Annotated in this window: 51 protein-coding genes and 1 pseudogene; 21 read left to right on the top strand and 31 right to left on the bottom strand. The window is 73.1% G+C overall.

The features are described 5' to 3' along the window. Positions 1 to 119: 119 nt before the first annotated feature. On the top strand, positions 120 to 485 hold the full coding sequence (locus FYW99_RS18785; RefSeq protein WP_150253342.1) for a VOC family protein: 366 nt from the start codon (positions 120 to 122) through the stop codon (positions 483 to 485). A gap of 33 nt (positions 486 to 518) precedes the next feature. Continuing rightward, positions 519 to 1,421 (top strand): alpha/beta fold hydrolase, encoded by a 903-nt coding sequence (locus FYW99_RS18780; protein ID WP_150253341.1) that lies wholly within the window; start codon positions 519 to 521, stop codon positions 1,419 to 1,421. Positions 1,422 to 1,619: 198 nt separating this feature from the next. Here the strand turns inward: FYW99_RS18780 and FYW99_RS18775 are convergent, their stop codons facing one another. Together FYW99_RS18775 and FYW99_RS18770 are read right to left on the bottom strand one after the other, a co-directional pair. Continuing rightward, complete coding sequence (locus FYW99_RS18775; RefSeq protein ID WP_150253340.1) at positions 1,620 to 2,102, bottom strand: hypothetical protein; 483 nt, start codon at positions 2,100 to 2,102, stop codon at positions 1,620 to 1,622. Continuing rightward, complete coding sequence (locus FYW99_RS18770; RefSeq protein WP_150253339.1) at positions 2,099 to 3,592, bottom strand: hypothetical protein; 1,494 nt, start codon at positions 3,590 to 3,592, stop codon at positions 2,099 to 2,101. Before FYW99_RS18770 ends, FYW99_RS18775 begins: the two co-directional genes overlap by 4 nt. Before the next feature lie 323 nt (positions 3,593 to 3,915). Between FYW99_RS18770 and FYW99_RS18765 the strand changes: the two genes are divergently transcribed. The 9 genes from FYW99_RS18765 to FYW99_RS18730 all read left to right on the top strand — a co-directional run bounded on the left by FYW99_RS18765 (position 3,916) and on the right by FYW99_RS18730 (position 14,125). Further along, a complete protein-coding gene (locus tag FYW99_RS18765) occupies positions 3,916 to 5,058 on the top strand; it encodes a methyltransferase domain-containing protein (protein WP_150253338.1) in 1,143 nt (380 codons plus the stop codon). Positions 5,059 to 5,227: 169 nt separating this feature from the next. After that, positions 5,228 to 5,743, top strand: a complete 516-nt coding sequence (locus tag FYW99_RS18760) for an ATP-binding protein (protein ID WP_150253337.1) — start codon at positions 5,228 to 5,230, stop codon at positions 5,741 to 5,743. Positions 5,744 to 6,728: 985 nt separating this feature from the next. Then, positions 6,729 to 7,151, top strand: coding sequence for a hypothetical protein (locus FYW99_RS18755; RefSeq protein ID WP_317847003.1), 423 nt, complete (start codon positions 6,729 to 6,731; stop codon positions 7,149 to 7,151). Then, positions 7,060 to 7,446, top strand: coding sequence for a 3-oxoacyl-ACP synthase III family protein (locus FYW99_RS32410; protein ID WP_223839209.1), 387 nt, complete (start codon positions 7,060 to 7,062; stop codon positions 7,444 to 7,446). The genes FYW99_RS18755 and FYW99_RS32410 overlap by 92 nt, the downstream gene beginning before the upstream one ends. Then, positions 7,443 to 8,279 carry an SDR family NAD(P)-dependent oxidoreductase gene (locus FYW99_RS18750; protein WP_150253336.1) on the top strand — a complete coding sequence of 279 codons (837 nt, stop codon included), beginning with the start codon at positions 7,443 to 7,445 and terminating at the stop codon, positions 8,277 to 8,279. The genes FYW99_RS32410 and FYW99_RS18750 overlap by 4 nt, the downstream gene beginning before the upstream one ends. Next, complete coding sequence (locus FYW99_RS18745; RefSeq protein WP_150253335.1) at positions 8,272 to 9,015, top strand: AfsA-related hotdog domain-containing protein; 744 nt, start codon at positions 8,272 to 8,274, stop codon at positions 9,013 to 9,015. Before FYW99_RS18750 ends, FYW99_RS18745 begins: the two co-directional genes overlap by 8 nt. Positions 9,016 to 9,024: 9 nt before the next feature. After that, a complete protein-coding gene (locus tag FYW99_RS18740; RefSeq protein ID WP_150253334.1) occupies positions 9,025 to 10,860 on the top strand; it encodes an acyl-CoA dehydrogenase family protein in 1,836 nt (611 codons plus the stop codon). 182 nt (positions 10,861 to 11,042) lie between these two features. Next, entirely contained in the window at positions 11,043 to 12,935 is a 1,893-nt protein-coding gene (locus FYW99_RS18735; RefSeq protein ID WP_150253333.1) for a S9 family peptidase, read from the top strand. Positions 12,936 to 13,321: 386 nt separating this feature from the next. After that, the gene (locus FYW99_RS18730) at positions 13,322 to 14,125 is read left to right on the top strand and encodes a formylglycine-generating enzyme family protein (RefSeq protein WP_150253557.1); all 804 of its coding nucleotides are present in this window, start codon (positions 13,322 to 13,324) and stop codon (positions 14,123 to 14,125) included. Between the two features lie 125 nt (positions 14,126 to 14,250). Here the strand turns inward: FYW99_RS18730 and FYW99_RS18725 are convergent, their stop codons facing one another. The 9 genes from FYW99_RS18725 to FYW99_RS18685 all read right to left on the bottom strand — a co-directional run bounded on the left by FYW99_RS18725 (position 14,251) and on the right by FYW99_RS18685 (position 23,487). Then, positions 14,251 to 15,735, bottom strand: a complete 1,485-nt coding sequence (locus FYW99_RS18725) for a DEAD/DEAH box helicase (protein ID WP_150253332.1) — start codon at positions 15,733 to 15,735, stop codon at positions 14,251 to 14,253. A gap of 248 nt (positions 15,736 to 15,983) precedes the next feature. Continuing rightward, entirely contained in the window at positions 15,984 to 16,187 is a 204-nt protein-coding gene (locus tag FYW99_RS18720) for a cold-shock protein (RefSeq protein ID WP_061080081.1), read from the bottom strand. A gap of 391 nt (positions 16,188 to 16,578) precedes the next feature. Beyond that, positions 16,579 to 17,571, bottom strand: a complete 993-nt coding sequence (locus FYW99_RS18715) for a sigma-70 family RNA polymerase sigma factor (protein WP_150253331.1) — start codon at positions 17,569 to 17,571, stop codon at positions 16,579 to 16,581. Between the two features lies 1 nt (position 17,572). Next, a complete protein-coding gene (locus FYW99_RS18710; RefSeq protein ID WP_150253330.1) occupies positions 17,573 to 17,956 on the bottom strand; it encodes a VOC family protein in 384 nt (127 codons plus the stop codon). 10 nt (positions 17,957 to 17,966) lie between these two features. Next, positions 17,967 to 18,356 (bottom strand): VOC family protein, encoded by a 390-nt coding sequence (locus tag FYW99_RS18705; protein WP_061080084.1) that lies wholly within the window; start codon positions 18,354 to 18,356, stop codon positions 17,967 to 17,969. Positions 18,357 to 18,510: 154 nt separating this feature from the next. Beyond that, positions 18,511 to 20,271 (bottom strand): MFS transporter, encoded by a 1,761-nt coding sequence (locus tag FYW99_RS18700; RefSeq protein ID WP_150253329.1) that lies wholly within the window; start codon positions 20,269 to 20,271, stop codon positions 18,511 to 18,513. Positions 20,272 to 20,522: 251 nt separating this feature from the next. Then, positions 20,523 to 21,374 (bottom strand): ABC transporter permease, encoded by an 852-nt coding sequence (locus FYW99_RS18695; protein ID WP_150253328.1) that lies wholly within the window; start codon positions 21,372 to 21,374, stop codon positions 20,523 to 20,525. Next, positions 21,371 to 22,327, bottom strand: coding sequence for an ATP-binding cassette domain-containing protein (locus FYW99_RS18690; protein WP_150253556.1), 957 nt, complete (start codon positions 22,325 to 22,327; stop codon positions 21,371 to 21,373). Before FYW99_RS18690 ends, FYW99_RS18695 begins: the two co-directional genes overlap by 4 nt. Positions 22,328 to 22,644: 317 nt before the next feature. Then, the gene (locus tag FYW99_RS18685) at positions 22,645 to 23,487 is read right to left on the bottom strand and encodes an alpha/beta hydrolase (RefSeq protein WP_150253327.1); all 843 of its coding nucleotides are present in this window, start codon (positions 23,485 to 23,487) and stop codon (positions 22,645 to 22,647) included. A gap of 327 nt (positions 23,488 to 23,814) precedes the next feature. On the opposite strand from FYW99_RS18685, the gene FYW99_RS18680 reads away from it, so the two are divergent. Beyond that, on the top strand, positions 23,815 to 24,864 hold the full coding sequence (locus FYW99_RS18680) for an NAD(P)-dependent alcohol dehydrogenase (RefSeq protein WP_150253326.1): 1,050 nt from the start codon (positions 23,815 to 23,817) through the stop codon (positions 24,862 to 24,864). A gap of 673 nt (positions 24,865 to 25,537) precedes the next feature. Beyond that, positions 25,538 to 27,007 (top strand): bifunctional phosphatase PAP2/diacylglycerol kinase family protein, encoded by a 1,470-nt coding sequence (locus FYW99_RS18675; RefSeq protein WP_150253555.1) that lies wholly within the window; start codon positions 25,538 to 25,540, stop codon positions 27,005 to 27,007. 27 nt (positions 27,008 to 27,034) lie between these two features. On the opposite strand, the gene FYW99_RS18670 is transcribed toward FYW99_RS18675, so the two are convergent. The 3 genes from FYW99_RS18670 to FYW99_RS18660 all read right to left on the bottom strand — a co-directional run bounded on the left by FYW99_RS18670 (position 27,035) and on the right by FYW99_RS18660 (position 30,701). Next, positions 27,035 to 27,487: a hypothetical protein gene (locus tag FYW99_RS18670; protein ID WP_150253325.1), complete on the bottom strand. Its 453-nt coding sequence runs from the start codon at positions 27,485 to 27,487 to the stop codon at positions 27,035 to 27,037. Between the two features lie 166 nt (positions 27,488 to 27,653). Then, positions 27,654 to 28,643, bottom strand: coding sequence for a phosphotransferase (locus tag FYW99_RS18665; protein ID WP_150253324.1), 990 nt, complete (start codon positions 28,641 to 28,643; stop codon positions 27,654 to 27,656). A gap of 93 nt (positions 28,644 to 28,736) precedes the next feature. Then, entirely contained in the window at positions 28,737 to 30,701 is a 1,965-nt protein-coding gene (locus tag FYW99_RS18660; RefSeq protein ID WP_150253323.1) for an outer membrane protein assembly factor BamB family protein, read from the bottom strand. 201 nt (positions 30,702 to 30,902) lie between these two features. On the opposite strand from FYW99_RS18660, the gene FYW99_RS18655 reads away from it, so the two are divergent. From FYW99_RS18655 to FYW99_RS18640, 4 genes are all read left to right on the top strand, one after another. Next, the gene (locus FYW99_RS18655) at positions 30,903 to 31,844 is read left to right on the top strand and encodes an MBL fold metallo-hydrolase (protein WP_150253322.1); all 942 of its coding nucleotides are present in this window, start codon (positions 30,903 to 30,905) and stop codon (positions 31,842 to 31,844) included. Between the two features lie 157 nt (positions 31,845 to 32,001). Then, positions 32,002 to 32,613 carry a hypothetical protein gene (locus tag FYW99_RS18650; RefSeq protein WP_150253321.1) on the top strand — a complete coding sequence of 204 codons (612 nt, stop codon included), beginning with the start codon at positions 32,002 to 32,004 and terminating at the stop codon, positions 32,611 to 32,613. Beyond that, the gene (locus FYW99_RS18645) at positions 32,610 to 33,758 is read left to right on the top strand and encodes a PrsW family intramembrane metalloprotease (RefSeq protein WP_150253320.1); all 1,149 of its coding nucleotides are present in this window, start codon (positions 32,610 to 32,612) and stop codon (positions 33,756 to 33,758) included. Before FYW99_RS18650 ends, FYW99_RS18645 begins: the two co-directional genes overlap by 4 nt. A 236-nt stretch (positions 33,759 to 33,994) precedes the next feature. Continuing rightward, the gene (locus tag FYW99_RS18640; RefSeq protein WP_150253319.1) at positions 33,995 to 34,591 is read left to right on the top strand and encodes a TetR/AcrR family transcriptional regulator; all 597 of its coding nucleotides are present in this window, start codon (positions 33,995 to 33,997) and stop codon (positions 34,589 to 34,591) included. Positions 34,592 to 34,908: 317 nt separating this feature from the next. On the opposite strand, the gene FYW99_RS18635 is transcribed toward FYW99_RS18640, so the two are convergent. The 3 genes from FYW99_RS18635 to folP are packed head-to-tail and all read right to left on the bottom strand — an operon-like array spanning position 34,909 to position 37,243. Further along, complete coding sequence (locus FYW99_RS18635) at positions 34,909 to 35,682, bottom strand: pyrimidine reductase family protein (RefSeq protein ID WP_150253318.1); 774 nt, start codon at positions 35,680 to 35,682, stop codon at positions 34,909 to 34,911. Then, positions 35,664 to 36,371: a class III extradiol ring-cleavage dioxygenase family protein gene (locus tag FYW99_RS18630; RefSeq protein ID WP_150253317.1), complete on the bottom strand. Its 708-nt coding sequence runs from the start codon at positions 36,369 to 36,371 to the stop codon at positions 35,664 to 35,666. The genes FYW99_RS18635 and FYW99_RS18630 overlap by 19 nt, the downstream gene beginning before the upstream one ends. 11 nt (positions 36,372 to 36,382) lie before the next feature. Continuing rightward, positions 36,383 to 37,243, bottom strand: a complete 861-nt coding sequence (gene folP, locus FYW99_RS18625; RefSeq protein ID WP_150253316.1) for a dihydropteroate synthase — start codon at positions 37,241 to 37,243, stop codon at positions 36,383 to 36,385. A gap of 677 nt (positions 37,244 to 37,920) precedes the next feature. Between folP and FYW99_RS32405 the strand changes: the two genes are divergently transcribed. Together FYW99_RS32405 and FYW99_RS18615 are read left to right on the top strand one after the other, a co-directional pair. Further along, positions 37,921 to 38,823, top strand: a complete 903-nt coding sequence (locus FYW99_RS32405; RefSeq protein WP_223839205.1) for a hypothetical protein — start codon at positions 37,921 to 37,923, stop codon at positions 38,821 to 38,823. Between the two features lie 199 nt (positions 38,824 to 39,022). Continuing rightward, positions 39,023 to 39,877, top strand: a complete 855-nt coding sequence (locus FYW99_RS18615; protein WP_150253315.1) for a TetR/AcrR family transcriptional regulator — start codon at positions 39,023 to 39,025, stop codon at positions 39,875 to 39,877. Positions 39,878 to 39,935: 58 nt separating this feature from the next. Here the strand turns inward: FYW99_RS18615 and FYW99_RS18610 are convergent, their stop codons facing one another. Continuing rightward, on the bottom strand, positions 39,936 to 41,147 hold the full coding sequence (locus FYW99_RS18610) for an RNA-guided endonuclease InsQ/TnpB family protein (RefSeq protein WP_150253314.1): 1,212 nt from the start codon (positions 41,145 to 41,147) through the stop codon (positions 39,936 to 39,938). Positions 41,148 to 41,174: 27 nt separating this feature from the next. On the opposite strand from FYW99_RS18610, the gene FYW99_RS18605 reads away from it, so the two are divergent. Beyond that, positions 41,175 to 42,488, top strand: coding sequence for an FAD-dependent oxidoreductase (locus tag FYW99_RS18605; protein ID WP_394350364.1), 1,314 nt, complete (start codon positions 41,175 to 41,177; stop codon positions 42,486 to 42,488). Positions 42,489 to 42,699: 211 nt separating this feature from the next. On the opposite strand, the gene FYW99_RS18600 is transcribed toward FYW99_RS18605, so the two are convergent. The 13 genes from FYW99_RS18600 to FYW99_RS18540 form a co-directional block, all read right to left on the bottom strand. Beyond that, on the bottom strand, positions 42,700 to 43,719 hold the full coding sequence (locus FYW99_RS18600; protein WP_150253313.1) for a glutathione S-transferase family protein: 1,020 nt from the start codon (positions 43,717 to 43,719) through the stop codon (positions 42,700 to 42,702). A gap of 160 nt (positions 43,720 to 43,879) precedes the next feature. Continuing rightward, on the bottom strand, positions 43,880 to 47,152 hold the full coding sequence (locus tag FYW99_RS18595) for an OmpA family protein (RefSeq protein WP_150253312.1): 3,273 nt from the start codon (positions 47,150 to 47,152) through the stop codon (positions 43,880 to 43,882). Between the two features lie 16 nt (positions 47,153 to 47,168). Beyond that, positions 47,169 to 47,570 (bottom strand): TadE/TadG family type IV pilus assembly protein, encoded by a 402-nt coding sequence (locus FYW99_RS18590; protein WP_150253311.1) that lies wholly within the window; start codon positions 47,568 to 47,570, stop codon positions 47,169 to 47,171. Then, positions 47,567 to 48,001: a TadE/TadG family type IV pilus assembly protein gene (locus FYW99_RS18585; protein WP_150253310.1), complete on the bottom strand. Its 435-nt coding sequence runs from the start codon at positions 47,999 to 48,001 to the stop codon at positions 47,567 to 47,569. The genes FYW99_RS18590 and FYW99_RS18585 overlap by 4 nt, the downstream gene beginning before the upstream one ends. Continuing rightward, positions 47,998 to 48,324 carry a TadE/TadG family type IV pilus assembly protein gene (locus tag FYW99_RS18580; protein ID WP_150253309.1) on the bottom strand — a complete coding sequence of 109 codons (327 nt, stop codon included), beginning with the start codon at positions 48,322 to 48,324 and terminating at the stop codon, positions 47,998 to 48,000. Before FYW99_RS18580 ends, FYW99_RS18585 begins: the two co-directional genes overlap by 4 nt. 236 nt (positions 48,325 to 48,560) lie before the next feature. Further along, positions 48,561 to 49,298, bottom strand: coding sequence for a type II secretion system F family protein (locus FYW99_RS18575; RefSeq protein WP_223839203.1), 738 nt, complete (start codon positions 49,296 to 49,298; stop codon positions 48,561 to 48,563). 152 nt (positions 49,299 to 49,450) lie between these two features. Continuing rightward, positions 49,451 to 50,338: a type II secretion system F family protein gene (locus FYW99_RS18570; protein WP_150253308.1), complete on the bottom strand. Its 888-nt coding sequence runs from the start codon at positions 50,336 to 50,338 to the stop codon at positions 49,451 to 49,453. After that, entirely contained in the window at positions 50,326 to 51,684 is a 1,359-nt protein-coding gene (locus tag FYW99_RS18565; RefSeq protein ID WP_150253307.1) for a CpaF family protein, read from the bottom strand. Before FYW99_RS18565 ends, FYW99_RS18570 begins: the two co-directional genes overlap by 13 nt. After that, on the bottom strand, positions 51,681 to 52,454 hold the full coding sequence (locus FYW99_RS18560; protein WP_150253306.1) for a P-loop NTPase family protein: 774 nt from the start codon (positions 52,452 to 52,454) through the stop codon (positions 51,681 to 51,683). The genes FYW99_RS18565 and FYW99_RS18560 overlap by 4 nt, the downstream gene beginning before the upstream one ends. After that, positions 52,454 to 53,128 (bottom strand): SAF domain-containing protein, encoded by a 675-nt coding sequence (locus tag FYW99_RS18555; RefSeq protein WP_150253305.1) that lies wholly within the window; start codon positions 53,126 to 53,128, stop codon positions 52,454 to 52,456. Before FYW99_RS18555 ends, FYW99_RS18560 begins: the two co-directional genes overlap by 1 nt. Positions 53,129 to 53,149: 21 nt before the next feature. Then, complete coding sequence (locus FYW99_RS18550; protein WP_150253304.1) at positions 53,150 to 54,013, bottom strand: hypothetical protein; 864 nt, start codon at positions 54,011 to 54,013, stop codon at positions 53,150 to 53,152. Continuing rightward, the gene (locus tag FYW99_RS18545; RefSeq protein WP_150253303.1) at positions 54,007 to 54,540 is read right to left on the bottom strand and encodes a hypothetical protein; all 534 of its coding nucleotides are present in this window, start codon (positions 54,538 to 54,540) and stop codon (positions 54,007 to 54,009) included. The genes FYW99_RS18550 and FYW99_RS18545 overlap by 7 nt, the downstream gene beginning before the upstream one ends. A gap of 596 nt (positions 54,541 to 55,136) precedes the next feature. Then, positions 55,137 to 55,850 carry a DeoR/GlpR family DNA-binding transcription regulator gene (locus FYW99_RS18540; RefSeq protein ID WP_223839201.1) on the bottom strand — a complete coding sequence of 238 codons (714 nt, stop codon included), beginning with the start codon at positions 55,848 to 55,850 and terminating at the stop codon, positions 55,137 to 55,139. A gap of 320 nt (positions 55,851 to 56,170) precedes the next feature. On the opposite strand from FYW99_RS18540, the pseudogene FYW99_RS31820 reads away from it, so the two are divergent. Further along, positions 56,171 to 56,652, top strand: a pseudogene (locus FYW99_RS31820) (hypothetical protein); the annotation flags it as partial.

Raw genomic sequence — 56,652 nt, 5'->3', positions numbered from 1 at the left:
TTCGACCCTTTTGTCATATGGGTACTGTACGGTCTAGTTTCACAGCAAATACGGTACTGGACGGTCCAGTGTGAAACCGGACCGAACGCGGTAGCGCGTCAGAGGGAACGAGAAGCCACATGTACGTCAAGTTCGCCGAACTCCCCGTCTTCGACCAGGAGCGGGCCAAGGCCTTCTACACCGACCGCCTCGGCTGCACCGTGGTGACCGACGCGCCCATGTCCGACGACGGGTGGCGGTGGATCGAGCTCGGCTTCCCCGGCTCCCGGACCCACCTGCACTTCCAGCGCCGCGCGGACGGGAACCCGTCCGCCGAGCCGGTCATGGTCCTGGTGACGGAGGACGTCGAGGGCACGGTCGAGGCCCTGCGCGCCGAGGGAGTGGAGATCGTCACCGAACCGCAGGAGGCGATGTGGCAGCCGGGGGTCACGGCCGCCGAGTTCCGCGACAGCGAGGGCAACCGCATGGTGCTCAGCGACAGCTGACCGCCGGACACGGAAGAGGCAGGAGACGCAGACATGTCGCACCACTCGCACCACTCGCGCCACTCACCGGGCGCGCACACGCTGAAGGTTCCGGGCGCCAGGATCCACTACGAGGTCCGCGGTTCGGGCCCCGTGCTGCTGATGATTCCCGGCGGCCCGCAGGACGCGGGCGTCTACACCGCCCTGGCCGAGCACCTGTCCGACCGCTACACGACGGTGGCCTACGACCCCCGCGGCAACTCGCGCAGCACATTGGACGGCGAGCCCGAGGACCAGCGGGTGGAGGTGCACAGCGACGACGCCGCCAGGCTGGTCGCCGAACTGGGCGCGGGCCCGGCCTACGTGTTCGGCAACAGCGCGGGCGCCCAGATCGGGCTCGACATGGCCGTGCGCCACCCCGGGTCGGTCCGCGCGCTGCTCGCGCACGAGCCGCCCTGCCTCATGCTGCTCGACGACCCCTCCGAGGTGCTCGCCCGCGACCAGGACGTCTACGACACCTACCAGCGCGAGGGCGTGGAGGCGGCGATCGGCAAGTTCATGGCGATGAACGGCCTGGACGAGGAGGCCGAGGGAGCGCAGGAGGACGGCGGGCGCGAACCCGAGGGCGCGGCGACGGAGGGGCCCATGCACGAGGACCCCGAGACCTTCGAGCGGGTCAGCGGCAACTTCGCGTACTTCCTGGCCCACGGGCTGATGCCGCTGTCGCTGTACCAGCCCGACGTGGAGGCGCTGCGGGAAGGGAGTGTTCCGGTGACGGTGGGCCTGGGCGACGCCTCCGCCGGGCAGCCCATCCACGACATCGGGCTCGCGCTCGTCCGGCGCCTGGGCACGGAACCGGTCGCCTTCCCGGGTGACCACGTGGGCTTCGGTACCCATCCCCGCGCCTTCGCCGAGGCCCTGCACGGCGCTCTGGACGGCGCACCGAAGCAGCACTGACCGGAAGTGGCCAGGGCCGGAAGTGGTCGGGACCGCCCGCGGTCCCGACCACGCTCTCTTCCGACACCGGTCAGGGTTCCGGCCGCGCGGAGCCGGGCCGGGGCCTGACCCGTCCGCTCCGGCACGGTTCACGGCCCCGGACCACACCGCTCCGGCACGGTCCCCGCCCCGCGCGGGGCGGGGTGCCGGGCGCCGGGTTCAGTCCCGTCGGGCTCCCTCCGGCCAGATGACCTCCACCGGCACGCCCCTCCCCCGCGCCGCCTCGACCGCGTCCCCGGTCCCGCCCCTGCCGTCGGCGGGCTGGCCGTCCCAGACCGCGAACAGCAGCTCCACCCACTCCAGGACGGCCTCGTTGGCGTCCTCGTAGGCGGCGCGGTCCGCCCGCCGGTGCGGCATGTAGCGCACCAGCGAGGAGCTCACGAGCAGGTCGTCGAAACGGTCCAGGTTCGCGGGCTTGACCTTGGCCTCGCGGTAGTCGGCCGAGGGCAGCACGACCTCAAGTCTGCCCCCGACCTCCAGCACGGCCTCGGCGAAGAGCTGGTCCGCGCCGCGCGCCAGGCAGGAGACACCCACGAGCCCGTCGTCGGCGTGGGGACCGAGCGCCGCCACCAGAGCTTTGCGCACCAACGTGACGCTGTCGCCGGAAAGATTCGAATGACCGGTGATTCCGATTCGAGTCACGTCATCCCTTTCACATTTCGCTGATGGTGCAGCAGCGTATGTGATAACTCGTCGCGGACCTCGGCCACGTGCGGGTCGCGGTGGTGCGTGGCGGACTCGGTGTACCAATCGCGCAGGCGCCTGCGGACCCTGCCCGAACCCAGGGAGGGTTCGAGGGCCGCGGCCTGGCGCACCACCCGCGCGGCCTCGGCGGGCTCGTCGAGCAGCAGGTAGGTGCGGCCCAGCCCGATGAGGTCGAAGGCGCGTCCGCGCTTGCCCGAGGGGGCGCGCAGCTGGAGCGCCTTGGTGATGTAGGCGGCGGAGGACTCGGCGTGCCTGCGCCGGGCGCCCGGGTCCTCCTGGAGCACGGCCAGGTCGCGGTAGCGGGCGCCGACCACCCCGGCCAGTTCGGCGTGGTCGAAGCCGCCCACCCAGTCGGGCACGTCCTCCCCGTTCGCGCCCGCGAGGAGGTCCTCGGCCTGGATGACGGTGCGACGGTAGGCCTCCGACCTGCCCATCCGGGCGTAGGACCAGCCCTCGCGCGTGCGCAGCATCGCCCGGACGAGCGCGGGCGCTCCGGTGGAGTCCGCGCTGTCGAGCGCGAGGCGGGAGATGTCCAGGGCGTCCTCGGGCCGGTGCAGGTCGAGCATCTGCCGGGCCATGTCGGCCAGGACCCCGACACCGTAGGGGCGGTGCTCGGGCCCGGCCTGGTGGAGCGCGCGCAGGGAGAGGGTGTAGTACCGCTGCGCGGTGGGGTGGTCCCCGGCGTCGAAGGACATCGAGGCCACGGTCTTGGACAGCTCGGCCATCACCGCGAACAGCCGCCCCTGCACGGAGGCGGGCTGGGGGGTCTCCACGAGTTCGGACACCTCCGAGAGCTGTCCGACGACGGCCTTGCGCCGCACGCCCAGGCGCCATCTGTCGTTCCAGTGCCGCAGCGCCACGGTGGCGGCCTCGATCCGCCCCAGCTCGGCCTCTCCGATGGTGCCGCGGACCAGGCCGGGGGCGGCCGGGCCGGGCAGCAGCCAGTGTTCCAGCGTCTCCGTCAGTGCGGCGCCCATCAGGAGCGCGCCGCCGACCGCGAATGCGTCTCTGCGTTTCATCAGGTCCTTCAGCGTGATGTCGACGATGTCCTGCGCCGTTCTGGACGCGGACCATAAACCGTCTTCTTGCACCGAGGATTCTGTCCAGGAAACGCCCTTCGAATACTCGTCACCCGAATCCGCGAGGCCCAGGGTCCGGCGGGCCTCGGAGGGCATGGCAAGGCCGTCGGCGATGCGCTGCCACGTGTTCAGCGCGGTGACCAGGCGTCTTCCCGCCATGATCGCGCTCACGTGCGGCTGGGCCATGTCGACGGCGGAGCCGATCGTCTGCTGGCTGGCACCGGTGTGCTGGCGTACGAGCGAGAACAGGGCTCCGGCGTCGTGCTCGGCCAGCGAGCGCAGGACGTCGGCACGGGCCCAGAAAGCCCGTGACGGGGAAAGACGGGGACCGACCAGGGATTTCGTCATGCATACCGCCGGTGTATATCGGCACGGAATTCCGCCCTCGCGGACGAACGGCGTTACATCTTCCGTAGTAATCCTTACCCGGAAACCCCCGTCCCCGTAATGGACGCAAGACCCTGGTTCGTCCATGCCGGGAGCCCCCCGAGGAGAAGAGCGGTGACCTCCACCCCACAGGCAGGGCACGACGGCGACACGGGCCACGAGTCCGGAGCCGGTGTCGGTGCTGTTCACACGAGTGATTCACACGTCCGGCGGCGCGGAAGGCCCGTCCGGGCCGGGCGCCCCGAGTGCGTCAGGCGGTGCGGGAGATGCGGGAGGTGCGGCAGATGATCCCCCCGCACGAGAGGATGGTCGAACGCCTCGTCGAGGGCGGCCTGGCCGCGGAGTGGCGCGGGGCCTTCGCGGCGGTTCCGCGGCACCTGTTCCTGCCCGACGAGATCGCCGACCCCGACACGGGCGTGCCCGTCGACCGCTACCGCGGCGAACTGCGGTGGCTGGAGGCCGCCTACGCCGACGTCCCCGTCGTCACCCAGGTCGACGACGGAGCCCGCTACGGCCCCGGAGAGCCCACGTCCTCGTCCCCGGCGCCGTCCTCGGTGGCCGAGACGGTGCAGCGGCTGCGGGTCTCGCCGGGGATGCGGGTGCTGGAGGTGGGCACCGGCAGCGGGTACACCGCCGCCCTGCTCGCGCGCTTCCTGGGCGACGACGCCGTCACCTCCGTGGAGATCGACTTCGAACTGGCCGAACAGGCTCGGGTGCGGCTGATGAGCGCGGGGCTCACGCCGCTGGTGGTCAGCGGCGACGGCATGCGCGGCTGGGCGGGGCGCGCGCCCTACGACCGGGTGGTCAGCGCGGTGACGGTGCAGCGGGTCCCCTACGCCTGGGTGGCGCAGTGCCAGCCCGGCGGACGCGTCCTGACACCGTGGGGCACCGCCTTCCACCGCGGGGTGACGGCCGACCTCGTGGTCGGTCCGCACGGGACCGCGCACGGGAGGTTCACCGGGCACACCGACCGCATGTGGTCGCGCGCGGACCGGGCCCCGCGCCACCTGCTGGAGACCTACGTCCGGCCGGACGACGACGAGCACACCACGACGTGCTCCCGGCTGCACCCGGGAGAGGTGGTCGGCGACTCCGACGGGGCCTTCGCGGTGGGGTTGCAGATGCCCGACGTCCACCGGATCGTCCGGCTCGGGGGCGGACCCGAGGACCCGCGGTTCACGGTGTACCTGCTGGACTCCTCGACCTGGTCGTGGGCCTCCTGGCACATCGACCCCGGGCACCGGGACCAGGGCTACGAGGTGCGCCAGCACGGCCCCCGGAGGCTGTTCGACGAGTTGGAGGCGGCACACCTGCTGTGGGTGGAGGCGGGGCGTCCCGCGCACACCCGGTTCGGACTGACGGTGTCGGCCGAACACCAGCTGGTGTGGCTGGACGACGAGGCCACGATCTTCGCCGCCACGAGGTGAGGGGGCGGGCGGAGCGCCGGGCGGCCGGGGCCACGGCCTCCGGGGTCTCCGCCCTCACGAGGACACGAAGGCACGCGGACACGAGAGAACACGAGGACCCGACGAACCGTGGAGGCCGTTCCTGTGGGAACCGCCCGTGCGGCCGTCGCACGAACCGAGGAGAAGACAGATGACCGTCCTGCCACGACCACGGCGACCGATCGACCTGGACAGGCGCTGGAAGCGCCGCAGCTATCCCGCGAGCCTGGCCGCCATCCGCAGAGCCCGGGCCGACCTGCGCGCCGACCTGTCGCGGATCTCGGGCGCCGACGAGGAACTGGTCGCCGCCGTGGTGCTGTGCGCCAGCGAGATGCTGGCCAACACCATGGAACGGGTCCGGTCCGGCGGCAGCGGGGCGGAGGTGGTGCGCACACTCGTCCTGCGCCACGACCCCGGTGGGCAGCGTGTCCTGCGGTTGTCGGTGGCGGACCGGTGGATCCCGGGCGCCCTGGCCCGCGTGCCGGGTCCGGAGGCGGACCAGGACTGGCGGGAGCTCGCGCTGGGTCAGGGGCTTCTGCTCATCGGCCACTTCTCCGCGCGCTGGGGAGCCCGTCGGGCCGGTGCGCCGGGCGAGGACCGGGGCCGCGTGATCTGGGCGGAGTTCGACCTCGCGCCGCGGTGGAGCCTGCGCCGGGTGGCGGTGTAGGGGTGCGGGCCCCGGGTTGGAGCTGGGCCCGGGGCCGCGGGCCCTGAGCCGTTCAGCGGTGCTTCCTCCTCCCGGCCCGTTCCCCGCGCCGCCGCAGGCGACCCCTGCACCGGTCCTCCTCCCCGGCGGCGTAGGTTCCCCCGTCCAGTCGCGACGTGCTCCTCCGCCATGGGGCCCGGCACGTGAGCGGGGGCCGGGCGGCGGAGTCCCGTCCAGTTGCGCCCGGCGCCCGCGAAGCGCCGGCGGTAGACCGTTCCCATGTCATCTCGCACACATATCCACCAGCTACGTACCTGCCGTGTCCGGGCGATTCATCCGAGGACGGAACTCTCCCGGAGAAAATATTTTTCCCGCAGCCCGGAACCAGATCTAGCCCTTTCCCGTACAGGAACAGGACAGGACCCGCAACCCCCGAATTCCCAGAAAAAAACCGGGGCCTACCGAACCCGCCCAAGCTCACCGGAACAACGAAGAACCACCCTCGAAAACCCTCCCGCACGTCCGGAATCCGCACGATCACCACAGGCCACCTGACCTCCTGACTCCTGGGTTCACAGCCCCCAGAGGAAACATCCTCCTTCTTCTTTCACCAGGAGAAAAGGAGTTTTGCCGCGACATCCGACGGGAATGTTTCTTTCCCCTTTGCCCCGACCAGTACCCTGGAGCCCCCTTGTCCGTTCGAATATCAGGAGTAGGCGAATACCTGCCCACAGAAGAGGTTTCCAACGAGCGGATCTCAGAACACGCGGGAGTTTCCGCGGAATGGATAAGCCAGCGCACGGGGGTGCTGGCGCGCAGGCGCGCGGCCCCGGACGAGGCGACCTCGGACCTGGCCGCGCGGGCCTGCGAGCGTGCGCTGACCTCCGCCGGACTGCGGCCGGACCAGGTCGGGCTGATCGTCAGCGCCACGTCCCTGCCCGACGAGTTCGGCCCCTCGGTGGCCTGTCGGATCCAGAGCCGCATCGGCGCCCGCGACGCGGTCGCCATGGACGTGGGAGCCGCGTGCAGCGGATTCCTGTACGCGCTCGAGGTCGCGCGGTGCTGGCTGCACGCCAGGCCGGGCGCCCCGCCCGCCCTGGTGGTCGGAGCCGAGGTGTACTCGCGTTTCGTCGACCCCGCCGACCGGGCCACGGCCTCCCTCTTCGCGGACGGGGCCGGAGCCGTGGTGCTGACCTCGGGGGACGGCGGGGAGGGACTGTCCCCCCTCCGGCTGGGAGCCGACGGGTGGGGGGGCCGACCTGGTCGGGGTCTTCTCCGGGGGCACCCGGCGCCCGGCCTCCCCGGAAACCGTCGCCTCCGGCGGCCACACCATCCGTATGAACGGCAGGGCCATCAGCGAGTTCACCCTCCGTGTGCTGCCGCGCATGGTCCAGGAGTGCCTGGAGGAGCACGCCCTCGCCCTGGATGACATCGACCTGGTGGTATCGCACCAGCCGAACCCGCTGCTGCTGGCCAGGGCCTGCGCGCAGGCGGGAGTGCCCCCCGAACGGGTCCTCATCACCGGTGACCTCGTGGGCAACATCGGCGCCGGATCGGTGCCGTTCGGCCTTGCCCGGGCCGAGGCCACCGGACGCCTGCGCGAGGGGGACCGCGTCCTGCTCATGGCCTTCGGCGCCGGCATGACCTGGGGCTGCGGCCTGCTGACCTGGACCAGGACCGAACGCGGCCGCACCCGCGACGAAGAGGGAGGAGATCTCACATGAGCATCACGCAGGAGTTCCGCCTCGACGGTGCCAGGGCACTGATCACCGGTGCCTCCCAGGGCATCGGCCGGGCCACCGCCCTCGCGCTGGCCGAGGCGGGGGCGCACGTAGGGCTGTGCGCGCGCAACGGACCGGCCCTGGAGGAGGTGGCACGGGAGATCTCCGACCTCGGGCGCGAGGCCGTGGTCGTGCCCGGGGACCTGAGGGAACCGTCGACGGCCGCCAACGCCGTGGACGCGACCGCCGCGGCCCTGGGCGGGCTGGACCTGCTCGTGCACAACGCGGGCGGCCCCCACACCGACGCCGACGGGAGCATGGTCCTGCGCCCCGTCACCGAGACCTCGGACGAGGAGTGGCGGGGGGTCGTGGACCTCAACCTGCTGGCCGCAGTGCGACTGTGCCGCGCGGCCCACCCCCACCTGCGGCGCTCCGAACGCGCCTGCGTCCTGCTCATGTCCTCCGCGGCGGCGCTCGTCGCCGTTCCGGGCATGGAGTCCTACGGGGCGGTCAAGAGCGCCCTGCTCTCCTACACGCGCTCCCTGGCCGTGGCGTGGTCCGGGGACGGGATACGCGTCAACGCGCTGTGCCCCGGCTGGGTGCGCACCCAGCTCACCAGGCCCGTCCACGGGACCGAGGCCATGGCCGGGGCCGCCCTCACCAACGTGCCGATGCGCCGGTGGGGAGGGGTCGAGGACGTCACCGGCCCCGCCGTGTTCCTCTGCTCCCCGGCCGCGGCCTTCGTCACCGGCCAGTACCTGGCGGTGGACGGGGGCCTGTCGGCCTTCCCCGCCATGCCCCAGCCCGCGCCCCCTCAGGAGGCCCCGCATGAATGAACGGTTCTGGGTCGTCGGCGACGGGTTCCCCACGCCCCGGCTCCACCCCGAGATCAGAACCTACCGGGAGGTCCTCCACGCGCTCCGTACCGGCGAGCTGCGCGAGGGGTACCTGCTCCCCGCCCTCGGCGTCGGCCCCCGGGACTGGGAGTACCTGGACCAGGTCGTCGCGGAGGCGGGGCGGTCGCGGACCGTGTTCCTCGACGCCCCTCCTCCCGCGCCGCTCCCGCGCGCCGAGGTGCTCAAGACCATCCAGGAGAACGTGGTCATCGCACGGCCGCGGGTGAGCGGCCACACGGTCGGGTGCGACCTGGTGGTCGCCGACGGCAACGAGATCATGCACGACCACACCGCCGAGCGGCAGCACCTGCCGGGCATGCTGCTCATCGAGGCGGGTATCCAGGCCACGACCTGGGCCACCCGGGCCCTGTACCCCTCCGGGGAGGGGCGGCTCCCCCCGTACCCGGTCATGCACGAGTGCGCGTTCGACTTCGAGCGGTTCCTGTTCTGGCTGCCGGTCGAGGTCCGCGTCACCCTCGTACCCCAGGGGCCGGCCTCCGGCGACAGACGGCCGCTGCGCGCGGAGGTCTCCTACCTGCAACAGGGACATGTCGCCGCCACGGGACGCTTCTCCTTCCACGCCTTCGACCCTCCCGACATCCACCGCATAGAACAGACCCAGTCACGGAGGGTGATCGAAAGCGCCCGCGACGAGAGCCGGACCGCGTCCGGCTGAGGAGGACAGATGCCACCGACGACCACCGGGGAGCGCGACCGGCTCCGCGCGCTCCTGCACGGCGCGCCCCGCAGTGGGGCGGAGATCGCCGCCCTGTTCGACCACCCGGTCTTCGCGCCGGCCGACTTCTCCTCCGCGGAGGAGTTCCACCACCTCACCTACGAACGCCTGCGCGTCCTCAACGGGCGCATCGGCGGGGGCAGGCAGGCCCTGCGCTCGCCCGAACGACTCCTCGACGTGCTCGGGCACACCGCGGTGGTCGACCCTTCCCTCTTCCTCCGCGCGATGGTGCACTACGAGGTGTGCCTCAACGCCGCCCTCACCCTCGGCGACGACAACCCCGGTCTGCGCGAGGCCGTGGACCGGCTCGACGACCTCTCCTCGGTCGGCAGCGTCCTGATCACCGAGGTCGGGCGCGGCGGCAGCCACGTCTCCGTACGCACCCGGGCCGAGTACGACCCGAGCCTGCCCGGCTTCAGGATCACGACCCCCGAACCGGAGGACGCCAAGTTCATGGGCACGGTCGGGACCCCCGGGATCGCGCAGACGGGCCTGGTGTACGCACAGCTGTGCACCGGCGGCGGCCAGCACGGGGTCTTCCCCTTCCTGGTCGACATCAGCGACGAGCACGGACCCCGCCCCGGCGTACGGGTGACGCGCCTGCCCCACAGCGGTGTCTCCCCGCTGGACCACTGCCTGGTCTCCTTCCGGGACGCGCCCGTACCATTCGGCCGCTGGCTGCGGGACAGCGCCGGGATCTCCCCGCAGGGGCTCTTCGAGGAACCGCCCTCCCACCGGGGCGGACGGCTCACGCGTTCGCTGGCGGTCTCCTCCGCGGCCTCGGCGGCCGGCGCCACGGCCCTGGCGGCCGTGACCCGGGCGACCGCCGGCATCTCCTACCGGTACTCGCGGCACCGGGTCACGGTGAGCGCGCACGCCGGGGAGGTGCCCGTCATCGGCTACGGGATCCAGCAGGAGTCCGTGTACGGGGCGCTCGCCGCCGCCTACGCCACCACCTTCCTGGTCCGCGGCGCACGCGCCCGCGGCGGTCCGCCCCGGGTCGGACCGGAGGGCGGCGGACGAGACGGCGGGGCGGCGGCCTGGACCCCCTGGGCCTCGGTGAGCCGGGAGCTGTCCCTGGCCAAGACCGCGGCCACCGAGGCGGCGGAGAGGGCCTGTGCCGAGTCCCGGCGGCGCTGCGGCGCCCAGGGCGCCCTGGACGCCAACAGGATCTCCTCCTACGAGGCCCTCACCCACGTCTACAACAGCGCGGGCGGGGAGAACCGGCTCATCCTCCTGGACGTGGGGCGCGCACTGGTGCTGGAGGAGGACGGGGAGCGGCCCCGCCCGGAGCCTCCCCCGGGCCGCTCTCCGGGGGACCCGCGGATGTGGTCGTACCTGTTCGCCGAGGACGAGCGGCGCCTGCTCGCGCACGCCCGCTCCGTCCTCGGCGGCTCCGCCGGGGCAGCCGCGCCCCCGCGGCAGTGGGACAGGCACCTGTGGCTGCTGCTCGCGCTCGCCTCCGCGCACTCGCGGCGGGTGGCCTTCGAGTCCTTCGAGGAGGCCGCGGCCCCGCTCGCCGGGTCACCCGCCGGGGAACTCCTCTCGCCCCTGTTCGGGCTGTGGGCGCTCGACGCCATCGGCGACCGGGCGGCTGAGCACCTGGCCCACGGCAGCCTCACCCGCGAGGAGTACCTGGTCATGCTCGACCTGCGCCGGTCCCTGCTCGGCGAGGTCGACGCGGAGGCGCTAGTGGACGTACTCGACCTGCCGTTCGAACAGATCGGGGCGCCGATCGCGTTTCCCGACTACTCCCGTCGGCTGGGCGCGGACGGCCGCCCGTGACGGCCGCCTCGCCCGGAGCCGCGCGCCCTTCGCCCCCCGCCTCCGGCGAACGCCGGGCATCCTCCCCCGATCCGGAAAGGTGTCTCCCGTCACACACGCGGGTTGTTGAGTGTGCCGTGTCGGCATGGTTTCTCCTGGCCGTAGTTCATTCCGCGTCACCGAACACGAACGAGGGAAACGACATGGCACTGCCCGACCTGATCCCGGTCGAGGACTTCTTCGACCCGCCCCAGCGCTCTGGCGCGTCGATCTCGCCGGACGGCACCCGCCTCGCCTACCTGGCCCCGTGGAAGGACCGGCTCAACGTCTGGGTCCAAGGCCTCGACCCGACCGGGAACTTCGACGGAGAACCGCGCTGCGTGACCGCCGACGAGACCCGCAGCGTGCAGAGCTACCAGTGGACCGACGACCCGCGCTGGCTGCTCTACCTCCAGGACAGCGGCGGCGACGAGAACTGGCACCTGTTCCGGGTCGACCTGGACGCCGCCGAGCCCACCGCGGTGGACCTGACCCCCTTCCCCGGCGCACGGGTCGTCAGCTTCGAACCCTCCCGGCGGCGGCCGGGGAGGATGACCGTCTCGCTCAACGCCCGCGACGCCGCCGAGTTCGACCTGCACGAACTCGACGTGGCCACCGGCGAGCTCACCATGCTGGCCCAGAGCCCCGGCGCCGCGGGGATCTGGACGCGGGGCCGGGAGGGCGAGCTGCTCTCCACCACTCTCAACGAGAACAGCGACTTCGAGATCTCCCGTCACGACTCCGCGACGGACACCACGAGCAGCGTCCTGGTGTACGAGGGCGCCGACTATCCGCTGGGGGTCTTCCCGGCGCAGGTCACACCGGACGGGACCGGGATGTGGATCGGCTCCAGCCGGGGCGCCGACCGCACCCGCCTGGTGCGCGTGGACCTGTCCACGGGTGAGGAGAGCGAGGTGGACAGCCACCCGGTCTTCGACATCGACACGCGCGCGCAGGTCTCCGCCCTTCCCCCGCCGCTGATCCTCGACCACCGGGGTGAGCTGCTGGGCGTGCGCTACCTGGGCGAGCGTCAGGTCATCCATGCCCTGGACCCGCACTTCGCCGAGGTGCTGGCCGAGCTGGAGAAGCTGTCCGAGGGCGACCTGGGCGCGGTGTCCTGCGACGACAGCGGGCGGCGGTGGGTCGTGTCCTTCACCCACGACCGCGACCCGGACACGACCTGGTTCTACGACCACTCCACCGGCCAGTCCCGGCTGCTGTTCCGCCCCCAACCGCACCTGGACCCCGACGCGATGGCGCCGATGACGCCGGTCACCATCACCGCCCGGGACGGGCTGGAGCTGCCCTCCTACCTGACGCTGCCGGTGGGCGTGGAGCCGAAGGGCCTGCCGATGGTGCTGCTGGTGCACGGCGGCCCGTGGGCGAGGGACGCCTGGGGCTTCGACCCGACCGTCCAGCTGTGGGCCAACCGGGGCTACGCGGTGCTCCAGGTCAACTTCCGCGGCTCCAACGGGTTCGGCAAGGCCCACATGAAGGCCGCGATCGGCGAGTTCGCCGGGAGGATGCACGACGACCTCATCGACGCCGTGGACTGGGCCGTCGCGCAGGGCTACGCCGACCCGGACCGAGTGGCGATCTTCGGCGGCTCCTACGGCGGCTACGCCGCCCTGGTCGGGGTCACCTTCACCCCGGACCGCTTCGCCGCCGCCGTCGACTACGTCGGCATCTCCGACCTGGCCAACTTCATGCGCAACCAACCGGCGTTCGTGCGGCCCGTGCTGGCCAACAACTGGTACCGCTACGTCGGCGACCCGGCCGTCCCCGAGCAGGAGGCCGACATGCTGGCCCGCTCACCGATCAGCCGGGTGGACCGGATCACCACACCCCTGATGGTCGTCCAGGGGGCCAACGACGCCCGTGTGGTCAAGGCCGAGTCCGACAACATCGTCGCCGCGCTGCGCGAGCGCGGCGTGGACGTGGAGTACCTGCTCAAGGAGGACGAGGGACACGGGTTCGTCAACCCGGAGAACCAGCTCGACCTCCACCGCGCGGCCGAGCGCTTCCTCGCCCGCCACCTCGGCGGACGCCGGAACTGAGCCCGGCCGGGCCCTGGCCGCACGGGGGCGGCCGGGGCCCGGCCCCTCCACCGCGCCTCCCGGCCGGGCGGGACCGACGAGCGCGGGCCCCGGGTTGGAGCTGGGCCCGGGGCCGGGACAGGAGAGGCGGGGGCCCGAAGCGGTCCGGAGGACGGGCCCTGGCGGAGGGCGGGAGCGCGGTCGCGGACCGGTCCGGTGCCGGAGCGGGAACGAGCGCTGACCGGGAGCGGACCTGACCGGGGAAGGGTCGGTCAGGCCTGACCGTCGCCCATCGCGTACCCGCTGGCCCCCTTACGCACCCGCTGGCCGCCGACGCACGGCGGTCGTGTAGGAAGGACCGCGTGACGAGTCCTGGGGCCGCCCCCTACCGCGCGTTCGCGGAACACATGATCGAGATCCCCGCCGGAGAGATCGTCCTGCGGGACGAGGGAACGAGGACGGACTGGAAGGTCGGGGTCGACGCCTTCCGGCTGGCGCCGTGTCCTGTGACCCGCGATCTGTACGCCGCCGTCATGGGCGGGGTGTTCGGGAACACCGGGGTTCGCGGAACGCGTGAGGCCGATGGAGCGTCCGCGGGTGTCGCAGGTGCGGCTGGTGCCGTGGGCACAGCGGGCGCGGCGGGTGTCACCGACGCGGCTGGTGCTGCGGGTGGGTCAGGCGTCGCGAACGAGGCGGACACTGCGGGCGCCGCCGGACCGAGGACGCCGGTGACCGAGGTCTCCTGGCTGGACGCCGTCCGGTTCTGCAACCTGCTCTCGCGGGCCGAGGGGCTCCAACCCTGCTACTCCGGTGGCGACGACCCCGACGCGCTGGACGTGGCCTGCGACTGGAACGCCGGGGGCTACCGCCTGCCGTCCGAGGCGGAGTGGGAGTACGCGTGCCGGGCGGGGAGCTCCGGCGTTCGCTACGGAGAACTCGACGACATCGGTTGGCACCGGGCCAACTCCGGCGACGGGGCGCGTGACGTCGCGACGCGGGCGCCCAACGCCTGGGGGCTGTACGACACGATCGGCAACGTGTGGGAGTGGTGCTGGGACGTCTACGACCCCGCGGTCTACGGCCCGTACCGCGTGTTCCGCGGCGGGGGGTGGAACGACCATCCCCGGGGCTGCCGGGCGTCGTGCCGCCGCAAGAGCCACCCGACCCTGCGCGTCGACGACCTGGGATTCCGGCTCGCACGGTCGCTGTGAACCGGGGCCGTGCGTCCGGTTGACGCGGGCCGAGAGCCGCGTGCCCGGCCGTGGATCTCCACGGCCGGGCACGCGAGGACCGAGCACCGGAAACCGGTGCACGGGGCACTTCCAAGGAATACGGTCTAGGCCGGGCGGCGGGGACCGCGGCGGCGCGAGGCCGACCCGCCGCGCGAAGCCGATCCGCCACGCGGGGCCGACCCGCGCGGAGCCGATCCGCGACCGCCCTGGCGGCGCGGCTCCTCCCGCGGACCGCTGGGCAGGGTCACCGGGACCCCGGAGGGCTCCCGGGCGCCGGTCACCCGGGCCAGCTCGGGGTCGCCCGCACTCACCTGGGCGACCTGCGCGTCGATCCGGGCCCGCTGCATCAGCCTGGCCATGTCACGGCGCTCGTTGGGCAGCACGAGCGTGACCACGCTGCCCGTCTCGCCCGCGCGGGCGGTGCGTCCGCCCCGGTGCAGGTAGTCCTTGTGGTCCGTGGGCGGGTCGATGTTGACCACCAGGTCCAGCCCGTCCACGTGGATGCCGCGCGCGGCGACGTTGGTGGCCACCAGCGCGGTCACCGTGCCCTCCTTGAACTGCTTGAGGGTGCGGGTGCGCTGGGGCTGGGACCGACCGCCGTGCAGCGGTGCCGCCCGGACGCCGCTGTTGAGCAGGTGCTTGGCCATCCGGTCCACGGCGTGCTTGGTGTCCAGGAACAGGATGACCTGCCCGTCGCGGGCCGCGATGTGGGTGGCGGTGGTCTGCTTGTCGATGTGCGACACGTGCAGGACGTGGTGCTCCATGGTGGAGACGGCGCCCTCGGACGGGTCGACCGAGTGGACCACCGGGTCGTTCAGGAACCGGCGGACCAGGGTGTCGACGTTGCGGTCCAGGGTGGCCGAGAACAGCATGCGCTGTCCCCCTGCGGGCACCTCCGTCAGGATCGCGGTGACCTGCGGCATGAAGCCCATGTCGGTCATCTGGTCGGCCTCGTCCAGGACGGTGACGTCCACCTGGTCCAGGACGCAGTCGCCGCGCTCCATCAGGTCGCGCAGGCGACCCGGGGTGGCCACGACCAGCTCCACGCCCTGGCGCAGGGCGCGGGCCTGACGGCTGATGGGCATGCCGCCCACCACGGTCGTCGTGCGCACGCGCAGCGAACGGGCGTAGGGGGCGAGCGAGTCGTTCACCTGCTGGGCGAGTTCGCGGGTCGGTGCGAGCACCACGGCCAGGGGGCGGTGGGGGTCGGCCACGCGGCCCTCCAACCGGGCGAGCAGCGCCAGCCCGAAGGCCAGGGTCTTGCCCGACCCGGTCTGGCTGCGGCCCAGGACGTCGCGCCCGGCCAGCGAGTTGGGCAGCGTCGCCGCCTGGATGGCCGACGGTGTGGTCAGGCCCTGGCGGGCCAGCGTCGACTTCAGCGGCGCGGGCATCTCCAGGTCCTGGAAGGCGTGGACCGGGTCGAGCGCGGGGGTGGTGGAGACGGGGAGCGCGAACTCTCCGGAGGAGCGTCCTGCCTGGCGTCCGCCGAAGCCGCCGCGCTGGGGGCGGCCACCGGACTGGTGGGGGCGCTGACGGCCGTAGCTGCCGGAGGGACGGCCGCGACGCGCGTTGGTGCGAGGTTGGTTCATATGGGGCCTTTCGCCGCCGACGCGTGCCTGGCGGGAAGCCCTCGGGGGGCTTCGGCGTGTGACACCGGGTGTGCGCCGGAAAGAGTCTTGGATCCACGGCCAGCACGGAGAACCCGGGGTCGTGGCAGAGGACCGGACCAGCGCCTGTCGGAGAACGACGGCCAGAAGAGCGGTCCGGGAAAAGCAAAACCGGGGAGGGGCCGCCGCCGCGAGGGCGGGCCCCTGCCCCGGAAGGAGTCTCAGCTCAGTCAGATCAGGGTGATGTTGTCGGCCTGAAGGCCCTTGGCACCCTGGGTGACGTCGAAGTCCACGGCCTGGCCCTCCGCGAGCTCGCGGTAGCCGTTGGCCTGGATGGCGGAGTAGTGGGCGAAGACGTCGGGGCCGCCGCCGTCCTGCTCGATGAAGCCGAAGCCCTTTTCGCCGTTGAACCACTTGACCTTGCCGGTCGCCATGGGTGTTCCTCTCGTTCGGGAGTATGAAGAAAACCGCGGTCTGACGATTTTCCCGTCACTGCGGCAATAACCCGAAAAAGATGTACATCCAACGGGAATCACGACTGCAACTCCACTGAATCTAGCACACCTTCCTCCCTGTGCCACAGAAACACCGTGTGTCACATGGCACCGAAAAACGTGGTAACGATCCGCCCGCAGAAGGCGTTGAACGGGCTCCCGTACACACGGTCGGGTCCGACACGCGGGTCACTCCGCTTACATGGGAATGATGCGCCTTACCAGCGGACATGCCAGCGGCAGGCTCCCACTCCCCCGGTTTCCCGCACTCCGGACACGGGCTCGTCTCCCCTGCGAGCGCCGACGGCCGCCCGTGCGCCCCGTCACCGCCTCAACGGCGCGGGGACAGCACGGCGGGCAGCCCGAAATGCCGGAAGAGCGCGGTGTCGAAGAACATCACCGTGTGGGCGACCGCGCCTCCCCCGGGCGCCAGCTCCAGTACCTGGATCCCGAACGCCCGGTGGGCGCCGTCGCCGCCCCGCATGTACAGCGCGAAGGCGGGCTGCCCGTTGGCGGCGGTCGGCACCAGCGCCAGGTCGCCCGGGCCCCTGGCCGGGCAGTGGGCGGCGATGAGGCGGCCGATGTGCTCGGCGCCGCGCACCCACGTGGCGAAGGGCGGCATCTCGAACACCGCGTCGGCGGTGAACAGCTCGGTGATCGCCGAGATGTCGTAGGACTCGAACGCGGTAACGTACCGGGTCAGGACCTCGCGCTGCTCCGGCCGGGGCTCGGCGACCTCCTCCTCGGTGGGGGTCACCCGGGCCAGCTGGGCGCGGGCCCGCTGGAGCAGGCTGTTGACCGCGGGGACGGAGACACCGAGGGTGTCGGCGACCTCGGCCGCGCTGTAGCGCAGCACGTCGCGCAGGATCAGCACCGCCCGCTGCTTGGGTTGCAGGTACTGGAGCGCCGCGACCAGGGCCAGGCGCACGCTCTCGCGCGCGGCCACGACCGCGCCGGGGTCGTCCGCGCCGACCAGGACGTCGGGCACCGGCTCCAGCCAGGGCAGCTCCGGGCGGTCGGCGAGTTCGCCCTCGGGCTCGGCCGTGGGTCCGCCGAGCCCGGTGGGCAGGGGCCGCCGCTGACGCTTGTCCAGGGCGGTCAGGCAGGCCGTGGTGGCGATCCGGTGGAGCCAGGTGCGCAGGCTGGAGCGGCCCTCGAACCGGTCGTAGGCCCTCCAGGCGCGCAGGTAGGTCTCCTGCACCAGGTCCTCGGCGTCGTGCACCGACCCCAGCATGCGGTAGCAGTGCGCGAACAGCTCGCGCCGGTAGGGGTCGGCGAGACTCATGAAGTCCTGGTCGGACGCGTGTTCCACCACGACCGTCACGTTACGCCTCCTGTATGACAGAACACACGTTCCCGAACGGGTCGGCGAACCACGCCACCGTCGGGACGCCCCGCGAGATCCCCTTTCCGTCCTGGTCGAAGCCCTCGTAGCGGAGCATCCCGACGCCGCGGCGGGCGAGCTCGTCCACGACGGCGTCGATGTCGTCCACGGGCAGGTTGAGGACGGTGAAGTCCGCGGGCTCGTGGTCGGGCTTGGGGTAGACGAGGATCGCCCGCCCCTCCCCCAGGTCGATGCTGAGCAGGTCGTGCTCCTCCATGCCCTCGACGGGCCCGACCGCGAGCCCGAGGGTGGTGCCGTAGAACTCCCTGGCCCGCTCGGGGTCGGGGACGGCGAAGGAGCCGAAGGCCCTGGTGGTGTCGAACACGGTCTTCTCCCTAGCTCTCGCGCGCCATGGCGGCGCGGTGCTCGTCGCTGAGCTGGATGATCTGGACGTGGTTGCCGTCGGGGTCGACGGCGGTGCCGAACAGGCTGCCGTCGCGGTCCTCCAGGGGCGCCAGCCACCCGGTGCCCCGCGCGTCCACGCGGGCGGCGACGGCGCGGGCGTCGTCCACGTCGACGTTGAGGATCATGCGCGTCGGGTCGCCCGCCTTGGGGGCGACGTCGTCCCGGCGGTCGATGAGCAGGTGGAAGGTCCCCAGGCGCAGGACGCGGTAGCCGTCCATGTCGACGTCGTCCTGCGGGGAGAGGACGTCGGCGTACCAGTCGTGCAGGCGGTCGGGGTCGGTGGTGGCGAGCAGCATGCCGTCGAGGTTGGGGCGTTCCATGGTCTCCTCCGTCAGTTGTCAGGTGGCCCGGGAGGGCCGGGTGTGGTGTTCGGGTCCGCGGCGCCGGGTGCGGACCGTCGTACGGGTCGGCGCCGCCGGGTCCGGGGCGACCGGGTCCGGAGCCCCTGGCCGGGGTCACCGGTTCCGGACGGCCTCAGGTCCGGCGCTCGGTGCCGCTCACCCGTACTGACCCGTCGGCGTCCGCGGACTCATCGGCCAGCGACGGTTCTCCTGCCACAGATTTCTCCGCGAGGTCCGCCGCCACCGGTTCAAGTCCCGTCAGCCGCCCGCCCGTCGGACCGGACGCCGGGCCGGGCGCCGGGGCGCTCTCGGACCCGGCCTCGGGCGTGTCCGCGGTTTCCTCCCCCGAAGCGTCCACCGGTTCCTCCGCCGGTTCCCGCTCCTGCGGCGTTCCCGACGGAGCCGAGCGCAGCAGGACCACGGCGGCCGCCCCGAACACGGCCATGGCCGCGCAGCCGATCACCCCGACCAGGTTGATGCCGGAGGTGAAGGCCTCGCGCGCCGGGCCGAGCAGGCTCTCGGCCAGGCCCGCGGGCAGCTCCGCGGCCGCGGCCACGGCCGCGGGCAGGGTCTGGCCCGCCTCCTCGGGCACGCCCTCGGGAACAGTCATCCCGGCGCGGTAGACCGCCGAGGCCAGGCTGCCCAGCAGGGCCACGCCCATGGCGACGCCGAACTCCCCGCTGGTCTCGGACATGGACGCGGCGGCCCCCGCCCTCTCCCTGGGCGCCGAGCCCACCACGATGTCGGTGACCAGCGCGGCGCCGGGGCCCAGCCCCACCGAGGCCAGCAGCAGCCCGGCGACCACGAGCGGTGTTCCGCCCTCGACGGGGACCAGGAACAGCAGGGCGAACCCCGACGCGGTCACGAGCATGCCGCCGCCGATGACGTTGGCCCGGCCCACGCGCGCGGCCAGCGGCCCTCCGGCCATGGTGGCGGCGATCATCGCCAGCGCCGGGGGCACCTGCCACATCCCCGCGACCAGCGAGGAGTGCCCGGCGACCATCTGGAGGTACTGGCTGATCAGGAGGAACGTGCCGCCCATGGTGACCGCGCCCGCCATCATCACACCCAGCGCGACACCGAAGGAGGGCTGGCGGAACAGTCCGAGGTCCAACAGCGGGTCGGACAGGCGCAGTTGGCGGCGGGCGAACACCGCGCCCACGGCCAGACCGAAGCCGAGGGAGGCGAGCGGCCCGAGGACCGGTCCGCCCTCGGCGACGGCCTTGAGGCCGTAGACGATCGGCAGGATGGCGGCCAGGGACAGGGCGACGCTGACCAGGTCCAACCGCCCGGGGTCGGGAGCGCGGTGCTCGGGGAGCAGCAGGGGCGCGCACACCAGGAGCAGCAGCATGACGGGGACGCCGAGCAGGAACACCGAACCCCACCAGAACCACTCCAGGAGGAGCCCGCCCACGACCGGGCCGACGGCGGTGCCGCCCATGAAGCAGCTCGTCCACACCGAGATGGCCACGGCGCGCTGTCGCGGGTTGACGAACATGTTGCTGATCAGGGCCAGGGTGGAGGGCATGAGGGTGGCTCCGGCCACGCCCATGAGGGCGCGGGTGGCGATGAGCGCGGCGGAGCTGGGCGCGAAGGCCGCGGCCACGGAGGCCACACCGAAGGCTGCGGCGCCGATCATCAGCAGGCGTCTGCGGCCGATGCGGTCGCCGAGGGTGCCCATGGTGATGAGGAACCCGGCGATCATGAATCCGTAGACGTCCATGATCCACAGCAGCTGGCTGCCGGAGGGCCGCAGGTCGGCGGCCAGGTGGGGCAGGGCCAGGTAGAGCACGCTCATGTCCAGGGAGAGCAGCAGGGTGGGCAGGGCCAGCACCCCGAGCCCGAGCCACTCGCGTCCTCCCGCGCGTGCGGGGGTCGGCTTCGCGCCGTTCATCGTGATCTTCCTCGTCCGTCGGATCCGCACGGTGCGGTTCGTTCACGTGTACGGACTCGGAAGGCGGCGGGAACTCATCGGCCCGGACCGGAGAACCGGAGATCTCCCCGGGAGTGGCGTACGGCGGGGCGGCGGAAGGGGCCGTCCCTCCCCCAGGCCCCCTGGTCACCGGAGCCGCTGGCGCGGTCGGCACGGGCCGCGTCGTCGGGCCCGCGCCCCGCACAGCGCGGGGAGCGGCCACCGCCGCTGCCTCAGCGGCTCAGCCTCCGGTAGCGCCGCAGCGCCAGCGGTACGAAGACCATCATCAGTACCAGCGGCCACACCACCGCCATGAGCAGCGCGTTCTGCGCGATCCAGGAGTCGTTGGCCGCCACCGGGTTGCCGAACAGGTCGCGGGCCGCGATCACCGTCGCCGACAGCGGGTTCCACTCGGCCACGGGCACCAGCCAGTCCGGCATGGTGTCGGTGGGCACGAAGGTGTCCGCGACCATGGCCAGTGGAAAGACCAGCGAGAAGAACTTCATCGCCGCCTCCGGGCTGCGCACCACCAGCCCCAGGTAGATGCCGATCCAGGTGAAGGCCAGGCGCAGCAGCAACAGCAGCCCCAGTGCCGCCAGCGCGGAGAGCGGGCCCTCGTGCCACCGCCAGCCGACCAGCAGCCCCATCCCGGCCAGCACCGCAAGGTCCACCACCGCGGAGAGCACGTCGGCCAGGCTCCGCCCGGCCAGCAGCGAGGCGGGGGCCATCGGCAGCGTGCGGAACCGGTCGACCACGCCGCGTCCGGCGTCGGTGACCACCGCGATCGTGGTGTTGCCGATCCCGAAGGCCATGGTCAGCGCGAACAGCCCCGGCATCAGGAACTCGCGGTACTCCTCGCCGGGCGCGTCCATGACCGCGCCCATGGCCTCGCCGAAGACGAAGCCGAACAGCAGCACGGCCAGGACGGGGACCATCAGCGTGCCGACGAGTTCGTCGGGCTTGTACACCAGGTGCAGCAGGTAGCGGCGCGCCACCACCCAGGTGTCGGCCACCGCCCAGCGCATCCGCGCCAGGGGGCCGGGCTCCTCCGGGGCCGGTCGCCCCGCCTCGGTCACGGACATCATGACGCCTCCTCCTCCGTGCCCTGGCGGCCCGTCAGGCCCAGGAACACGTCGTCCAGTGTCGGGCGGCGCAGGGCGATGTCCTCCACGTCCAGCCCCGCCTCGTCCAGGGCGCGCACCACCTTGGCCAGTCCCGCGCCCCGGCCGTCGAAGGGCACGGACACCCGCAGGGCGTCGGCGTCCACCTCGGGCAGCGCCCCGGCCACGCGGCCCAGGACCTCCGCGACCGGCGAGAGCGCGTCGGCGTGGGCGGCCACGGCCTCCACCCGGCCGCCCCCGACCCGGGTCTTGAGCTCCTCGGGGGCGCCCTCGGCGATGACCCTCCCGGAGTCGACCACCGAGATCCGGTCGGCCAGGCGGTCGGCCTCCTCCAGGTACTGGGTGGTCAGCAGGACGGTCGTACCGCCCTCGGCCAGGTCGCGCACGGATCGCCAGACCTCGGCGCGGCTGCGCGGGTCCAGGCCCGTGGTGGGCTCGTCCAGGAACAGCACGGCGGGGTCGGGGATCAGGCTCGCGGCCAGGTCCAGGCGGCGGCGCATGCCGCCCGAGTACTCGCGCACCGGCCGGTGGGCGGCGTCGGTGAGGCCGAACCGCTCCAGGAGTTCGGCGGCCCGCGCCCGCGCCGCCCGCGCCCCCAGGTGGTGCAGGCGGGCGAACATCTCCAGGTTGCGCCGTCCGTCGAGGATCTCGTCGAGCGCCGCGTACTGACCGGCGAAGCCGATGCGCGAGCGCACCCGCGCGCTCTGGCGCGCCACGTCGAACCCGGCGACGCGCACCTGTCCGGAGTCGAAGCGCAGCAGGGTGGCCATCACCCGCACGGCGGTGGTCTTGCCCGCGCCGTTGGGCCCCAGCAGCGCGTGCACCGCGCCGGGGGGCACCTCCAGGTCGAAACCGTCCAGGGCGGCGCGTCCGCGGGCTCCGGGGTAGGACTTGCGCACGTCCCGGGCCAGGATCACCGGGTCTGCGGCGCGGTGGCCCGGGGAGGGTTCGCGTGCGGTGCCCCGCTCGGGGGAAGGTCCGCGGACGGCGCGCCGGTCCTCGGCGGGGGCCTCGTCCTCGGGGCGCTCGGGTGCACGGCGGACGGCACCGGCATCAGCGGCACGGGGGGCGGTGTGGGGGAGCGCGGTGGCCCGGCGAGCGGCACCGGCGGCAGGGTCGTCAGCGACGCGGTGGCCGGTGACGCGATCGTCGACGGGCCGGTCACCGACGCCTCTGCCCTCGACAGCACGGTCATCGACAGCGCTGTCATCGACGGCGGGGTCGCGGGCGGGCCTCACGGCGCGGCCTCCGTGACCGGGGCCCCGGGTGCCGGGCGCGGGCCCGGGCGGGTCCGCTGGGCGGGCACGTCCGGCCGGGTGACCTCGGCGTGGCGGCCCAGGCCGATACGGGCGATGTTGCGCACCGACTCGCTGCCCTCGGTGTAGTAGGAGCAGTGCCCGGGGATGGGGCCGGTGGCGAAGGCCGTGGCGCCGAACCCGGGGCGCAGCGGCGAGGGCCCGTGGCCCAGGTCCCGCCAGCGCCCCCGGGGGAAGAAGCGGATCCAGTCCGCGGGGCCCAGCGCCGCCCACAGGTTGCCGTCGAAGCCCAGGTCGGCGACGGAGTTCCCGCCCATGCCGGGGCTGCCCAGGGCCACGCAGTCGTCCACGCGCCCGTGCCGCAGGGCCAGTCCGCACACGACGGTGCCGTAGCTGTGGCCCACCAGCGTGATGCGGGCGGTGCGGGGCAGGAAGGACGTCAGGCGGGCCAGGTCCTCGGCGCCGCGTTCGGCGGGACCCCGGAAGGCGGCCTCGGCGAAGCCGCGCGGGGTGTCGTAGCCGACCCAGACCACGACGGCGGAGCGCTCGCCGGGGGCGAGGGCCTGCATGGTGCGCAGGACCGTCCCCCCGTTGACCCTGGGCCGGGTGGGGCGGTTGGCGTCGAAGTAGTTGCCCAGGTAGTTGTCGTTACCCGGGACCAGGACCACGATGTGGTCGGCGGCCGCCACGTCCCCCAGCGCCTCGACGATGCGCCCGTCTCCGGTCTCGTCGTGGGCCAGGAGCCGCAGGCCGTGCCACTCGCGTTCCTCGTAGCGCAGGGGGGTGGGAGGCGAAGCGTGACGTGGGCCCGCCGCGATCATGACTCTCCAGGGGAAGTTCGAGTGCCGACAGGTGGGGGACGGTGCTCCTCACGCTAGGTCCGCGGCGGGGTCGGCCTCCATGGCGCTGTCCCCCCGAACCGGGTCTGGCGTCGACCACCCGGCTTCGTGGTGGTGGCACTACTCCCGGCCGTACAGTGCACGACAGAATCCGGACGTAACCGACAAATAAGACCGGACGCTTTCGGGTAGATGCGTGGGCAGACAGCCGTGAACTGGACGGACAGCGTCGAGCGGCCATGCGGACACCGGGAGTGCCGTCGTCGTGCGCGCCGGTGTCCGCTCTCCGCGAGAGCCTGGAGGTACTCCATGCGAGCCGTGGTCTTCGAGAACTACGAACGGTTCCCGTCACTCACCGACGTTCCCAAGCCCGAGCCGGGTCCGGGCGAGGTGCTCCTGCGGGTGGCCGGAGCGGGCGCCTGCCACTCCGACGTCAGCGTGTACCGCCATTTCAAGGAGGGGCAGACGGGGGCGCAGAAACCGCCGTTCGTCCTGGGGCACGAGAACTCCGGATGGGTGGAGGCACTCGGCCCCGGTGTGAGCGAGCGCGTCCGTGTCGGCGAGGCCTACATGGTCTACGGGCCGATCGGATGCGGGCACTGCCGCATGTGCGTCCAGGGCCACGAGAACTACTGCGAGAACGCCGCGACCATGCCCTACGCGGCGGTGGGGCTGGGGCGCGACGGCGGCATGGCCGAGTACGTGACCGTGCCCGCCCACCACCTGGTCCCCCTGGGCGACGCCGACCCCGTGGACGCCGCGCCGCTGTCGGACGCGGGCCTGACCCCGTACCACGCCGTCAAGCAGGCGCTGCCGCACCTGGAGGGCGGCGGTCGGCACGCCCTGGTGATCGGCCTGGGCGGTCTGGGGCAGATCGGCGTGCAGATCCTGCGGGCGCTGACCGGCGCGACGGTGATCGCCACCGACGTCAAGGCCGAGCCGCGCGCCTGGGCCGAGCGCAACGGCGCGGTCACCGTGGGGGCGGGCGAACGCCAGGTCGAGGAGATCCGCGAGATCACCGGAGGCCGGGGCGTGGACGCGGCCTTCGACTTCGTGGGCATCACGCCGACCATCGCGACCGCGGCGGCGTCGATGGCCCAGGGCGGGCGCCTGACCGTGGTGGGGATCGCGGGCGGCACGCACGAGTTCTCGTTCTTCACCACCCCCTACGAGTCCTACGTCACCAACACCTACTGGGGGACGGTGGGAGAGCTGTGGGAGGTGGTGGACATGTACCGGGCGGGGCAGATCCGGCCGGAGGTCGAGCGGTTCACCCTGGACAACGCCCTGGAGGCCTACCGGAGGCTGGAGGCCGGGGAGATCTTCGGCCGCGCCGTGGTGGTCCCGCACCAGAGCTGACCGCCCCGGGCGTCCCCGGGCGTCCGGCAGGTTTCCGGGATAAGGAAACAAGGGAAAGGGAGGGGCCGTCATCAGGTCTCTCCCCCACGCCATTCCTGCTTGGGGTTGTTGGCGGCGACGCAGGCACGACTGCTGCCGCGAAAACGCGCTGAGCCGGTACGACTCCCCCTCCGGAGCCCCGGCGCGCACCGCGTGGTGCACGGCGCCCGTGACGGTGTCGGCCCCCTCCTCCAACGGTGGCGAGTGGACCTCGATCCGGTACTCCACACCGGGCTCCCCCACGTACCGTCCCGCCGCCCCGCCACCGAGGTCGGGGTGGACGCCGTAGTGGCGCCGGTCGGCGGTGTCCAGGATCCGGAAGCCGCCGGTGGGGCCGCCGTCGCCGGTGAGGTGGAGGCGGCGACCTCCACGGCCTCCGTGCGGGCCGGGACGGCCGCCCAGACGAAACCCGAGTTCCTGGTCACCCTGGACATTGCGCCGCCCTCTCCCTCCGCCGCTCCCGCGCTCCGTTCGACACCGCGCCGTTCGACACCGCGCGGGCCGCGCCTCCGGCGGCTGCCTCCCACCGAAACCAACATCGTGTGTGATGACATCAACACAGTGGAGGCTCTTCTGCGGGCGCGCCCTTATGGACATCTGACGGCACTTTGCCCACTCTGGGGCGATGAGCCTTATGAGTCGACTCCAACGGGCTGACAAGAAGGTCTACGACCGCGTGACGGGGATGGGGCCCGCGTCCCTGGACGCCTACACCCCCAAGTTCGTACAGGCGACGGACAACATGGCGCCGTGGTTCCTGATGTCGGCCACCCTCGCCGCCACGGGCGGTCCCAGGCTGCGGCGCACCGCCCTGCGCGCGATCCTGGCCGCGGGCACCGCCAATCTGATCTCGGCGGGGGTCAAGCAGCTGTCGGGGCGCACCCGCCCGGACAACTCGGCCGTCCCGGCCGCGCGCAGCCCCTACCGCTCCTACCCGAGCACCTCCTTCCCCTCCGGGCATACCGCCGCGGCCGCGGCCTACGCGGCCGGGGTCATGACGGACGCGCCCAAGCCGCTGGCCGGACTGGTCGCGCTCCTGGCGGGCGGTGTGGCGTTCTCACGCGTGCACAGCGGCGTCCACTATCCCGGCGACGTGCTCGCCGGGGTGGCCATCGGGTGCGGCGCGGCCCTGATCGCCGGGACGGTGGTGCCGCCCCGCCCCGAACTGGTCTTCGGCGCGCGCACCGTCGCCGACGGGGAGACCGACGTGGACCGCGAGGGGGACGGGGTGACGGTGGTGGTCAACCCGCGCTCGGCCTCGGGCACGGTGCCCGGGCTGACCGCGGCCGACGTCACGAGCAGGGTGGCGCGGGCGCTGCCCAAGGCGCGGATCATCCCGCTGTCGGCGGACGACGACGTGGTCGGGGTCATGGACCAGGCGGCGCGCACCAGCGAGGTTCTGGCGGTGGCGGGCGGCGACGGCACCGTCAACGCCGGGGCGCGGGCGGCGCTCGACCACGACCGCCCGCTGCTGGTGCTGCCGGACGGCACCCTCAACAACTTCGCCCGCACGCTGGGGCTGTCCTCGGTGGACACCGCGCTGCGGGCGTTCGACGACGGGCGGCTGGCCCGGGTGGACGTGGGCGAGGTGGACGGCCGGATCTTCCTCAACACGTCCTCGTTCGGCTCCTACCCGCGCATGGTGGACCGGCGCGACAAGTGGGCCGACCGGATCGGCAAGTGGCCCGCGTTCGCGCTGGCCCTGTGGCAGGACCTGCGGGAGGTGAGTCCGATCTCCGCGGTCGTCGACGGCGAGCCCACCAAGGTGTGGTGGGCGTTCGTGGGCAACTGCCGCTACCGCACGCACGGACGGGTGCCCGCGCTGCGCGAGCAGCTGGACGACGGGCGGCTGGACGTGCGGGTGCTCACCGCCCGGGCGCCCTTCCCCCGGCTGCGCGCCGTCGCGGACGTACTGCTGGGCAAGTTCGCGCACGGCGAGGGCTACTCCGAGCGGCTGACCACGAGGCTGACGCTGACCATCCCGGGCGAGCCCAGGCTGCTGGCCGTGGACGGCGAGGTCGTGGAGGGCTCGCGCACGGTGGTCTTCACCAAGCGGCACGCGGCCCTGCGGGTCTTCGTGCCCACGATCGAGACCAACGGGTGAACACCGGCACGGCGTCGGCCCCGACCGTCAGCGGGGGCGCCGGCAGGAACTCCGGGAGGAGTTCTGGCCGGTGTCGCTGCCCAGCAGGAGGCTGAGCCCGGCCCCCAGCAGCCACGCGTCCTTGGACAGGGGCAGCCCCTGCTCGGTCGGGCGCAGGCTCTGGGGGCGCCGCATGCCCGGAGTGCGCAGGTACAGGCCGAGCAGGCCCGCGGCGAACGCGGTCAGGCCCGCGCCCGCGACGCGGCTCGGGACGACGGGGATCAGCAGGGCTGCGCCCAGGGCGATCTCACCGGCCGACAGCAGCCGGGCGAAGGTGGTGGGGTCGACGTCCTTGAGGAAGGGGTAGGTCCCCGCCGCCATCCCGTGGAGGCCCTGCGCGGTCTCCTCGTCGGCGCCGCGCTTCTCCAGTCCGGAGTTGAGGACGAACGCCCCCGTGATGACGCGCAGCGGCAGGTCGCGGTTGCTGAGGGGCAGGTTCATTGTCGCTCCAACACCTGGTCGGGTCCGTGGCGTGCCCGGTCGGCCGGATCCGGCCCGGCCGCCCTGGTGACAGCTCTTTTCGGTCACTGAGAGCCATGGGAATGCTACCGACCGCAGGACGGGCGGGCGGGCCGCGACCCGCCGTGGCCGCCGGATTCCGCCGGTGTCAGCGGGCGCCGGACCGCTCCCCCGCGCCGAGGCGTTCGACGGTGCGGACCAGGTCCCGCCAGGCCTGGGAGGTGTCGGGGCCGCCCTGGTGGGGCGCGGAGAACCAGTCGACGAACTCGACGACGTCGCGCAGGTCCCAGCGCAGCCGGTACAGGTCCAGCAGCGCGCGGTCGGGCTCGTGCCCGCTGGCCTCGGCGTAGCGGGCCAGTTCGGCGGGGTCGTCGGTGACCAGCCACAGGTCGCGTTCGGGGACGGCCAGGCCGACGGTGTCCCAGTCGACCAGGAGCGGGCGGTCCCCGCGCCACAGCAGGTTGCCGGGGTGGGGTTCGCCGTGGGTGAGGACCGCGGCCGCGCCCTCCAGGGCGGCGGCGCCGCGGTCGGACTCGGCCAGGCGCTCGCGCAGCACCGCGGTGTGCTCGGCGAGCAGGTCGGCGGTGGGCGCGGCGTGGGGTCCCGCGTCGCCGATCGCGGCGGGGCGGTCCAGGAGCGCGGCCAGCCGGTCCTGACCGGGGAGCCGGGCCCCGACGGCGGGCGCGTCGCCCGGGGCGCTCCGGTGCAGCTGGGCGAGGGTGTCCAGGAGCCGGGCCCGCCGGTCGTCGGCCAGTTCCTGACCGAAGTCACCGGACTCGCCCTCCACGTGGGGGAAGACGCTGAGCGCGTACCGGTCGCCGACCGGGACGACGGTGTCCCCGCCCGGGGTGCGCAGGGGCGCGACGACGAACCCGAGCCCCTCGTCGTCGTGCAGCCGGGCGGCGGTGTCCATGGCCCGGGCGAGGCGCCGCCGCACAGAGACCGGGTCCGGGCCCAGGAAGGACTTGTGGGCGAGGTCGGCCACGGTGGTGAACCAGTGGCGGTCCGAGGTGTCGGTGACGCTCCAGTGGTGGTCGCCGAAACCCAGGGGGACGTGGTCGAGCGCGGTCGCGTGGATGCCCCACACCGCCAGCGCGTCGTGCAGGCGTGGTTCCAGGTCCGTCAGCCGTTCGCGCATGCGGCGAAACTACCAGCCGGTCCGCGCCGCGGCCGGGAAGGTCCGGTGGGGTGCGGCGCGTCCGCGAGGCCTTCCGGGGAGGACCGGGCCGGGTCAGGGCACCAGGCCGTACACGGTGGTGGTCTCCTCCAGGTCGTAGGCGATGACGGCACCGGGGACGGGCAGGAGCCGAGGGTTCACGCCGGAGCCGATCCCGAGCACCGTCCCGCCGCCCTCTGACGCGCCCTGTTCCTTCCCGAGCGGAACCACGCGCACGGACGCCGAGGTCTCGCCGCCCCACACCTCCTGGTCCTCGTTCGGTACCAGGAGGGTGTCCCCCACGGCGACGGCGTCGCGGATCTCGTCCTGCCCCGAAGGCGGTTCGGGGACCACGGTGGTGCGGACCAGCGCGCCGGAGGGGTCGACGCGGTGGACGAGGTGCCCGTCGTTCCCGTGCCGCTCGATGTAGACCGCGCCTCCGGTGTCGGCGTGGACGCGTCCCCGGTATCCCGAACGGATCACCCGGTACTCCTGGCTGGCCTCGTCGTCATCCTCCATCAGGAACTCCGGGAACTCGCCCGCCACCGCGCCCGTGCGCGGGTCCAGCAAAGTGACGGGACCGGAATCGGAACCGACGCCCACCACGGGGTACTCCCCCTCCGACACGACGTGCTCCTCCCAGAAGATCCGCATGAAGCCGCTCGGGTACGGATCCCCGACCTCCGTGCGCCACCTCTGCTCCCCGGTACGAGCGTCCAGGCCGAGAACGACGAGAGGCCGGACATCCGACTCCCCCCAGCACAGGTACGCCGCCAGGATCAGGTCCTCGTGGAGAAGGACCCGCCGTTCCATGTCACATGCGGTCTCCGGGTCCTGGGGGGTGAAGGTCCACAGCTCACCCTCTCCGGCGTCTCCGTACGCGATCAGCGTTCCCGGCTCCTCGTCGGAACCCGTGTGGAGGCTGCCCGTGGGAAGGACACCGAGGAAGTGGTGATCCCCGGTGTCGAACCGTTCCTCAGGCGGTGCCGCCACCTCCCTGGTGATCTCGCCGGTGGCCGTGTCGACCACGGTCATCCGCCCGCTCCCGCTGTCGTCGGGGTCCTGCCGGTAGCTCACGTACGCCAGGTCGCCCCCCATGGACGCACCCGCGCTCGTGTACCAGCCGAAGGGGAGGCGGTAGGTCCACAGCTCCTCACCGCTCGCGCCGTCCAGGCCGACCATTCCGTCCCCGAGCAGCACGACCGGCCCGCGCGGTCCGGCCACGATCCGCTCGATCCCGGCGTCCTCGGGCCTCTCCCAGGTCCAGCCCACCCGGGTGACCGTGGTCGGCGTGCCCGGAGCGGTCCCGGGGGCGGCGACCACGTGCTCCACGGGCTGGTGGGTGGCCTCGGAGACGGCCGCCCACCCGGCCGTGGCCACGGCCAGGACACCGGCGGCGAACCCCGTCCAGGCGCGCCCGCCCGGCCGGGAACGCGGGCGGCGTACGGCGAGGAGCAGCGCCAGGAAGCCCAGTGCGAACGCGCACAGCGCCACCCACTGGAGGCTTCCCGTGACCGACGGCGTCCAGGTGTCCCCGTTCTCCGTGAGCCGGGCGAAGGCGTCGCGCGGGAAGGAGCGGTAGGCCAGGTACGACAGCAGCGCGGCACCCGCAGCCAGAGCCGTGAGGAGGAGCGGCCCCGCGGGGTCGCGGCCCGGCGGACCAGCCTCCCTCGGCACCGAGCGGCGCAGCACCAGGACCAGCAGTGCCAGTCCGGCCACGAACGCCACGGGCAGCGACGGGCCCCATCCCAGGTCCTCCTCGGGGTCCTGCTGGAACAGCAGGGGCACCGAGAGCAGGAGGGCGCTGGCGACGAGTCCCGTCCCGGCCCAGGCGAGGAGGGCGGAGAGGAGGGGCCGGGCCGCGCGGAGACGTCCCGGCCGGTCTCCGGTCCGGGGGGCCGCCTCGTCGTCGCGGCCATGCGGGCCCTCCCCACGCTCCGGGCTCTCCTCGGAACCGTTCGCGTCCCGGTGCCCGGTCCCGGCTCCGTGGGCGTTCCCCTCCCGGAAGGAACCCGGGGAGGTCCCCGCCTCGCTGTTCACGTGTTTGCCTGCTCCCTGACCCGTCCGAGGGCGTGCGCGTGCGCCCGAAGGCACCCGACCCGGATATGCGGTCGTCACGATAACAGCGCGTACGGGCGCCGTTTCCCTCACCGACCGGTTCCGGCCACGACGGACCCGGGAAGCGCTGTACCCTCTTCCTTCTTCTCTCCCCTGAAGGCCGCGAACGCGAGGAGGACTCCCATGGGCCAGGCCGGACACCCCGGGCCGGAGGCGGCGAGCCTGACCGAGGTCGTCGACGGCGTGTACGCCTGGGTGCAGCCGGACGGCACCTGGTGGGTCAACAACGCGGGCGCCGTCGCCGGGGACGACGGGCTCCTGGTGGTGGACACCTGCGCGACCGAGGCCCGCACCCGTGCGTTCCTCGGCGCCCTGGCGCGCGCCACCGGCGGCGCACCCGTCCGGTGGGCGGTCAACACCCACCAGCACGGCGACCACACCTACGGCAACAGTCTGTTGCCCGACTCCGCCGCGCTCATCGGGCAGGCCGCCATGCGCGAGGCGCTCGCGCACGACCCGATCCTCGACGCCTGCCCGCCGTTCTGGTCGCCCCCGCCGGACTGGGGCAACGTCACCCGGTGCCTGCCGTCGATCGTGCTCGACCGGGAGCTGACCGTCCACACCGGCGGGCGGCGCGTGGAGCTGCGCCACCCCGGCCACACCGCGCACACCCCCGGCGACGTGGTGGTCTGGCTGCCCGAGGAGCGCGTACTGTTCACCGGCGACCTGGTCTTCCACGGGCTGACCCCGCTGGTGTTCATGGGCTCGCTGGAGGGCGCGCTGCGCTCACTGGAGTGGCTGCACGCGTTCGGCCCCGAGCACGTGGTCCCCGGGCACGGACCGCTGCTGGGCGCCGCCGAGCTGGACGCGGTCCTGGGCGCCCACGAGCGGTACTACCGGTTCGTGCTGGACACCGCCCGGGACGGGGTCGCCCGGGGGCTCACCCCGCTGGAGAACGCCAGGGCCTGCGACCTGGGCGGGTTCCGCGACTGGGACGACGCCGAGCGCATCGTGCTCAACCTGCACCGCGCCCACGCCGACCTCACCGGGACCGACATGGACCTCACCACGGCGCTGTCCGACGCCGTCGAGTGGAACGGGGGCCCGATGCCCACGAGCCTCTGAGCGCCCCGTCCGGTCACCGCGCCCTCCCGCCGACCCCCCGAATTGGTGAAATCACCGTAAACGTGCGCCAAGTCGACGCCGTGCCACCAACGCACGCACCCCCGGATGTTTCGCTTGCCGTGACAGGGCATCACCGTGGGTGACGAGGGGGGACGCCATGGCGGAGGCGACCGGGGAGGACGCGCGCGCACGGCGGCGCGGCCCCCGCAGCAACTGGGTGCCACTGGGCGTGGCCGCGGCGGCGATCGCGCTGCTGGTGGTGGCCTGGCCGCTGGTCAACGCTCTCCTGCCCGGCTCGGAGTCCGTTCCCTCCGGCGAACCGGTGCCCGTGGGATCGGCGGGCGGCTACCGGGCCTCCCTCACCTTCCCCCAGGAGGGCTGGCACCTGAACACCGGTACCAGCCAGGCCGGACAGATCTACCGCTTCCACCGGGGCCCGGTGGAGCTGACGCTCAACTCGGTCACCCCCGTGACCTCACCGCCGCCCAGCCTGGAGGAGCTGTGGGCGGGCCTGCGGAGGATCGTGCGCGCCGGTGAGGCGACGGCGCGCCTGGGCGCCCCCGAGGCCATCTCCACCCGGGACGGCGTCGAGGGGCTCACCGGGGCCCTGGAGAGCCGTGAGGGGGACGGCGCCGCGGTGGTCTACCCCTCCCCCGACGGACAGCTGGCCGTGGAGATGACCCTGGCCGGACGCGAGGCGACCCCGGCCGACCTCAGCGCGGTCGCCGACGTCGCGCGCTCGGTCTCCTTCACCAGGGAGGGCTCGTGAACCCCGAACCCGACGAGCGCCCGGCCGCGACGGACCGGGGCTCCGTGCCCTCACCGCGCAGCGCACGCCAGGACGAGTCCGGCCCCCGGCACGCCTCGGAGCGGCCGCCGCAGGGCAGACACGCCCACGGGCAGCGGCTGCCCGCGCTGACGGCGCTCGCCCTGATCGGGGTGCTGTGCGCGGTGGGGCTGGGCTACCTGGCGCTGCGGTTCACCGGGCTGGTGCGCGTCTTCTTCTCCGAGGCGGCACTGGCGGTGTTCCTGGGGCTGGTGACGCTGGCCTTCGGGTTCTGGGTGCTGCGCCGCATCCGTCCGGTGCGCGACCCCGCCCTGGACGCCTCCGTGGCCGCGGTGGCCTGGGGTCTGACCGCCGCGACGGCGGGCGGGGTCGTCGCCAACGCGGGCTTGGGCTCGATCTGGTCCAAGAGCCTGGGGCTGCCCTTCTCCGAGGTCTGGGGGGCGGCCCTGACCGCCCCGCTCAACGAGGAGCTGCTCAAGCTCGCCGGGATCGTGCTGGTCGCGGTGGCCTTCCCCGCCGCGGTGCGCGGCCCGGTGGACGGGTTCGTGATCGGCTCCCTGGTGGGGCTGGGCTTCGAGGTGACGGAGAACTTCGTCTACTCGATGAACGCGATCGTCCAGGCGGGCGGCACCGGCGGACTGGCGCCGGTGGTGCAGACGACCGTGGTGCGGCTGGTCCTGACCGGGCTGGGCTCGCACTGGGCGATGTCGGCGGTCGCGGGCACCGCCGTGGGCCTGCTGGCGGCCGTGGCGTGGCGGCCCGGCAGGCGCCGGGCGGTGGCCGCCGCCCTCCTGGTGGTCCTGGCGATGGCGCTGCACTGGCTGCTGGACTCACCGCTGTTCTCCGGGATCGGCGGCGTCGTGTTCAAGGTCGCGGTGGTCTTCCTGACCGCGATGGCCGTGTACTTCACCGTCCGGCAGGCCCACCGGCACCGGGTGCGCGCGGCGCTGGCCTCCGAGGGCGGGGCGCTGGGCATGCGGCGGTCGGCGGCCGTGGCCCTGGCCAACCGGCGCGGCCGCGTCAGGGAGCTGCGCCACGTGGCGGCCCCGGAGCGGCCCGCCGTGGAACGGCGCCAGGAGCAGATGCTGGTGATCGCCGAGGACCGGGCGGTGCGCCGGACGCCGTGACCGGCGGACGGGTGCGGACCGAACGGCATGCGGACCGGGTGGCACAAGGAGCGGACGGCGCGGACGGCACCGGCCACGGCCCGCGAACGCCCACGTGGACGGGGCCGTGTATTTTCAGCAGCCGTTACCTGGGCATAACGTGCCCCATGGGCGAGCGAGTACGAAGGGGCACCAGAACGACACCGCCGAGAACCGGGCGGGGGCGCACGCGCGACCCCAGCCTCACGCCGCGGGCGATGGCGGCGGCGCTGGTCGAGTACGGCAGAGCGGGCTGGGCCGCGTTCACCCTGGACGGGGTGGCCCGCCGGGCGGGGGTGGGCAAGGCCGCCCTGTACCGGCGCTGGCCGACCAAGGAGCGCCTGCTCGCCGACGCCATCGAGGAGCACACCCGGCCGCCCGCCACGGCCGACACCGGAAGCCTGCGCGGCGACACCCGCGCGCTGGCCGCGGCCCTGCTCGGCCACTTCCTGGCCCCGTCGGGCTGGGTCACCCTGCGCGTGGCCGTGGACGCCACCACCGGGATGGAGACCTTCGTGGGCCTCCAGGAACGGCTGGTGCGCGTGCACCGCGACGGGATGGCGGACATGGTGCGCAGGGCCGTCGAACGCGGCGAGCTGGTCCCGGGCACCGACACCGAGCCCTTCACCGAGGCGCTGTACGGGACGGTCCTGGTGCACGCGCTGACCATGGGTCCCGGCCAGCGCGAGCGCGCCCGCGAGCACGTGGACGAGCACGCGTTCCCGCTGGCCGACTTCGTGCTGGCCCCGCTGGTGGGCGGGGGTGGCGGGGCCTCCGAGGGCGGAGCGGGGGCCGCCGACCGCAGAAGGCGGTGAGCGCGACCAGCCCCCACCGCGAAGGGCCCTCCCCGCAGTCGGCTGCGGGGAGCGGGCCCCGCTAGTGCGGTGACCGGAAAGGTTCACCGGGGCGTGCACATCGAGGATGATCTTGCTCCCAGAGGCACTGTCGACGGTCCACAGTGGCACCAGTAGCAAGATCACCGGGGAGGAGAGTCCCCGGCGCCACACCGGCAACATTTTCGGCCAGCCCACTAGGCGGCCAGCGGCGCTCCCGCCGGGCCCCTGGAAGGCGCTCCGCACGACGACACGGCGGCTCGGCGGCCCGGCGACCCGACAGCCCGGCGGTCCGGTGGTCAGTCCCGCGGGCGCAGCCAGCGCTGGAGCAGGGTGCCCCCGGACTCGATGAGCACACCGGGCACAAGCGGCGCGTCGGCCGCCGTGCCGACCGCGACGCGCTGCTGGACTCCCCCGGCCATCAGCGGGACGACCGTCAGGCACATCTCGTCGAGCAGACCGGCGGCGGCCACGTCGGCCAGCAGGCGGGGCCCTCCCTCGCACAGGATCCGGGGCAGGCCGCGCCGGACCAGGGCGTCGACCGCGGCGCGCAGGTCCACGCGCTCGCGCCCGCACACCAGCACCCGGTCCTCGCCCAGGGTGCCGCGCGCCCGGTCCAGGGCCTCGTCCCCGGCCGTCTCGCAGGTCACCAGCAGCACCCCGCCGCCGTCCCCGGTCGGCTCGGCCAGCAGCGGCGGAACCCGTCCGGCGCCGCTGACCACGGCGATCTCGGGCCGCTCGGCGCGGCCCTCGGCGACGGCGCGGGCCGCCCTGTCGCCGGTGCGCGGGCCCGCCCGCCGGTAGCCCGCCTCGCGCGCGGTTCCGGCGCCGACCAGGACCACGTCGGCCAGGTCGCGCAGGAGCGTGAACACCACCAGGTCGGCGGGGGTGTTGAGGGCTTCGGTGCGGCCGTCGTTCCCGGCCGCCGCCCCGTCCAGGCTGGCGACCATGTTGGCGCGCAGCCAGGGCCGGTCGGGGTAGGCGTAGAGCCGTTCCAGTGCGGAGGCGTCCAGGGCCTCGCCCGGGGAGGCCGCGCCGGGGGCGGCGTCGTTCATCAGCAGGCGCACGGCCACACCGCCACGAAGTACATGACCCCGAACGGGTCGTCGGCGTAGAGCACCCGCGGCCGCACCGGGCCGCCGCGGTCGTCATCGGCGTCGGCGGCGAGCGCGTGCGCCATGACCTGGAACGCGGCCCGGCCCTGCGCCATCAGCTCGGCGGCCAGGGCCGGGTCCAGCCGGAGGAGGCCCTCCCAGTCGCCCTCGGACAGGCAGCGACGGACCTCCTCGTCGAAGGCGAGGGCGCGCTCGTCCGGGAGCACGAGGGCCCTGTCGCCGCGCCGGGCGCTGCCGTCGCCCAGGACGAGCAGGCCGATCCGTCCGGTGCGACCGGCGATCCGCCGCCCCAGTTCCTCCGCCTCGGCGGCTGAGGCGTCCCAGGCCACGCTGAGCATCTCCACGCGCCCGCGGTAGCCGACGGTGTCGAGCAGCCTTCGGGCCACGCCCAGACTCGGCGGCAGCGTCAGCTCCCGGGGCACCCGCTCCCCCGTTGCGCCGAACTCGCGGACCGGCGCGAGCGCCTCGGCGTGCTCTCCGGAGACGTCGTGCCCGCCGACGACGACGAGGACGTCCGGTTCGGCCGCGGCCAGGGCCTCCAGCGCCGACGCGCACTCCCTGCGCAGTTCGGCGAGCGGGTCCAGGCCGCCGCCGAGTTCGCGCAGGAGCAGCGGCGGGTGCGGACAGACGGCGGTTGCGACGATCACGCTTTCCTCCCTCACACCAGTCCCCGGACGGCCCGCGCGGGGGGACGGACCCCGCGGATGCTGGCGACCATGTCCAGCGTCTGCCGCGTCTGGGCCACCTCGTGCACGCGGTAGACCTGCGCCCCGTGCCAGGCGCACACGGCGGTCGCGGCGAGCGTGCCGGTCAGGCGCTCGCCGACGGGCAGGTCCAGGGTCTCGCCGACGAAGTTCTTGTTCGACAGCGACACCAGGACCGGTCGGCCGGTGGCGGTCATCTCGTCCAGGCGCCGGGTCAGCTCCAGCGAGTGCCAGGTGTTCTTGCCGAAGTCGTGCGCGGGGTCGATGATCGCCGACGCCGGGTGCACGCCGAGGGAGACCGCGCGCTCGGCCAGGGCGACCGTGTCCTCGACGGCCGAGCGCACCACGTCCTCGTAGCGCGTGCGGTGCGGCGGGGTGCGCGGGGCCACGCCGCCGGTGTGGGTGCACACCAGGGCGGCGTCGAACTCGGCGGCGACCTCGGCCAGCTCCGGGTCGTACCCGCCCCAGGCGTCGTTGAGCAGGTCCGCGCCCGCCTCGCACACCGCCCGGCCCACGGACGCGCGCCAGGTGTCCACGCTGATCACCAGCTGGGGGAACTCGGCGCGGACGGCGGCCACGAAGTCGACCACGCGGCGCTTCTCCTCGTCGGCGCCGACCGGCTGGCCGTAGCCCGCCGTGACGCCGCCGATGTCCACGATGTCGGCGCCCTCGGCCACGACCCTGCGCACGCGTTCGAAGGCGGGACCGTCGTCCCAGGTGGCACCGTTGTCGTAGAAGGAGTCGGGGGTGCGGTTGACGATCGCCATGACCAGCGTCGTGTCCGCGTCGTACTCCCGACCGCGCAGTCTCAGCACCGGCCGCTCACTTCCCTCTGTCTCCCTGTCGGCGTCGGACCGGCCGCTCGACCGGCGGGGCGAGGGCGGCGGTCGCCGGTGTCCGCACCGGTGCTCGCGCACGGGGCCTCCCCCAGCGGCCAACACTAGGGCACGTCCGTCCGCGGGGGTCCGGCGACGCGTTCTTGTCCGCACGGCCGGACTCCAACGCACCCGCGGTTCTCCGAGGGCGTGTCCGGGCGGTGGCCGTTTACGGCCACGGGCGGGAAGACGGGCACCATCCGGGTTACCGTCACCCCAGGTGTGTTCCCCCGAGGAGATGGGCGCTCGCGATGGGCGAGAACGAGGAGAAGAAAACCGGCGAACCGCGGCCGGAACCCCTTCGGCCGCCCCCGTCCGCGCCTCCGCCCTCTCCCCCGCACCCGCCCCCGCGCTCACTCCCGTCTCCGCACGCCCCTCCTCACCACGCCCAGCCCGCGCGACGCCCGCTTCCGCCCCCGCGTCCGCTTCCGCCGAGGGGGAGTTCGCCGCCCCCGCCTCCCCGCAGGTCCCGACGCGGGTCGCAGGCCCCGCCTCCCCGGCCGCCGCGCGGACGGCGGCGGGAGCGACCCGGACCGGACAGGCCCTCGTTCTTCGGCATCCTGGAGCAGCGGTACTTCCCCGAGGGCCGGGGCGCGTCGCGGCGGACGCGTCTGGGCGTGTGGGCGGTCGCTCTCGTGCTGTTGGCCGCGGCCAGTCTGGGCGGCTACGCGGCGGCCTACGCCTACGACCTGTGGTCCACCGAGTCGCTGCTCCGCGAGCAGCGGGCGGCCGAGGCCGAGGTGGACCAGGAGAGGGCGCCGTTCACCAGTTCCATCACCTACGACACGTCCGTCCCCCACAACTTCAAGTTCGTCCTGGACCGGCCCCTGACGGCGCAGGAGGGCGAAACGCTCCGGGCCACCCCGGCCAGGGAGGCGGGGGACTTCCTCCAGTCCCTGGGCGGGCGGTTGGTCCGTTACGGCAGCAGCCTGTACCCGGAGTCGCCGGACGCATGGAAATGGGAGAGGCCGGGAGGCGACCTGCCCGACGCGACCGTGTTCACCATGAACCTGCTGTCCACGCGCACCTCGCAGCTCAGCATCGTGGACATGACCCCCGTCAACGTCTCCTGCTCGGAGCCGACAGCCGTCACCGTCGTGGAGTTCCCGCCCCAGGGCGAGTCAACCTATCCGGGGGTGATCGTGGACCTGGCCGAGGACGACCCGGAGCTGTACGTCTCGAACGAGGGGCCCGACCAGGGACTGCGCTACTTCAGCCACAGGCGGATCGACCTCGGCGGCGGAACGGACCCGGGCGGGCTGCGGGTGGAGGCGCTGGTGGACGACCAGTCCTGTGAGTGGGAGATCCGGGCGCGCTACACCGACGCCCGGGAGAACACCGACGAGGTCATCCTCCGCGACGGCGACCAGCCCTTCTTCGCCGAGGCACTGCCCGCGCAGCCCCAGCAGTACTGGTTGGCAAGTGCCCTGTTCCCCCACCCCGACGGAAGCTCCTTCATGCCGTGCCACGAGATGCGGAACGAGTCCGCCTGCACGAACCACCTGGGGAGCACCGGCTAACCCGCCCCTTCACCCCCGCAGGTCAGGGCCACCCGCGTCACACCGGCACCACTTCCGGCCAGCCCACCAGGTGCTCCACGGACCGGGCAGAGCCACACGGGCCGAACCGGCTCCGGCCGGTTCGGGCCGGCCCCGAGATCCCGCGCCATCGGGAGTACCGCTCTTCCCTGATACTCGATTACGTGTTACCTTTATCGCGATGTCAGAGTTCAACAGTCCACCGGTTCCGGCCGACCTCGTGAGCGCGGCGGTCCGCGCCTCGGAGAGCCTCGGAAAGGACGTGGCCGACGTGCCCCTGATCGCCATCGCGGAGGAGGCGGGAGTCTCCCGCAGCACCCTCCTGCGCCGTGTGGGGGGCTCGCGCCGGGCCCTGGACGAGGCGGTGCGCGCCTCGGGCGTGGACCCGGGCGGGCAGCGCCCGGTCCGGGAGCGCGCGGTCGAGGCCGCGGGCGGCGTCATCAGCGAACAGGGCCTGGCCGCGGCGACGCTGGAGGCGGTCGCCGCCTCCGCCGGGTGCTCGGTGCACAGCCTCTACGCGGCCTTCGGCGGCCGGGACGAGCTGCTGCGCGCGGTCTTCGAGCGCTACAGCCCCATCCTGGACCTGGAGGCGATCCTCACCGGCACGACGGAAGGGCTGGACGCGCAGGTCCGGACGGTCTACCGGCTGATGGCCGACGCCTTCAGCCGCGAACCCCGGGTGCTGCCCGCCGTGTTCGCCGACGTGTTCGCCCGCCCCGAGGGGCCCACCTCCGACCTGTTCCTCCGGCTCTTCTTCCCCCGCATGCTCGCCGGACTGGGCGGGTGGCTGGCCGGGGAGGTGGCCGCGGGCCGTATCCGAGACCTGCCGGTCCCCCTGCTGGCCCAGCAGATGCTCGCCCCGATCGCCGTGCACTGCATGCTGCGCCCGGCGCTGGACAGAGTGGAGGGTGTGGAGTTCCCCGGGATCGAGGAGGTCGGCGCGGTGTTCGCCGAGTCCTTCCTGCGCGCCTTCGCGACGGACCCGAACATCTCCAACACGTCCCGAAATCACCATGGGCGAGCGGAGTTGCCATGATTGACTTCCTCCCCCTCCTGAAGGGGGATTCCGACCGTCCCTGACGGGACGGTCCCGCTCACGCGGGCTGTCTCACAACAGCGGTTTCCTGTTTCGTCGCCGGCCGCGGAAGGGAGGACCCTTGCCGTCTGACACCAGCTCCGCAGGCATCACCCGAGACTGTCTCCCGGGCTGCGGCTCGACCAGCCGCAAGGGTGTTCTTGGCCGCGTTGACGTCCCGATCGTGTCGGGTGCGGCAGGCAGGGCACGTCCAGTGCCGGGTGCCCAAAGAGAGTGTGGCCAGCAGGTGCCCGCACGCCGAGCAGGTCTTGGAGGAGGGAAACCACCGGTCGATCACCACCAGGGTGCGACTGGCCCGCTCGCACTTGTACTCCAGCTGGCGGCGGAACTCGCCCCACCCGCAGTCGGAGATCACCCGTGCAAGGCGCCGGTTCTTGACCATGCCCAAGATGTTGAGGTCCTCGACCGCGATCAAGTCCGCTGCACGGACCAGCCGTGTGGTGGTCTTGTGCAGGAAATCCTGCCTCGCGTGGCGGACCTTGCGGTGGGCGGCGGCGACCTTCGCCTTGGCCTTGCGCCGGTTGGCCGACCCGCGCCGCTTGCGGGCCATACGGCGCTGGTAGCGGGCCAGGTTCCTGGCCCTGCGTTCCAAGTGGCGGGGGTTGGCGATGTTCTCGCCCTCGGAGGTGACCGCGAAGTCCTTCACTCCCAGGTCGAGGCCTATCTCGCGCCCGGCGTGCGGGGCGGGTTCGGGGTCGGTGGTCTCCACGGCGAAGGTGGCGTACCAGCGCCCGTCCGCCTCACGGGAGACGATGACGGTGGTCGGCTTCAGCGAGGCGAGGTCGACGTCGTCGAAGGACCAGGCCAGGCGAAGCGGCGCTTCCTGCTTGGCCAACCACAGTCGCCCGTCGCGGATACGGAACGCGCTGCGGGTGTAGTGCGCCGACTGGCGGGCGCCGCGCGACTTGAACCGAGGGTAGCGGGCGCGTTTGGCGAAGAAGTTCGCGAACGCGCTGTGTTGGTGGCGCAGGGTCTGCTGCAGGGGGACCGAGGACACCTCGGACAGGAACGCCAGATCTTCGGTCTTCTTCCACTGGGTCAGCGCCGCGTCGGTCTGCTTGTAGGAGGTCGTGTGGCCTCGCTGGTGGTAGGCGGTGTGGCGCTCGGCGAGGGTCTTGTTCCACACCAGGCGCACGCATCCGAACGTGCGGCCCAACTGGGCCGCCTGTTCGGGGTCCGGGTAGGCCCGGCACTTGTACGCCGTCCGCATACACGCAAGGTTACAGGAGCTGACTGTATGAATAAGCCGTATCCCGGATTCCTCCCTGGCCTGAAGGCCGGGGCATCCTCCGGGAAGTCAGGTGAACGCACGAGCGAGCGTACGACCTGCGTGGTCGTCGGCGGAGGCCCCGCCGGAATGGTGCTGGGCCTGCTGCTGGCCCGGGCCGGGGTGAAGGTCACCGTGCTGGAGAAGCACGCCGACTTCCTGCGGGACTTCCGCGGGGACACCGTGCACCCCTCCACCCTGGAACTGCTGGAGGAGCTGGGCCTGTACGAGCGCTTCGCCCGGCTGCCGCAGAGCAGGCTGGACGAGGTGGCCTTCCCCGTGGGCGGGGGCCGCACCGTGACCATCGCCGACTTTCGCAGGCTGCGGGGGCTGGCCCACCCCTACATCGCGATGGTCCCGCAGTGGGACTTCCTGAACCTGATCGCCGAGGCGGGAGGTGAGGAGCCGACCTTCACGCTGCGGATGGACACCGAGGTGACGGGGCTGCTGCACGAGTCCGACCGGGTGGCGGGCGTGCGCTACCGGGACCTGGACGGCGACGGGGAGATCCGCGCCGACCTGACGGTGGCCTGCGACGGGCGGTGGTCGCTGGCCCGCCGCGAGACCGGCCTGGTGTCCCGGGAGTTCCCGGTGGGGATCGACGCGTGGTGGTTCCGCCTGCCCCGCGAGGCGGGGGACCGCGCGACCCTGACCCCGCGTGCGGCCCCGGGCAGGTTCGCCGTGGTCATCCCGCGCGAGGGCTACCTCCAGATCGCCTACATCGGGCCCAAGGGCACCGATCGCGAACTGCGCGCACGCGGGATCGGGGCCTTCCGGCGCGACCTCGCCGAACTCATGCCGGAGCTGGCCGACCGGGCGGGGGCCCTGCGGTCCATGGACGAGGTCAAGCACCTGGACGTGCGACTCAACCGGCTGCGCCGCTGGCACGTGGAGGGCCTGCTGTGCATCGGCGACGCGGCCCACGCGATGTCCCCCCTCGGGGGCGTGGGGATCAACCTCGCCGTGCAGGACGCCGTAGCCGCCGCGACGCTGCTGGCCGGGCCGCTGAGGAGGCGCCCGCCCACCTCCCGCGACCTGGCCGCGGTGCGCAGGCGGCGGATCGTGCCGACGGTCGCCGTCCAGACGCTCCAGCGCCTCATGCACCGGGGGCTGGCCGAACCGATCATCAGGGGCGAGCGGCAAGGGCCGCCCAAGCCCGTGCTGGCGGCCCTGGACCGCGCGCCCTGGCTGTCGTTCGTGCCCGCCTACCTCATCGGCAAGGGCCTGCGCCCCGAGCACATACCGGGCTTCGCCCGCCGCGACCCCGCACGGGCGGTCCGTTAGGGATGGCCCGGTAGCGGCGGCCCGGAAGCGGCGGTGGTCCGCCCGCTCCGCCGTGATGATCTTGTACTTACAGCGAGATTGGACGGTCGAGACGCGCTATAAGTACAAGATCAACGCAGGTCAGAACCCTGGTGCCACACCGGCAACGGTTCCGGCCGGTCCACCGGCGGACCGGGAACGCACCGGGAAGGGCGCGAACCAGGCCCGGGGGTCAGGACGGGTCGGGGACGCGCTCACCGACCGGGACCGGCCCCGGGGCGGTACCGGAGCCGAAGGGGCTGCCGCCCAGTTCCTCGCGGTGGTGGGGGGTGAGCCAGCCGCGCGGATCGGGTCCGGCGGCGACGATCCGCGTCGGGTTGATTCCCGTGTGGACCCAGTAGTAGTGGATCCGGACGTGGTCGAGGTCCGTGGTGTCGCCGAACCCCGGCGTCTGGAACAGGTCGCGTGCGTAGGCCCACAGCGCCGGGTACTCCGACAGCTTGCGGATGTTGCACTTGAAGTGGCCGTGGTAGGCGGCGTCGAAGCGCACCAGGGTCGGGAAGAGCTTGATGTCGGCCTCGGTGACGGAGTCCCCGACCAGGTAGCGCCGACCGGTGAGGCGCTCCTCCAGCGCGTCGAGCCTGGCGAAGACGGCGGCGACCGCGGCGTCGTAGCGCTTCTGGTCCGGGGCGAACCCGGCCCGGTACACGCCGTTGTTGAGGTCGGTGTAGACCTCCCGGGACAGGGCGTCGATCTCGTCGCGCAGCGCGGACGGGTACAGGTCCGGGGCGCCGTCCCTGACCAGGCCGCCCCACTCGGTGTCCATGTCCCGGACCAGCTGGTCGAAGTCGTTGGTCACCAGGTGGCCGCTCTCCACGTCGACCAGGCCGGGGACGCTGACCCCGCCGTCGTAGCCGGGGTCGCGCGCCAGGTAGGCCTCGCGCAGGGCGTGGATGCCCAGGACGGGGTCCCTGTCGCCGGGGCTGCCGGTCTCCTCGGTGAACACCCAGTGCGGGTCGCCCTCGATGATCTCCTGGCGGGGGTCGGTGACGGCCAGGGAGACGGCCTGTTCGAGGCCCATGAGCCTGCGGGTGATGACGACCCGGTGCGCCCATGGGCAGGCGCGGCTGACGACCAGGCGGTAGCGGCCGGGCTCGGCGCGGCGGCCGAAGCGGCCGTCGGCGGTGACCCGGTCGGCGAAGGCCGCCGGGTCGCGGGTGATCTCCTCGGTGGGAATCCGGTTGGCCCTCATCTTCGGTCCCCTCGTCACGCTGGCGGAGCGCGGCCGGAGCCGCGCGCACTGTCCGTGCAGTGTACGAAGCCGACTCCGGCCGTCAGTGTCACGACACCTGGGCCAGGGGCGGGACGGGCCCGGGCCCTGGCCCTGGCCCTGGCCCTGGGTCAGGGCAGGGTCAGGAGTTGTCCCGGGGGCGCCAGGTCCTTCCGCGTCCCGCCTTCTTGGGCTTGCGGAGCAGGGGCCGGGACGACTGGTCCTCGTCCGGCTCCTTACCCTCGGCGTCCGGCACGGGGTGCTCGGCGACGGCTCCGGCAGGGGCGGTGGCTTTTCTGCGTTCCGCCCTGTTCAGCCTCTCCAGGCGCTCCACACGGCTGGTGGGGCCGTCGGAACGCTCCGCCCCGGACTTCGCCGCGCTCCGGGCGCGCGCCCGCTCGGAGCGCGCGGGCTGGACCGGGAGCGCGGGCTGCTCGGACCGCGCCACCGGAGCGGCCGGGGCGGACGGTGTCGCCTGGGCTGCCGGAGCAGACGCGGTCCCGCTCGGCTTCGGTAGGCGGGAGCGCACGGCGCGTTTGGCGGCCTTGCGAACGGGAGATGGCTCTTCCTCGGAGGTCGGCTCCTGCTGGGGAGGCGTCGTGCGCGCCTGCTGGGACGGGCGTTCCGCGCGGGCGGGAGAGGCGACCACCGACGGAACCGTGCCCGTGCTCGGACGTCCGGGTGCGGGCCTCGCGGGGGCGGGCTCGGGCTCACGCTGCTCGGGCTCACGCTGCTCGGGCGCGGTCTCCTCGGACGCACGCTGCTCCCGGGTCGCGGACGGCGCTGGCGCGGACAGCTCGGAGGCGTACCGCTCGGCGGGGGGCCGTTCGGACGCGGCCGCCACAGGGGCGCCCTTCTCCTGGGCACGCCGCTCCGGGGCGGACCGCTCCGGCGCACGCTGCTCGGACACGGGCTCCTCGGAGGCCGCCTTCTCCGGAGCGGGTTCGGACGCGGCGGGCCGCGCGGACTCGGACGGTTCCGTCACGGTCTCCCGGGACACCGGCTCCTCGGGAACGAGCTGCGCGAACGCGGACAGCTCGGGCTCCGCCTCCTCGGAGGCGGACGGCTCGGCCACGGCCTCCCCGGATTCCGACTCCTCGGGGGCGGACAACGCGGACGAGGACGCCTGCGGCGCGGTCTCCTCGGCAGCGGGCTGCCCGGCGACGGAGCGGTCCGACCAGACGTCCGTCCGCGCGGGGGCCTCCGGCACGGCACCGGACCGCGCCGTGTCGGTCAGCTCGGCCTCGGACCACACGGCACCGGCCTGCTCGGGTACGTACGGCGCGGCGTCGGCCAGATCAGGCGCGGTCAGCTCGGCCTCGGGCTGCTCGGTGTCGGGCTGCTCGGTGTCGGCCTTCCTGGCCGTGCGCGCGTCGGTCTCCCAGAAGTCGGTGTTCCAGACGTCGGCGTCCCAGAAGCCCTCCTCCGAGGTGTCGGCCTCCCGAGCCTTCTTGGTTCCCTTGGTCCTCTTGGACTTCGCGACCGTCTCGGCCTTGCGGTCCTTCTCCTCACTCACAGCCGCCTCAACAGGCTCAGCCGTCTCGACCGGCTCGGTCGTCTCCATCGTTTCGGTCGACTCAGCCGACTCAGCCGAGTCGGCCGACTCGGCGGCAGCCTGCTCCCCCAGGGCACCGAGGAACGGCTCCGCGAAGGAACCGGCCTCCTCGGCCGCGACGTCCGGGACGGCCTCCGAAGCGGTCACCGGGCTCACCACCCGCTCCTCGGTCTCCTCCAGGGCGGGCGAGGAGTGGCGGTAGGCGCGGACGGCGTCCATGACCTCCTCGGCGGTCGCACCGGGCCAGGAGCAGTGGAAGACCGGGTTGAGCGGAGGGCTGGTCTCGGTGATGAGGCCGTCCTCCTCGATCACGCAGCTGCCGCCGAGCGGCCAGCGTCCCAGGACCACGGCCGTGATGCCCTGCTGCTGTCCGTGCAGCAGCAGACCCGACAACGCGGTCTCGTGTTCGGAGGTGGGCGAGGTCACCAGCGCCAGGGGCGTGTGCGGCCGCTCCCCCTGTTCCTCGACGATCTGGTGCAGCTCGCGCTGGAGGACGGTCAGGGCTTCCTCCGTCGTGCCGACCATCCGCACGGGCTCGCAGGGGTGCGCGCGCAGCAGGTCGCGGCCCCGGTCGCCCACCAGGCGGGAGGCGTCGGCCTCGGTGAGCAGCACGCGCACCGCGTCGTCGTTGAGGCGGTCGAGCGCGTTGACGATGAGACGCCGGGCGGCCCCGGCCGCGCCCGGACCGGTGACGCCGAGGCCGGGCACGTGGTCGAGTTCCACCGTCACCCGCTCGTCGATCTCGTCCCCGGGGGTGGGCCGGGGCGGCGGGGCGGTCAGGGCCAGGCGGCGGGGCGCACGCGGCAGGCGGGGCAGGCTCAGGCTGACGCCGGGCAGGCGGACGCCCCGTTTGCCCAGCAGGTATCCCCCGGCCAGGCCCGCGAACGCCACCGCTCCGGTGACGGCGCCGTCGGGGATCTCCACGACCAGCACGTTCTCGCCGTCCTCGGCGGCCTCGGCCGCGGCGGCGTCGGCCGCTGCCGCCACCGGGTCGGTTGTCTCGGCGGCAGCGGACTCGTCGGCTTCGGCCCCGGCAGCGGGGGTCTCGGTCTCGGCGGCCATCACACGCGACTGGAGGGAGGTCGGCTGCGGGACGACGGTGTAGGCGACCTCGGCCCTGCGTTGGGCGGCGGCGCCTCCCTCGCGGGGCTGCTCGGAGCCGACGCCGTCCACCGTCATCTCCGGGGCCTCCTCGCCCAGGACCTCGTCGAGGTGGTCGGCGACCGCCTGGGCCCGGCGCTCGGACAGCTCCTGGTTCACCTGGGCGTTCCCACTGGGGTCGGTGTGACCGGTGATGCGCACGGGCGTCTCGGCGTCGCCGTAGGAGTCGATCATCTCGGCGACGGGTGCGAGGTCGTCGCGCATCTGCTCGGTGAGTTCGGCCGAGCCGACGCCGAAGCCGGAGACGGTGCGCACCCGCTCGACGGGCTGCGCGGACGGGGCCTCCTCGGGAGCGAGGGGCGCGTCAGCATCCTGCTCGCTGTCCGCCTCGCGGTCCTCCTGCGTGGTGACCGTGTCGGCGAACGCGGTGGCCGGTGCGACCGCCACGGTTCCCACGGCGGCGGCCGCCACGACCTGGAGCGGCCCCAGGGGGCGCAGCCTGCGGGGCATGCCGCGCAGGCGGGCGAAGGTCTCCACGACCAGTCCGGCCGCGTACAGGCCCCACAGGACCCACAGCACGGTGATGAGCAGGGCGGTGAACACACCCGGCGGCAGGCGCCAGCCGCGCAGGTGCGCCGCGGCCACGGCCCAGGAGTCCGGCAGCTCCGGCCAGGGCAGGTGCGACATGAGCAGGTAGGGGATGCCGAGCAGGATCGCCGCTGCGAGCAGGAGGGCGCTCAGCCGTCGGATCTGGGACATGTCCGCCTCACTGGAGCTAGGGAGTCGGCTGGGTGTGGGGACGTGCGGTTGCCGTGGCGTCGACGGTGGTCGAGCCCATCGGTAGGAGGGTGAAGGAGTAGTCCACCGAGCAGGTCACGGTCACGGTGTCGCCGCTGACCGCGACCGTCCCGGTGGCACCGGCGGCGCTGAGGAAGGACTGAGCGGCGGCGGAGGCCGCCGAGGGGTCGAGGGCGACCTCGCTCGTGCCCTCGCGGTAGGAGGCCCAGTCGAGCTGTTGGACGCCCGCCCGGGCGGCCTCCTGGGCCAGGGTGGCGGCCTCGTTGCGTGCGCGCAGCAGGCCGCCGCCGTCGGTGACCAGGCCCAGGCACAGGATGAAGGCCGAGGCCAGAATGGCGACGAACGCCGTGGTCTGGCCTCTGTCGTCCGTACGTCTCACGGCTGCCCCCTGAAGGTGTCGACAACGACCGTGGCGTCCCCGGTGATCGTCATGGTTCCGGGGACGCCCAGACCGGTCAGGCCGTTCAGTCCGACGTGACACTCGACCACGGCGGTGACCGCCCCTCCGGGGGTCAGTCCGCCGTGGTCGAGGGTGACGGAGTGGTCGCCGCAGACCAGGCCGTTCTCCGCGAGGGAACTCGCGGCGGTGCTCGATGCGGCTCCCTCTGCGGCGGCGACGCTGCGTTCGAGGGAGGCCGCCCGGGCGGCGGAGTGCGCCACCTGGTCGGCGGTGGAGTTGGCGTCCGCCACCCTCCCGGCGAGCACCATGAGGAGTGCGAACGCCAGGAGGGCGGGGGTGAGGAGCGCCAGTTCCACCGACGCCGAGCCACGGTCAGCGCGCTCGGAGTCCGTGGAGTGTACAGAGATCACGGGGCCGCCTCCGAGGGGACGAAACGCTCCACGGGCGCGGTGACCTCGTGGCCCACCGGCCAACTGAAGCCGGGGACGAGACTGGGCACCTCGGCGTCCACGACCACACGCACCTCCTGCGCACTTCGGCTGACAGACACGTCGAGGCCGGAGAGGAAGGAGCCTCCCCCTCCCTCAGCCACCGACGTGCCGCCACCCGCCGTACGTGACTGCTCAGCAGTCCTTCGAGCGATGTCGGCGACGACGTGGTCACCGTGCATCCACAGGGCCGTCTGGATGACCAGCAGCACCAAGAGCAACAGCGCGGGCGTGGCCACAGCCATCTCAGCACTGCCTCGATCTTCCCGGGGAGCGTGCAAGGCTAGCCGCTCGTAATCCGGCCGGATTCGAGTGCCACACGGTCGCCGATAACAGCAACAAGCCCTACGGCTAGAGCAACCAGAGCAGCGGTGATGATGACCGTCTCGGTCGAGTAACCGTCGTCCCTTCGGCTGAGCAGCAGGGAGCTGAGGTAGGCAGTAATGCGCTGCATCAGAAGTCTCCAGAATGTGTCGGGGTTTCATGAGCTGAACAAAATGTGGCTGATCGCCGGATAGCCCAGGAGGGCAAGAAACCCGGCGAAGAGCAGGACCACCGGCAGGCTCATCCGCTCGGTTGCGGACTGGGCCTCGGCGTCCATCTCGGCGAGGAACTGGGTGCGCAGTGTCTTGGCTTTGGCAGCCAGAGAACTGCGAATGCGCGCGCCATCGGCTCCGGCAAGTTGGAGGCTGGCCGCCAGTTCGGCGAACTCGGGGGTGTCATAGCGCTCACCGAGGTCACGCAGCGCTGTCCAGGGCGACTGACGCATGAGCGTCGCTTCGCGCAGGCTCTCCCGGATACGAACCATGGCCCACCCGCTGCCCGCCGCACCGGCGTCGGACAAGGCTCCGTTAACGCCCGCACCCCCGGCCAGGGAGACCACGACCAGATCCGCGAAGCTGGCCAGGGCCCGACGCATGCGCTCCCGACGCTTGTCCGCCTCGTCACGCAGGGACATGTCCGGAGCGAACCAAGCGATCACAGCAAAAGCCACCCACATACCTCCCGCAAGCACTCCAGAGGGGAGAACACCAGCCAGGGAGAGCATGCCACCCAGCAGTGGGGGGAAGGCCAGTGCCAGCACGAGCGCAGTGAACTTCTCGGCGAGGTAGGACTCGGGTGAGCGCTCGCACACCCGCAGGTTGCGCCGTGTCCCGGGCCCGGGCATACCGAAGCTCTCCAGGACCGGAACGCCGATCTTTCCCAGTCGCGTCAGCACCCCGGTGTCCGGTCCTGTAGCCACAACGGTACGGGGAGGCGGTGGTGCGGCCAATCGCTCAGCGAGTGTGGGCCGGGCCCAACGTGCGGCGAAGAGCGCCCACAGGGCCAGTCCGAGGGCGGTACCCGCGAGGGCGGCGGCCAGGGTGGGGGTCATCGGACGGCCTCCGAGGTACGTGCGGGCTCGGGTGCGAGCACCCGCGGCCCCAGGTCGAAGCGGGACATACGAGACAGCCAGATCAGCGCAGTCGCCCACAGACCGCCGATACCCGCGAGAACCAGCTGGCCGACGAAGCCGTCGAACGGTTCCAGGTAGTCGGGGTTGGTCACCAACATGAACGCCGCGATACCCACAGTCGTACCGACGATGATCCGTGTAGAGGTGCGCAAACGTGCGCGGCTGGCGGCCACCCTCACCAGCATCGCCGCCTGTTCACGTGCAGCCTCCGCCAGGCTGCCGAGCAGCGTGCCCAGGTCGGTGGCGTGCCGGGTGGCCGCAGTAGTAAGAGCGGCGGCCACCAGGTCCGCGGTGGGGTTGTCCACCTCGTCCGCGAAGGCCCGCAACGCGCCCTGCGTGGGCTGACCGGCCCGCAGCCGCTCCGCCAGCCTGGCGACCGGCTCACGTACCGGCTCGGGCGCGATGGGCACCGTGGCGGCCACGGCCTGGTGCAGGCCGGCTGAACCGGCCATCAGGTCGCGCAGCATCTCGGTCCAGGCCGCGACGGCCTCGACCCCCGCCACCTGTTTCTCGTGACCGCGGTCGGGCCCCAGCACTGCCGGGCCCCACCAGCAGCCAGCGGCGGCGAGCACACCGGCCACCGGCCAGCCGGTGACGAACCAGACGAGCAGACCGCCGACGATCGCCGCGACCAACCGCAACGGCCGCTGCTGACCGAACAGCAGCGCCCGCCACTGCGGAACCCGCGAGGTACGCGAGTTACCACCGGACGCCGCCAACGACGCCAGGGCCAGCCACAGCCCCGCGCCGAGCAGGACACCGGCGGCGGCGATGAGAAGCACAGGAGTCGTCACCGCGCCCACCCCACTGTGTCCGGGCTCAGCATCGCCGGGTCGAAACCGGCCTCGGCCAGGGCGTCGAGCGTGTTGGGGCTGGGCGGCGCCGCGGGCAGGTGCCCGTTGCGGTCGCGCCGGTAGACCTCGTTGGACACCACGTTCTGCCCCTCGGCGCCCACCACCTCGCGCACGCTCGTGACCATGCGCCCGCCCGTGGGCAGCGCCGACACGTGCACGACCAGGTGCACGGCGGCGGCCACCAGGGAGGCGGTGGCGTCCAGGGGCAGGCGCTCGGCGGACTGGGCGGCGTAGGCGCCCAGCTTGGTGAAGGCGCCCGCGGAGTTGGCGGCGTGCAGGGTGGTGAGGCTGCCGTCGTTGCCCTGGCTCATGGCGTTGAGCAGCGGGACGGTCTCGTGTCCGCGCGTCTCACCGACGATGACCCGGTCCGGCGACATGCGCAGGGCCGTGCGCACCAGGTCGGCGATGGTGATCTCGCCGACGCCCTCGACGTTGGCCGGTCGGGCCTGGAGGGCGACGCAGTCGGGGTGGGCGTCGCGGTCACGGTCCAGCCCCAGTTCGAAGACGTCCTCGATGGTGACGAGGCGTTCGTCGACGGGGATCTCGGCGGCCAGGGCGCGCAGCAGGGTGGTCTTGCCCGCGCCGGTGCCGCCGGTGATGACCATGTTGCGGCGGGAGCGCACCCCCGCGCGCAGCAGGGCGACCAGGGTGTCGTCGATCGTGCCCAGTTCGCGGAGCTGGCCCAGGGTGGTGCGGCCGTAGCGGTGGCGTCGGATGGACACCGAGGGCTGCCGGGCGACCTCCATGACGGCGTTGAGGCGCTCGCCGCCGGGCAGCTGCATGTCGAGGATGGGCGCCCCCGGGTCGAAGCGGCGCTCTCCCGTGGCCGACTCCGACGCCAGGCGCCGGACCAGGGCGATGACCTCCTCGGGGTCAGCGAAGAGCGAGTCGTGCCGCTCGCGGCTGCCGTCGGCGCGGCGCACCCACACGTGTACGCCGTTGATGTTGATGTTCTCGATCCCGGGGTCGTCCAGGAGGGGCTGGAGGGGGCCGAGCCCGCACACCCGGGCCAGGGCGCCCGCGGCGACGGAGGCCTCGGTCGTCGCGTCGAGCACCTGCCTGCCCTCGGACAGGGCGCGGCTCGCGTCCTCGTCGAGGATCTGGGCGATGACGCGTTCGGCTCGGGCGCGGTACTCCTCGGGCGTGTCCTCGGGTTGGCCCCGGGTCTCCTCGCTGAGCCGCCGGGTGGCCTCGGTGACGGTCCGCTCCACGCGGTCGGCCACGGTGCGGGACCGGTCGGTGTCCAGGAAGTAGCCGTCGGTGATGTCGTATCCGGCGTCGTGTCCGCTGCTCATGCGTGGACTCCCGTCACCTGGGGCGCGGGCGCCGGAATTCCGGTGCCGTCGGCCTGGTCAGCGGGGCGGACACCCTCGGCGAGGTCCTTCGCCAGGCGGGCCGCCGCCTTGAGCAGGGGCCTGCGGTGCGGCTTGCGCGGGTTCCTCTCCCCGCGCAGGAAGGCGGCGGAGCGCACGTCGGAGGGGAGCCGTCCCCACACGCCCGGGCCCAGGGCGCCCTCGATCTCGCGGACGCTCCCGGTGCCGCCGACGACGACGGTGCGCAGACGCGGCAGGCTGCGGGTCAGGGCCTCGGAGGCCTCCTTGGCCCGGCGCAGCTGCGCCAGGTCGTCGGCGACGAGCAGCAGGGCCTCGTCGGCCCACGTGGCCAGTGCGGCGGCGGGCGCGCCGGGGGTCAGGCGGCCCAGGTCCAGGACGACGGCGGGCCCGTCGGCGGAGGCGAGCACGCCGGGGTTCTGGGAGAGCAGGCGCACCGCGCCCTCGGCGCGGTCGGCGGTGACGGGCGCGTGGCACACCGACAGTCCTCCGGGGAGGATCTGCGTGTGCGCGCCCAGGTCGGCGGAGGCTCCGCCGTGCCGGGCCGCGGCGGCCAGGCCGGTCAGACCGGGGTCGGGCTGGAGGCGGCGCCAGGTGGCGACGTCGCCCCCGGAGGCGTCGGTCTCCACCAGGACGGCTCCGGCCTCGCCGGGCCAGACCGCGGCCAGCGCCATGGCCGCGCAGGTGACGCCGGGTGCTCCGCCCAGGGAGAAGAGCGCCACGGTCCGGGGCATCACGCGCCTCCCCGGGGGTTGACCTGGACGACGCTGACGCGTTCGACGGCGGCGGCCGAGGCGATGGCGGCGGCGTCGGCGGAGGACGCGACGAGTTCGAGTTCCACCGAGCCGTCCTCGGCCGCGGAGGGCTGGACGTCCCGCACGAGCGCGCGGTAGGCCTCGACACCGCCACCGGTGGCGCCCTCCTCGGGGTGGACCACCACGGAGACCGCGGCGCCGGGGCCGATCGAGGCGGGGAAGCGGCCCACGCGCAGGGCCACGCCGAGCACGGCGCGGTCGCGCTCGGGGAAGGACGCCTCTGCGCCCAGGGCCTCCTCGGGGAGGAGGCCGCCCTCGGTGACGGGCACGGTGAGGGTCTGGCCGACGGTCGCCTCCAGGCGCTCGGCGCCGACGAAGGAGACCCCGTCGGCGACGGAGATCCGCTCGACCCGCAGGTCCTCCGCGGCCACCACGTGGCCCGCGGGCAGGTCGCCGTCGGCGACGAGCACCCCCTGCCGGTCGTCCATCTGCTCAAGGGCCACGACGCCGCTCAGGCCTCCCGCGGTCATCATGCCCAGGGCCAGGACCAGCCACCGCCAGCGGCGGGGTCCGCTGCCCAGGAGCCGCACCGGAGGGGTCTCCCCCTGCCGCGGGGAGGCCGCGGGAGCCGGTGCCGTCTTCGTGTCCACCACGTCTGTCGTCTTCTTTCGGTGTTAGCGGTTGCCGGTGCCGGTGACCAGGCCCTGGGATTCGTCCACCTGGAGTTCGACCTGCGAGGTCGTGGTGACCGAGTCGAGCGCGCCCGTCTCGCCCCCGGTGAACTCGCCCTCGGAGAGCTCCCAGCCCACGTCCCAGCCGACCTGGACGGAGACGGGGTAGACGCCACCGGGCTGGCTGGAGGAGGGCAGGGTGTAGACGTGCCCGCAGTCGGGGGAGGCCGACTCGGGGTCGTGCACGGCCGGGTCGAAGGGGGTTCCGGGGCCCTCGCAGCGGATCTGCGTGCCGTCGCCCAGGTTCCAGACGGTGGAGGTGGGCGTGGCGGTGACCGTGAGGGACCAGTCCTGGACCTCGGCGGAGGCCTCGGCGGCCTCCCAGTCCTGGGACTCCACCCACAGCCACACGGGGGTGTTGACCAGGACCAGGGAGTCACTGCCCGGAGAGGTCTCGATCTGCGGCGGGGGCAGCTCGAAGTTGGCCATGGACTCCTGGATGAGGGTGACCGGGTCGGTGGGGGCCTCTCCCTCGCCGCTGTAGTCGATGGACTCCCAGTCGATGGCGTCCCAGTCCACCTGGGACCAGTCGATCGCGTCCCAGTCGATGGCGTTCCAGTCGACGCCGTCGGAGGGAGCGGCCGGGGCGCCCGGGTCGCCGGAACCTCCCGAGCCGCCGGAGCCCTGCTGGCCCGCGTGGGTCTGCCACCAGCGCAGCAGGATCGAGCAGCCCAGGCCGCCCGAGCTGCCGCACTCGACCTGGCCGAGGAAGGAGCCGTCGTCGGCGTGCGCGGGGGTGGCGACGGCCCCGGCCGCCAGCAGGGTCAGTACCGCGGCGGTGGCCGCGGGTCGTACGAGTCTCAGCATGATCCCGCTTCCCAGATCCTGAGGTCGGACACGCGCCAGGCGAGTCCGTCGTGAACGAGTGTGGCCTCGACGAGGCGCGGTCCCTGTCCGGAGGAGCCGCCCATGCCGAGGTTCCAGGCGGAGTCGTCGAGGCAGTCCTCGACCGTTGCGCTGTCGGGTCCCTCGACCGCGGCGACGGGGTCGAGGGCGGGTTCGCCGGTGACCTCCCCACCGGAGGTACGGGCCCCCTCCAGTGCCGCGCTCATGAGGGCGTAGGCGCCGCCCACGGCGTAGTCCCGGAGTTCGGTTGGAACTTCGCCGCCCTCGTGGGAGGCGGCCACGACCGTGTCCCACATGCCGGTGTAGGCCGCGAGCGCCGCGGCCTCCTCGTCGCTGGACGGGGCGGCCGGGGAGCTCGGTGCGGCCTCCGCCCCGGAAACCGCGTCCTCGGAGGACGCGCAGCCCGACGCCAGGGCGAGGGCCGCGCAGCATCCCGCGACCGCGGCGGCGCGCAGGACGGCGCCGTTTCTTCTCGCGGCTGTCGTCATCGGTGCGTTCTCCACTGCCATGGAAGGGGAGGGGTGGTACAGCATGGCGGAACCGACCCGGTGAGCGGGCCCTTTCCCTTCCGACGAGGGGCGGGGCGGTCTCCTGCGCCCGGGAGGTCACGGGACCGGACGCGGAGGCCGTTGAGCGGACGGACGGAGGAGGGGGTCCTCCACCCGGGTTCGGGTCCGCCACGGGCCGGCGTGACCGGAGTCGCGCGGGGCGGAGCCCGAGGACTGACCGAAACCACGTGGTATTGGTTGGGTTTTATCTGTCCTTGCGTGAGCTTATAGAGAAGTCGCCTGCCGTAACAACCCCCCGTTCCCCTTCTGTGACTGTGACCCGGTCGAGCTTCCGGACATCAGCCCCACAGCAACCCGCGAAGGCCACACACTCGCAGCCCTCCGACAAACACACGCAAAACAACATCTGAACGACACGGCAGTCGGGGCAGGTTTCCCAGGCCCGGCCCCACGCGGGACCGGGGACGAGGCGGGAGAAGGTGCCGCGGTGTGGATCGCGACACACCCTTCGTCGGCCTGGACGCGTCCGGCGGCGAACGTGTTCGACACAGAACGTGTTCGGCGCCGGACGGGGGTCAGACCACGAGCACGCGCGGGCCGCGTCCGCGCAGTCTCCGGACGTCGTCGGGGTCGGTGCCGGTGTCGGTGATGAGGCAGTCCACCTCGCGCAGCCGCGCGAAGCGGGCGATGCGGTCGCCGCCGATCCTGGTGTGGTCGGCCAGCAGCACGGTCCTGGCCGAGGCCCGCACCATGGCCTGCCTGGCCATCACCTCCGCGGGGTCGGCACAGGTCAGTCCGCGCTCGGGGGACACGCCGTCGGCGACCATGAAGGCCACGTCGACGTGGAGCTGCTCCAGCAGGCGCACGGAGGCGAGCGTGGTCCCGGCCGCCGCGCTCACCCGGCCTCCCAACAGATGCACGGAGAGGTCGCGGCGCGAGGCCAGGCCCAGCGCGGCGGGAACCGAGTTGGTCAGGACGCTCAGCCCGCACCCGGCGGGCAGCAGCCACGCGATCCGCTCCGCCATCAGCCCGGCGTCGAGCATGATCACGCCGTCCCTCGGCAGTTCCGCCAGGGCGGCCCTGGCGATCCGGCCCTCGGCGGCCGAGAGCCGCCCCGTTCCGGACGGTGTCGTCGTGGCGCTCGCTCCCGCTGCGTGCCTGACGACTGTGGCACCACCACTGAGACCACTCACAAGGTCCTCCGATCCGTCGATGGTCAGCCCCTTGGCCGAGGGGGCGACGGGCCCTGGCCCGGCGAGTGAATTCGATCGGGTCCTCTGTTTCCTCACGAAGAGAGCATCCCGGCCGAAGGGGAACGGTATGCGAATACCCCCGCTGTTCGGGGAAAACCGTTGCGAAATGGCAACGTCACCCTGGGTGCGGGACGCAGACGGAGGCCGCCGAACTGCGGGGCGGCGCCTCCGGAGGGAGCGGAGCGGCGGCGGGACCGGAGGGAGATCCGCGGCCGGGTCGCCTACCACAGCAACAGAGGAACCAAGGCAACGCACACGGGCGGGAACGGAAACAGAAGGACAACTACTTCCACATTCGGGTGTACTGGTGCTACTTTCACCCTCTTACGGAGCGGTCGTGGAGGGGGGAGACGCGTATGCCGTTCGACGAGAACATGAGCGACTCCCAACGCAAAGCGATCGAGGTCCTCACCGGCATCCGCATCCCCAAAGCCAGCATCGCCGCCCTGGGCCGCGCCTCCGAGGTCTACGCCGCCCTCGACCAACGCCTCGGCGTCCTGGACGACCTCTTCGACCTCAGCCGCGTCCACGCCCGACGCAGCTTCGACGGCCGCACCGCCGACCGCTACGAACGCTCCCTGGACCAGTTCACCACCGGCGACAACGACTACGTCGGCTCCGCCCGAGCCAACTCCACCACCATGTCCAGCGAACTCTTCAAGGCCCGCGCCAACGTCGAGTACATGCACATGATGGTCATCGGCCAGTTCATCCAACTGCTCGCCGAGATCGCCTGGGCCATCGCCACCGCCAAGTTCACCTTCGGCGCCTCCTTGAAATGGATCCCCATCTTCAAGGCCATCCGCAGCCTGGCCATGCGCCGCATCCTGACCTGGCT

The organism is Nocardiopsis deserti (assembly GCF_008638355.1).
Classification (GTDB): Bacteria; Actinomycetota; Actinomycetes; order Streptosporangiales; family Streptosporangiaceae; genus Nocardiopsis; species Nocardiopsis alborubida.
Note: the sequence above shows the minus strand (reverse complement) of the source record. Positions and strands in the feature narration are given on the sequence as shown.

Bases quoted from the DNA above. Each gene is read 5' to 3' on its own strand.
- FYW99_RS32410 (WP_223839209.1), top strand. From the start codon at position 7,060: ATGAACGGCAGGGCCATCAGCGAGTTCACCCTCCGTGTGCTGCCGCGC.
- FYW99_RS18700 (WP_150253329.1), bottom strand. From the start codon at position 20,271: ATGAACGGCGCGAAGCCGACCCCCGCACGCGCGGGAGGACGCGAGTGG.
- FYW99_RS18755 (WP_317847003.1), top strand. From the start codon at position 6,729: ATGGACGTGGGAGCCGCGTGCAGCGGATTCCTGTACGCGCTCGAGGTC.
- FYW99_RS18640 (WP_150253319.1), top strand. From the start codon at position 33,995: ATGGCGGCGGCGCTGGTCGAGTACGGCAGAGCGGGCTGGGCCGCGTTC.
- FYW99_RS18595 (WP_150253312.1), bottom strand. From the start codon at position 47,152: ATGTCCCAGATCCGACGGCTGAGCGCCCTCCTGCTCGCAGCGGCGATC.
- FYW99_RS18770 (WP_150253339.1), bottom strand. From the start codon at position 3,592: ATGACGAAATCCCTGGTCGGTCCCCGTCTTTCCCCGTCACGGGCTTTC.
- FYW99_RS18745 (WP_150253335.1), top strand. From the start codon at position 8,272: ATGAATGAACGGTTCTGGGTCGTCGGCGACGGGTTCCCCACGCCCCGG.
- FYW99_RS18785 (WP_150253342.1), top strand. From the start codon at position 120: ATGTACGTCAAGTTCGCCGAACTCCCCGTCTTCGACCAGGAGCGGGCC.
- FYW99_RS18675 (WP_150253555.1), top strand. From the start codon at position 25,538: ATGAGTCGACTCCAACGGGCTGACAAGAAGGTCTACGACCGCGTGACG.
- FYW99_RS18610 (WP_150253314.1), bottom strand. From the start codon at position 41,147: ATGCGGACGGCGTACAAGTGCCGGGCCTACCCGGACCCCGAACAGGCG.
- FYW99_RS18780 (WP_150253341.1), top strand. From the start codon at position 519: ATGTCGCACCACTCGCACCACTCGCGCCACTCACCGGGCGCGCACACG.
- FYW99_RS18545 (WP_150253303.1), bottom strand. From the start codon at position 54,540: ATGACGACAGCCGCGAGAAGAAACGGCGCCGTCCTGCGCGCCGCCGCG.
- FYW99_RS18655 (WP_150253322.1), top strand. From the start codon at position 30,903: ATGGGCCAGGCCGGACACCCCGGGCCGGAGGCGGCGAGCCTGACCGAG.
- FYW99_RS18765 (WP_150253338.1), top strand. From the start codon at position 3,916: ATGATCCCCCCGCACGAGAGGATGGTCGAACGCCTCGTCGAGGGCGGC.
- FYW99_RS18730 (WP_150253557.1), top strand. From the start codon at position 13,322: ATGATCGAGATCCCCGCCGGAGAGATCGTCCTGCGGGACGAGGGAACG.
- FYW99_RS18725 (WP_150253332.1), bottom strand. From the start codon at position 15,735: ATGAACCAACCTCGCACCAACGCGCGTCGCGGCCGTCCCTCCGGCAGC.
- FYW99_RS18670 (WP_150253325.1), bottom strand. From the start codon at position 27,487: ATGAACCTGCCCCTCAGCAACCGCGACCTGCCGCTGCGCGTCATCACG.
- FYW99_RS18550 (WP_150253304.1), bottom strand. From the start codon at position 54,013: ATGCTGAGACTCGTACGACCCGCGGCCACCGCCGCGGTACTGACCCTG.
- FYW99_RS18760 (WP_150253337.1), top strand. From the start codon at position 5,228: ATGACCGTCCTGCCACGACCACGGCGACCGATCGACCTGGACAGGCGC.
- FYW99_RS18565 (WP_150253307.1), bottom strand. From the start codon at position 51,684: ATGAGCAGCGGACACGACGCCGGATACGACATCACCGACGGCTACTTC.
- FYW99_RS18735 (WP_150253333.1), top strand. From the start codon at position 11,043: ATGGCACTGCCCGACCTGATCCCGGTCGAGGACTTCTTCGACCCGCCC.
- FYW99_RS18685 (WP_150253327.1), bottom strand. From the start codon at position 23,487: ATGATCGCGGCGGGCCCACGTCACGCTTCGCCTCCCACCCCCCTGCGC.
- FYW99_RS18695 (WP_150253328.1), bottom strand. From the start codon at position 21,374: ATGATGTCCGTGACCGAGGCGGGGCGACCGGCCCCGGAGGAGCCCGGC.
- FYW99_RS18705 (WP_061080084.1), bottom strand. From the start codon at position 18,356: ATGGAACGCCCCAACCTCGACGGCATGCTGCTCGCCACCACCGACCCC.
- FYW99_RS18740 (WP_150253334.1), top strand. From the start codon at position 9,025: ATGCCACCGACGACCACCGGGGAGCGCGACCGGCTCCGCGCGCTCCTG.
- FYW99_RS18600 (WP_150253313.1), bottom strand. From the start codon at position 43,719: ATGAGGGCCAACCGGATTCCCACCGAGGAGATCACCCGCGACCCGGCG.
- FYW99_RS18665 (WP_150253324.1), bottom strand. From the start codon at position 28,643: ATGCGCGAACGGCTGACGGACCTGGAACCACGCCTGCACGACGCGCTG.
- FYW99_RS18680 (WP_150253326.1), top strand. From the start codon at position 23,815: ATGCGAGCCGTGGTCTTCGAGAACTACGAACGGTTCCCGTCACTCACC.
- FYW99_RS18650 (WP_150253321.1), top strand. From the start codon at position 32,002: ATGGCGGAGGCGACCGGGGAGGACGCGCGCGCACGGCGGCGCGGCCCC.
- FYW99_RS18605 (WP_394350364.1), top strand. From the start codon at position 41,175: ATGAATAAGCCGTATCCCGGATTCCTCCCTGGCCTGAAGGCCGGGGCA.
- FYW99_RS18615 (WP_150253315.1), top strand. From the start codon at position 39,023: ATGTCAGAGTTCAACAGTCCACCGGTTCCGGCCGACCTCGTGAGCGCG.
- FYW99_RS18560 (WP_150253306.1), bottom strand. From the start codon at position 52,454: ATGCCCCGGACCGTGGCGCTCTTCTCCCTGGGCGGAGCACCCGGCGTC.
- FYW99_RS18750 (WP_150253336.1), top strand. From the start codon at position 7,443: ATGAGCATCACGCAGGAGTTCCGCCTCGACGGTGCCAGGGCACTGATC.
- FYW99_RS18720 (WP_061080081.1), bottom strand. From the start codon at position 16,187: ATGGCGACCGGCAAGGTCAAGTGGTTCAACGGCGAAAAGGGCTTCGGC.
- FYW99_RS18580 (WP_150253309.1), bottom strand. From the start codon at position 48,324: ATGGCTGTGGCCACGCCCGCGCTGTTGCTCTTGGTGCTGCTGGTCATC.